The organism is Oerskovia enterophila (assembly GCF_044748475.1).
GTDB lineage: Bacteria > Actinomycetota > Actinomycetes > Actinomycetales > Cellulomonadaceae > Oerskovia > Oerskovia enterophila.
In genome coordinates this window covers 557,325-613,948 of record NZ_JBIVFZ010000004.1, presented here as the reverse complement: position 1 = coordinate 613,948, position 56,624 = coordinate 557,325, and the positions used below count along the sequence as shown (strand labels likewise).

The 56,624-nt window shown below is 72.2% G+C and carries 49 protein-coding genes (1 of these 49 only partly in view); 20 read left to right on the top strand and 29 right to left on the bottom strand.

Going from position 1 to position 56,624, the window contains the following annotated elements; translation table 11 throughout:
* The 4 genes in view from ACIPWA_RS15585 to ACIPWA_RS15570 are tightly spaced (each overlapping or abutting the next) and all read left to right on the top strand, a layout consistent with a single transcriptional unit that may run on beyond the window.
* Positions 1 to 242, top strand: partial view of a branched-chain amino acid ABC transporter permease gene (locus ACIPWA_RS15585; protein ID WP_139107950.1) — the 3' end only. Its footprint begins 793 nt before the window's first position; 242 of the gene's 1,035 nt are visible here — the last part of the coding sequence; its start codon lies beyond the left edge, outside the window; the stop codon is at positions 240 to 242.
* Entirely contained in the window at positions 239 to 1,705 is a 1,467-nt protein-coding gene (locus tag ACIPWA_RS15580) for a branched-chain amino acid ABC transporter permease (RefSeq protein WP_400291462.1), read from the top strand. Before ACIPWA_RS15585 ends, ACIPWA_RS15580 begins: the two co-directional genes overlap by 4 nt.
* A complete protein-coding gene (locus ACIPWA_RS15575; RefSeq protein ID WP_225220318.1) occupies positions 1,702 to 2,724 on the top strand; it encodes an ABC transporter ATP-binding protein in 1,023 nt (340 codons plus the stop codon). Before ACIPWA_RS15580 ends, ACIPWA_RS15575 begins: the two co-directional genes overlap by 4 nt.
* Positions 2,711 to 3,430 carry an ABC transporter ATP-binding protein gene (locus ACIPWA_RS15570; protein WP_056653240.1) on the top strand — a complete coding sequence of 240 codons (720 nt, stop codon included), beginning with the start codon at positions 2,711 to 2,713 and terminating at the stop codon, positions 3,428 to 3,430. The genes ACIPWA_RS15575 and ACIPWA_RS15570 overlap by 14 nt, the downstream gene beginning before the upstream one ends.
* 218 nt (positions 3,431 to 3,648) lie before the next feature.
* Here ACIPWA_RS15570 and ACIPWA_RS15565 read toward each other — a convergent pair whose 3' ends face one another.
* The 12 genes from ACIPWA_RS15565 to ACIPWA_RS15510 form a co-directional block, all read right to left on the bottom strand.
* Positions 3,649 to 4,866 (bottom strand): glycoside hydrolase family 3 N-terminal domain-containing protein, encoded by a 1,218-nt coding sequence (locus tag ACIPWA_RS15565; protein ID WP_400291460.1) that lies wholly within the window; start codon positions 4,864 to 4,866, stop codon positions 3,649 to 3,651.
* A 109-nt stretch (positions 4,867 to 4,975) separates the two neighbouring features.
* On the bottom strand, positions 4,976 to 5,593 hold the full coding sequence (locus ACIPWA_RS15560; protein WP_400291459.1) for a carboxymuconolactone decarboxylase family protein: 618 nt from the start codon (positions 5,591 to 5,593) through the stop codon (positions 4,976 to 4,978).
* A gap of 228 nt (positions 5,594 to 5,821) precedes the next feature.
* Positions 5,822 to 7,936 carry an immunity protein Imm33 domain-containing protein gene (locus ACIPWA_RS15555; protein WP_400291456.1) on the bottom strand — a complete coding sequence of 705 codons (2,115 nt, stop codon included), beginning with the start codon at positions 7,934 to 7,936 and terminating at the stop codon, positions 5,822 to 5,824.
* A gap of 66 nt (positions 7,937 to 8,002) precedes the next feature.
* A complete protein-coding gene (locus ACIPWA_RS15550) occupies positions 8,003 to 9,040 on the bottom strand; it encodes an ABC transporter substrate-binding protein (RefSeq protein WP_200955969.1) in 1,038 nt (345 codons plus the stop codon).
* A 194-nt stretch (positions 9,041 to 9,234) separates the two neighbouring features.
* Complete coding sequence (locus ACIPWA_RS15545; RefSeq protein WP_400291454.1) at positions 9,235 to 10,098, bottom strand: helix-turn-helix transcriptional regulator; 864 nt, start codon at positions 10,096 to 10,098, stop codon at positions 9,235 to 9,237.
* A gap of 99 nt (positions 10,099 to 10,197) precedes the next feature.
* The gene (locus ACIPWA_RS15540) at positions 10,198 to 11,715 is read right to left on the bottom strand and encodes a glycosyltransferase 87 family protein (protein WP_400291452.1); all 1,518 of its coding nucleotides are present in this window, start codon (positions 11,713 to 11,715) and stop codon (positions 10,198 to 10,200) included.
* 127 nt (positions 11,716 to 11,842) lie between these two features.
* Positions 11,843 to 13,732: a heavy metal translocating P-type ATPase gene (locus ACIPWA_RS15535; protein WP_400291450.1), complete on the bottom strand. Its 1,890-nt coding sequence runs from the start codon at positions 13,730 to 13,732 to the stop codon at positions 11,843 to 11,845.
* A gap of 308 nt (positions 13,733 to 14,040) precedes the next feature.
* Entirely contained in the window at positions 14,041 to 14,400 is a 360-nt protein-coding gene (locus tag ACIPWA_RS15530) for a hypothetical protein (protein ID WP_400291448.1), read from the bottom strand.
* Complete coding sequence (gene feoB, locus ACIPWA_RS15525) at positions 14,397 to 16,421, bottom strand: ferrous iron transporter B (protein ID WP_400291446.1); 2,025 nt, start codon at positions 16,419 to 16,421, stop codon at positions 14,397 to 14,399. Before feoB ends, ACIPWA_RS15530 begins: the two co-directional genes overlap by 4 nt.
* Complete coding sequence (locus tag ACIPWA_RS15520) at positions 16,418 to 16,648, bottom strand: FeoA family protein (RefSeq protein ID WP_056653215.1); 231 nt, start codon at positions 16,646 to 16,648, stop codon at positions 16,418 to 16,420. Before ACIPWA_RS15520 ends, feoB begins: the two co-directional genes overlap by 4 nt.
* A 74-nt stretch (positions 16,649 to 16,722) precedes the next feature.
* Entirely contained in the window at positions 16,723 to 16,929 is a 207-nt protein-coding gene (locus ACIPWA_RS15515) for a hypothetical protein (protein ID WP_400291443.1), read from the bottom strand.
* A gap of 155 nt (positions 16,930 to 17,084) precedes the next feature.
* Entirely contained in the window at positions 17,085 to 18,104 is a 1,020-nt protein-coding gene (locus ACIPWA_RS15510; protein ID WP_068626022.1) for a LacI family DNA-binding transcriptional regulator, read from the bottom strand.
* A 187-nt stretch (positions 18,105 to 18,291) separates the two neighbouring features.
* Between ACIPWA_RS15510 and ACIPWA_RS15505 the strand changes: the two genes are divergently transcribed.
* Genes ACIPWA_RS15505 through ACIPWA_RS15485 form a run of 5 tightly spaced genes read left to right on the top strand, consistent with a single transcriptional unit; the run spans position 18,292 to position 25,859 of the window.
* A complete protein-coding gene (locus ACIPWA_RS15505; RefSeq protein ID WP_400291441.1) occupies positions 18,292 to 19,602 on the top strand; it encodes an ABC transporter substrate-binding protein in 1,311 nt (436 codons plus the stop codon).
* A 22-nt stretch (positions 19,603 to 19,624) separates the two neighbouring features.
* On the top strand, positions 19,625 to 20,545 hold the full coding sequence (locus tag ACIPWA_RS15500; RefSeq protein ID WP_056653200.1) for a carbohydrate ABC transporter permease: 921 nt from the start codon (positions 19,625 to 19,627) through the stop codon (positions 20,543 to 20,545).
* Complete coding sequence (locus ACIPWA_RS15495) at positions 20,545 to 21,507, top strand: carbohydrate ABC transporter permease (protein WP_082609097.1); 963 nt, start codon at positions 20,545 to 20,547, stop codon at positions 21,505 to 21,507. The genes ACIPWA_RS15500 and ACIPWA_RS15495 overlap by 1 nt, the downstream gene beginning before the upstream one ends.
* A gap of 7 nt (positions 21,508 to 21,514) precedes the next feature.
* Positions 21,515 to 24,025, top strand: coding sequence for a beta-xylosidase/alpha-l-arabinosidase (locus ACIPWA_RS15490; RefSeq protein WP_400291437.1), 2,511 nt, complete (start codon positions 21,515 to 21,517; stop codon positions 24,023 to 24,025).
* 49 nt (positions 24,026 to 24,074) lie between these two features.
* Positions 24,075 to 25,859 (top strand): glycoside hydrolase family 43 protein, encoded by a 1,785-nt coding sequence (locus ACIPWA_RS15485; RefSeq protein WP_400291435.1) that lies wholly within the window; start codon positions 24,075 to 24,077, stop codon positions 25,857 to 25,859.
* A gap of 75 nt (positions 25,860 to 25,934) precedes the next feature.
* Here the strand turns inward: ACIPWA_RS15485 and ACIPWA_RS15480 are convergent, their stop codons facing one another.
* The 4 genes from ACIPWA_RS15480 to ACIPWA_RS15465 form a co-directional block, all read right to left on the bottom strand.
* Positions 25,935 to 26,291, bottom strand: coding sequence for an iron chaperone (locus tag ACIPWA_RS15480; RefSeq protein ID WP_056764333.1), 357 nt, complete (start codon positions 26,289 to 26,291; stop codon positions 25,935 to 25,937).
* An 81-nt stretch (positions 26,292 to 26,372) separates the two neighbouring features.
* The gene (locus ACIPWA_RS15475; protein ID WP_056653192.1) at positions 26,373 to 26,954 is read right to left on the bottom strand and encodes a VanZ family protein; all 582 of its coding nucleotides are present in this window, start codon (positions 26,952 to 26,954) and stop codon (positions 26,373 to 26,375) included.
* Between the two features lie 163 nt (positions 26,955 to 27,117).
* A complete protein-coding gene (locus tag ACIPWA_RS15470) occupies positions 27,118 to 27,855 on the bottom strand; it encodes a HEAT repeat domain-containing protein (protein ID WP_056653619.1) in 738 nt (245 codons plus the stop codon).
* Positions 27,856 to 28,042: 187 nt separating this feature from the next.
* Positions 28,043 to 28,645, bottom strand: a complete 603-nt coding sequence (locus tag ACIPWA_RS15465) for a TetR/AcrR family transcriptional regulator (RefSeq protein WP_056653189.1) — start codon at positions 28,643 to 28,645, stop codon at positions 28,043 to 28,045.
* Positions 28,646 to 28,830: 185 nt separating this feature from the next.
* Here ACIPWA_RS15465 and ACIPWA_RS15460 point away from each other — a divergent pair, with 185 nt between their 5' ends.
* The 3 genes from ACIPWA_RS15460 (at position 28,831) to merB (ending at position 31,512) form a co-directional block, all read left to right on the top strand.
* Positions 28,831 to 29,907, top strand: coding sequence for an alkene reductase (locus tag ACIPWA_RS15460; protein ID WP_056653186.1), 1,077 nt, complete (start codon positions 28,831 to 28,833; stop codon positions 29,905 to 29,907).
* A 97-nt stretch (positions 29,908 to 30,004) separates the two neighbouring features.
* Positions 30,005 to 30,718 (top strand): SDR family oxidoreductase, encoded by a 714-nt coding sequence (locus ACIPWA_RS15455; RefSeq protein ID WP_056653183.1) that lies wholly within the window; start codon positions 30,005 to 30,007, stop codon positions 30,716 to 30,718.
* A gap of 95 nt (positions 30,719 to 30,813) precedes the next feature.
* A complete protein-coding gene (gene merB / locus ACIPWA_RS15450) occupies positions 30,814 to 31,512 on the top strand; it encodes an organomercurial lyase (protein ID WP_056653180.1) in 699 nt (232 codons plus the stop codon).
* Positions 31,513 to 32,171: 659 nt separating this feature from the next.
* On the opposite strand, the gene ACIPWA_RS15445 is transcribed toward merB, so the two are convergent.
* The 7 genes from ACIPWA_RS15445 to ACIPWA_RS15415 form a co-directional block, all read right to left on the bottom strand.
* Positions 32,172 to 33,029, bottom strand: coding sequence for an alpha/beta fold hydrolase (locus ACIPWA_RS15445; protein ID WP_400291430.1), 858 nt, complete (start codon positions 33,027 to 33,029; stop codon positions 32,172 to 32,174).
* A gap of 47 nt (positions 33,030 to 33,076) precedes the next feature.
* Entirely contained in the window at positions 33,077 to 34,072 is a 996-nt protein-coding gene (locus ACIPWA_RS15440) for an NADP-dependent oxidoreductase (protein ID WP_400291428.1), read from the bottom strand.
* A gap of 597 nt (positions 34,073 to 34,669) precedes the next feature.
* The gene (locus ACIPWA_RS15435; protein ID WP_400291426.1) at positions 34,670 to 35,434 is read right to left on the bottom strand and encodes an SAM-dependent methyltransferase; all 765 of its coding nucleotides are present in this window, start codon (positions 35,432 to 35,434) and stop codon (positions 34,670 to 34,672) included.
* Between the two features lie 158 nt (positions 35,435 to 35,592).
* Positions 35,593 to 37,914 (bottom strand): arylsulfatase, encoded by a 2,322-nt coding sequence (locus tag ACIPWA_RS15430; RefSeq protein ID WP_400291424.1) that lies wholly within the window; start codon positions 37,912 to 37,914, stop codon positions 35,593 to 35,595.
* Between the two features lie 84 nt (positions 37,915 to 37,998).
* Positions 37,999 to 38,751 (bottom strand): DinB family protein, encoded by a 753-nt coding sequence (locus tag ACIPWA_RS15425; protein ID WP_400291422.1) that lies wholly within the window; start codon positions 38,749 to 38,751, stop codon positions 37,999 to 38,001.
* Between the two features lie 48 nt (positions 38,752 to 38,799).
* Positions 38,800 to 39,831, bottom strand: coding sequence for a diacylglycerol kinase catalytic domain-containing protein (locus ACIPWA_RS15420; RefSeq protein ID WP_400291420.1), 1,032 nt, complete (start codon positions 39,829 to 39,831; stop codon positions 38,800 to 38,802).
* A 1-nt stretch (position 39,832) separates the two neighbouring features.
* The gene (locus ACIPWA_RS15415) at positions 39,833 to 40,885 is read right to left on the bottom strand and encodes an SPFH domain-containing protein (RefSeq protein ID WP_400291418.1); all 1,053 of its coding nucleotides are present in this window, start codon (positions 40,883 to 40,885) and stop codon (positions 39,833 to 39,835) included.
* 97 nt (positions 40,886 to 40,982) lie between these two features.
* Between ACIPWA_RS15415 and ACIPWA_RS15410 the strand changes: the two genes are divergently transcribed.
* A complete protein-coding gene (locus ACIPWA_RS15410) occupies positions 40,983 to 41,777 on the top strand; it encodes an NUDIX hydrolase (RefSeq protein WP_400291416.1) in 795 nt (264 codons plus the stop codon).
* Between the two features lie 4 nt (positions 41,778 to 41,781).
* Here ACIPWA_RS15410 and ACIPWA_RS15405 read toward each other — a convergent pair whose 3' ends face one another.
* Positions 41,782 to 42,771, bottom strand: a complete 990-nt coding sequence (locus ACIPWA_RS15405) for a helix-turn-helix transcriptional regulator (protein WP_400291414.1) — start codon at positions 42,769 to 42,771, stop codon at positions 41,782 to 41,784.
* A gap of 108 nt (positions 42,772 to 42,879) precedes the next feature.
* Between ACIPWA_RS15405 and ACIPWA_RS15400 the strand changes: the two genes are divergently transcribed.
* The 4 genes from ACIPWA_RS15400 to ACIPWA_RS15385 all read left to right on the top strand — a co-directional run bounded on the left by ACIPWA_RS15400 (position 42,880) and on the right by ACIPWA_RS15385 (position 49,803).
* Positions 42,880 to 43,356 (top strand): VOC family protein, encoded by a 477-nt coding sequence (locus ACIPWA_RS15400; RefSeq protein ID WP_354510522.1) that lies wholly within the window; start codon positions 42,880 to 42,882, stop codon positions 43,354 to 43,356.
* Between the two features lie 173 nt (positions 43,357 to 43,529).
* Positions 43,530 to 44,780, top strand: a complete 1,251-nt coding sequence (locus ACIPWA_RS15395) for an inorganic phosphate transporter (protein ID WP_082618509.1) — start codon at positions 43,530 to 43,532, stop codon at positions 44,778 to 44,780.
* Positions 44,777 to 45,058 (top strand): hypothetical protein, encoded by a 282-nt coding sequence (locus tag ACIPWA_RS15390; RefSeq protein WP_354510518.1) that lies wholly within the window; start codon positions 44,777 to 44,779, stop codon positions 45,056 to 45,058. The genes ACIPWA_RS15395 and ACIPWA_RS15390 overlap by 4 nt, the downstream gene beginning before the upstream one ends.
* Before the next feature lie 275 nt (positions 45,059 to 45,333).
* Positions 45,334 to 49,803, top strand: coding sequence for a DUF5979 domain-containing protein (locus ACIPWA_RS15385; RefSeq protein WP_400291410.1), 4,470 nt, complete (start codon positions 45,334 to 45,336; stop codon positions 49,801 to 49,803).
* A gap of 54 nt (positions 49,804 to 49,857) precedes the next feature.
* On the opposite strand, the gene ACIPWA_RS15380 is transcribed toward ACIPWA_RS15385, so the two are convergent.
* The 3 genes from ACIPWA_RS15380 to ACIPWA_RS15370 are packed head-to-tail and all read right to left on the bottom strand — an operon-like array spanning position 49,858 to position 52,137.
* Positions 49,858 to 50,979 (bottom strand): threonine aldolase family protein, encoded by a 1,122-nt coding sequence (locus tag ACIPWA_RS15380; protein WP_400291408.1) that lies wholly within the window; start codon positions 50,977 to 50,979, stop codon positions 49,858 to 49,860.
* Between the two features lie 19 nt (positions 50,980 to 50,998).
* Positions 50,999 to 51,634 (bottom strand): hypothetical protein, encoded by a 636-nt coding sequence (locus tag ACIPWA_RS15375; RefSeq protein WP_056653123.1) that lies wholly within the window; start codon positions 51,632 to 51,634, stop codon positions 50,999 to 51,001.
* A 56-nt stretch (positions 51,635 to 51,690) separates the two neighbouring features.
* Entirely contained in the window at positions 51,691 to 52,137 is a 447-nt protein-coding gene (locus tag ACIPWA_RS15370) for a YchJ family protein (protein WP_235534478.1), read from the bottom strand.
* A 28-nt stretch (positions 52,138 to 52,165) separates the two neighbouring features.
* On the opposite strand from ACIPWA_RS15370, the gene ACIPWA_RS15365 reads away from it, so the two are divergent.
* Entirely contained in the window at positions 52,166 to 52,630 is a 465-nt protein-coding gene (locus ACIPWA_RS15365) for a VanZ family protein (protein WP_400291406.1), read from the top strand.
* A gap of 85 nt (positions 52,631 to 52,715) precedes the next feature.
* On the opposite strand, the gene ACIPWA_RS15360 is transcribed toward ACIPWA_RS15365, so the two are convergent.
* Positions 52,716 to 54,305, bottom strand: a complete 1,590-nt coding sequence (locus tag ACIPWA_RS15360; RefSeq protein WP_200960564.1) for an asparaginase — start codon at positions 54,303 to 54,305, stop codon at positions 52,716 to 52,718.
* A 179-nt stretch (positions 54,306 to 54,484) separates the two neighbouring features.
* On the opposite strand from ACIPWA_RS15360, the gene ACIPWA_RS15355 reads away from it, so the two are divergent.
* Both ACIPWA_RS15355 and ACIPWA_RS15350 read left to right on the top strand, forming a co-directional pair.
* Complete coding sequence (locus ACIPWA_RS15355; RefSeq protein WP_400291403.1) at positions 54,485 to 55,231, top strand: SDR family NAD(P)-dependent oxidoreductase; 747 nt, start codon at positions 54,485 to 54,487, stop codon at positions 55,229 to 55,231.
* On the top strand, positions 55,228 to 55,770 hold the full coding sequence (locus tag ACIPWA_RS15350) for a MarR family winged helix-turn-helix transcriptional regulator (RefSeq protein ID WP_400291401.1): 543 nt from the start codon (positions 55,228 to 55,230) through the stop codon (positions 55,768 to 55,770). Before ACIPWA_RS15355 ends, ACIPWA_RS15350 begins: the two co-directional genes overlap by 4 nt.
* 85 nt (positions 55,771 to 55,855) lie before the next feature.
* Here ACIPWA_RS15350 and ACIPWA_RS15345 read toward each other — a convergent pair whose 3' ends face one another.
* Positions 55,856 to 56,485, bottom strand: a complete 630-nt coding sequence (locus ACIPWA_RS15345) for a hypothetical protein (RefSeq protein WP_056764385.1) — start codon at positions 56,483 to 56,485, stop codon at positions 55,856 to 55,858.
* Positions 56,486 to 56,624 lie beyond the last annotated feature (139 nt).

The window sequence follows — 56,624 nt, the reverse complement described above, 5'->3', positions numbered from 1 at the left end:
TCATCTACTCGGGCGGCTTCATCCTCGGGATCAAGGCGTTCTCCGCGGCGGTCCTCGGTGGGATCGGCAACCTGCGCGGGGCGCTGCTCGGTGGTCTGCTGCTGGGCGTCATGGAGAACTACGGCCAGGTCGTGTTCGGCACCGAGTGGCGCGACGTCGTCGCGTTCGTCCTGCTGATCGTGGTCCTGATGTTCCGACCGACCGGCATCCTCGGCGAGTCCCTGGGGAGGGCGCGAGCATGAGCACCAGCACTCCTGCAGAGAACGCCGACGCAACCGGATCGGGACAGGCAGCACCGGCACGCCCCCGCCCCGAGCTCCCGCCCGCTGGCCAGACGCCCGTCGCCCAGCGCCCCCACGGGGGCGCGGGGGACCGGCTCCGTCTGTGGTGGGACGCGCTCGCGCGCCCGGCCCAGTGGGCGTTCGGGGCGCCGTTCGTCCTGTTCATCGCGCTCCTGCCGATCCTCAACATCCCGGTCCTGACCACGGTCGGCACCAACTTCGGCGCCGTCATGGCCCAGTTCGGGATGTACGCGCTCATCGCGATCGGGCTCAACGTCGTGGTCGGGCAGGCGGGCCTGCTCGACCTCGGCTACGTGGGCTTCTACGCGATCGGCGCGTACACGCTCGCGATCCTCACGAGCCCCGACAGCCCGTGGAACGTGACCCAGCCCGAGGGCTGGCTGTCCGACGACTGGGCGTGGCTCGCGATCCTGCCGGTCGCGGTCGCGATCACGGCCATGTCGGGCCTGGTCCTGGGGTCGCCCACGCTGCGCCTGCGCGGCGACTACCTCGCGATCGTGACGCTCGGCTTCGGTGAGATCGTGCGTCTGCTCGCGGACAACCTCGACGAGATCACGGGCGGTGGTCAGGGCCTCAAGTCGGTCGCCTACCCGCGGCTCGGCGTGACCGAGGAGCTGCCCAACGGCGTGTTCTCGGCGGGCAACGTCGGGAGCACGCTCAACTCGGGCGTGTGGTGGTTCTGGCTGTCGCTCGTCTTCATCATCATCTCGCTGCTGCTCGTGGGGAACCTCGAGCGCTCGCGCGTGGGCCGCGCGTGGGTCGCGATCCGCGAGGACGAGGACGCAGCCGAGATCATGGGCGTCCCCACGTTCAAGTTCAAGCTGTGGGCGTTCGTGATCGGGGCGTCGATCGGCGGCGTCTCGGGGGCGATCTACGCGGGCCAGGTCCAGTTCGTCATCCCGACGAACTTCAACATCATCAACTCGGTGCTGTTCCTGTGCGCGGTCGTGCTCGGCGGCCAGGGCAACAAGCTGGGCGTGATCCTCGGGGCGTTCATCATCGTGTACCTGCCGAACTTCTTCCTGGGGCGCACGTCGCTGTTCGGCATCCCGATCGACGGCAACGCGATCGCGAACTACAAGTACCTGTTCTTCGGGGTCGCGCTCATGGTGCTCATGATCTTCAGGCCGCAGGGGCTCATACCCGTCCGGCAGAAGCTGCTCACGTACGGGCGCGAGCTGTACGTCGCGGCGCGCCGCACGCTCGCCAAGATGCCCGACGGCGGCCCGCAGCCCGCGTACGCGACGTCCGCTCCGTCGTCGGGCACATCAGGTACGTCGGGCACGTCGGGTGCGCCCGCCGGCAGCACGGGCGGGCACGCACCCAGGGGACGCGGACCCGACGGGCCGACCGACAGCGATCCCACCGGGAACGACGGAACGACCGACGGGGGGAACCGATGAGCAACGAACCCGGAGGCATGGGGGCCGGCGGCGACGTCGGCGACGCGCACCTGTCGCTGTCCGCCGACGCGGGCGAGCCCATGGCCGAGAAGTACCTGCCCGGCGCGGGGCTCGACGAGCCCGTGCTGGTCGACGTGACCGAGGTACGTCCCGAGCTCGCCGACGCCGCGCTGGTCGACGAGATCGTCGCGGCCGACCGCGAGGTCCTGGCCGAGGTCGGCGAGCCGCTGCTCAAGATGGAGGACGTGTCGGTCGTGTTCGGCGGCCTCACGGCCCTGGACAGCGTCACGTTCGACATCCGGCGCGGGGAGATCCTGGGGCTGATCGGGCCCAACGGTGCCGGGAAGACCACGGCGTTCAACGCCATGACCGGCGTCTACCGGCCTACCAGGGGCCAGGTCCGGTTCGACGGGCAGGTCCTGGGCAAGGCCAAGCGCAACCAGATCACGCGCCTGGGCATCGCCCGGACCTTCCAGAACATCCGGCTCTTCAACGAGATGACGGCCCTCGAGAACGTGGTCGTGGGGACCGACGCGCGGCACCGGACCTCGGTGCCGGGGGCGCTGCTGCGCACGCGTCGGCACCGGCAGGAGGAGCGCGACGCGATCGACCGGTCCATGGCGATCCTCGAGTTCGTCGGGGTCGGGGCGCGCGCCACGGAGAAGGCGCGCAACCTGTCCTACGGCGAGCAGAGGCGCCTCGAGATCGCCCGCGCGCTCGCGACCGAGCCCAAGCTGCTGTGCCTCGACGAGCCCGCGGCGGGCTTCAACCCGGCGGAGAAGGAGGCCCTCATGGACCTCATCCGCCACATCCGCGACGACGGGTACACGGTCCTGCTCATCGAGCACGACATGCGGCTCGTGCGGGGCGTGACGGACCGGATCGTGGTGCTCGAGTTCGGGAAGGTCATCGCCGACGGATCGCCCGAGGACGTCACGTCCGACCCCAAGGTCATCGCCGCCTACCTGGGCGTGCCTGACGAGGAGCTGGCTGAGGGAGACGCAGATGCCCCTGCTTGAGATCACCGACATGACGGTCGCGTACGGCCGGATCGAGGCCGTGCGCGGCGTGTCGATCACGGTCGAGGAGGGCGAGCTCGTGACCCTCATCGGGGCCAACGGCGCCGGGAAGACCACGACCATGCGCGCGGTCTCGGGCATCCGGCCGTTGTCGCGCGGGAAGATCGTGTTCGACGGCAAGGACATCACCCGGATGAAGCCGCACCTGCGGGTGCTCGAGGGGATCGTGCAGGCCCCCGAGGGCCGGGGGATCTTCCCCGGCATGACGGTCCTGGAGAACCTCGAGATGGGGGCGTACGGGCGCACGTTCGAGAACAAGGCCGTGCACGACGAGACGCTGGCGCGGGTCTTCGAGCTCTTCCCGCGCCTCGAGGACCGCACGTCGCAGGTGGGCGGGACCATGTCCGGGGGCGAGCAGCAGATGCTCGCGATCGGGCGCGCGCTCATGGCTCGGCCGCGGCTCATGCTGCTCGACGAGCCGTCGATGGGCCTCGCACCCATGGTCATCCAGCAGATCTTCCGGATCGTCTCGGAGATCAACGCGCAGGGCACCACGGTGCTGCTGGTCGAGCAGAACGCCCGGCAGGCGCTCTCACGCTCGCACCGGGCGTACGTGCTGGAGACGGGCGAGGTCGTGCGCTCCGGGGGCGGCCGGGAGCTGCTCGCGGACCCGAGCATCAAGGAGGCGTACCTCGGCGTCGCGTGAGCACCGGGTCACGGCCTGTGCACACTGTCCCCAGGTCTGTGGATAACTTTGTGGACAGCAGTGGGGACAACGTGTGGAACACGCTGTGGACAGTGTGTGGACGACGGGCAGCGGGCGGTCGGGTGCGGTGAGCCCCGCCCGGCCGCTGCCCGTCCGAGGACGGGTTCCTGACCCTGCCGCACCCTGCCGGGGCAGCCCGGCGCGGGCGCACCCGGCACCTACGCGCCGAGCCTCTCCTTGGCCGCGAGGACCCGCAGCACCGCCGCGTCGACCTGGGCTGCGAAGCCCGGGTCGCTCTGCGCGCGCTCGACGAGAGCGGACGCCATCTCGGGGATCACGCCCGGGTCGGCCGACGCGAGCACCATGTCGCCGCCCGCAGCGATCGTCAGGACGGCCCGGTCGCCCGGCGACCAGGCCTGGACCTGCTCGGCCTTCGACACGTCGTCGGTGATGACCACGCCGTGGAAGCCCAGGTCTCCCCGCAGCAGCCCGTCGACGACCACGGGCGAGAAGGCGGCAGGCACACCGGGGTCGATCTGGTCGTAGATCGCGGTCGACATCATGACGAACGCGGCCCCGGCGTCGATCCCCGACCGGAACGCCTCGACCGACGGGGCGTCGCGCGTGGTCACCGTGTCGGTCACGCCTGCGTCGTCGTCGGTGTTGCCGGCCACCCGCCCCAGACCGGGGAAGTGCTTGATCGCGACGTCGACGGCGCTGGCCTCCATGCCCGCGCTGAACGCGTTCGCGTGCGAGGTCACGGTGTCGACCCCGAACCCGTAGTTCCTCCCGAAGTACCCGATCGGGGCGTTGGTCCGCGCGGTCTCGGGGCTCGTGACGACGTCCATGACGGGCGCGAGGTTGAGGTCGACCCCCGCGGCGGCGAGCTCCGCGCCCCAGGTCGTGGCCTGCGCCTGCAGGTCGGCAGGCGCGAGCGCGGACTGGTCCATGGCGCTCGGGATGTCGGAAAAGCCCGGGCCGCGCAGGACCTGGACCTTGCCGCCCTCCTGGTCGGTCGACACGAACAGCGGCGTCCCGTGCGTGGTCTCGTCCGAGACGAGGGCCGTGAACGAGTCGACGAGGTTCTTGACCGGCCCGGTCCCGGCCTGGGTGCGGCCTGCGAGGAACAGGTTGCCCACGTGGTGGGAGCTGATCGCGTCGTAGCTCGCCTGGTCGACCTTCCCGACGTTGACCCCGACCATCAGGAGCTGGCCGACCTTCTGCTCGAGGCTCCACCCGGCCAACGGGTCGGCGGACGGGTCGGGGGCTTCGGTGGGGGTGGGCGCCGCGCTCGCGGTCGGCGAGGGAGGGGTGTCGCTGCCCGACGGCGGAGCGCTCGTCGGGTTGTTCGTCGTGCCGCCGGGGGAGCACGCGGCGAGCAGGAGGGTGGTGACGAGCATGGCGGCGCCCGCGGCGCCTCGACGGGACGACCTCATGCTTCGACCCTAGGCCGGTTCCCGGGATGCCCCCGGCGACCGGGGCCGCTCGGAGGTGTTCTTCGCGTCACGTCGTGCGGGGGCCGTGCCGCGCAGGGTCGGCAACCCGTCAGGTCGCGAGGTGCCGGCCCACGGGGTCCGGGGCGGCGATCGGTCGGCCCACCGTCAAGGCGTCGCGCAGGGCGGGGTCGAGGTCCTGGAACACGGCGTCGGCCTGCGTCCCCGTCCCGTCGAGGACCGAGCTGAAGAAGCAGCGCCCCGACGCGGCCAGGATCACGTCGAGGATCTCCCCGTCGTCGAGGCCCAGGTCCCGCAGCTCGGTGAGGTCGGACTCGGTCATGTCGGCGGCGCCGGCCGCGACCTTGTCCGCGAGGTCCATGACCGCGCGGTCGATCGGAGAGAGCTGGACGGTGTCGTGCCCCTCGGCGGCCTCGCGGACCGCCTCGGCGCCGACATGGTGCTCGGCGAGGATCGCCCCGTGAGCGAGCGCGCAGTACGTCGACCGGAGCCGCAGAGCCGCGGCGAGGGTCGCGAGCTCGTAGCGCCGGGGGGACATGGACGCCTTGATCGCGCCGTTGAGCCCGATCCACGCGTCGAGGACCACGGGCCGGTTGGCCAGCAGGCGCGTGAGGTTGGCGACGTAGCCACGCGTCGCGCGGTCCTGCTCGAACGCCGTCGCGACGGCCCCGCCGGGCTCGTCCTCGGTGGCCTCTCGGATCCAGCTCATGGCGGACCTCCCTCCCGGGCGGCCGCGTGCCCACGGTCGGAGCACGGTCCCGGGGTGCCTCTCCAGGCTCCCACGGCGCGGTCGGAGCAGGAAGAGGGGCGCGGTCCCAGGGGAAGAGGACCCACGAGCTGAGCCGTCGTCGTCGAGAAGTGAGCTGTTGCCCCGGAAACGCCGGATCGAGGGGCAACAGCTCACTTCTCGACGGCCGAGCGATCGTGCCGCCGTGCCTCAGGTCGTGGCGACGAGCGCCACGACCTGGTCGCGCAGAGCAGCAGGAAGCTGTTCGGCGGTCCCCTCGACGTCGAACCCGAGGTCCTCCGCCTGGTGCAGCAGGGCACCCGCCCGCACCGCGTCGGGTGCGGTGCCGTCCCCGGTGAGCGTCATGACGCCGGCCGTGAACGCGGCTCGCCCGTGCCCCTTGTCGGCCGCCGCGACGTACAGGACGAGGGCTCGCCGCGGGTCGTGCGGGCGTCCCCGACCGGTCGCGTGCTCGGCCGCCACGTTGTAGAGGGCGCGCGGGTGCCCGGCTTCGGCGGCGCGCTCGAGGAGGAGGCGTGACCGCGCCTCGTCGACCGGCACTCCCTGACCCGTCGCGGACAGCACCGAGAGCTCGAAGAGGGCGTCGGGGTTGCCGATCCTCGCAGCGGCCTCGTGGTCGGCCGCGGCGGCCGACGCGTCCTGGGTGAACCCGTAGCCGTTGAAGCGCATCCAGCCCCGCAGCACGTGCGCGGAGCCGTCCGGGTCGTCGGCGGCCAGCGCGTCGACGCGCGCGGCGGCATCGACCGCAGGTTCGAGACCCCGGAAGTAGGCCTCGCGCACCCACGTGAGCGCGGCCTCGCGCGACCCCGCGGCGTCGGCCCGGCGGTAGACGGCGATCATGACCTGCTCGGCGTCGATCGGGAGAAGACCGACGAGGTGCTCGTTGCGCACGAACGCGTCGCGCACGCCGTGGCCCAGGGCGAGCAGCCTCTCGGGGCTCGCGTGCGCGTCGTCGAGGGCCGCGCGGGCGTCCTCGTAGGCGACCGAGCCTCGCGGACGTCGGTCGGACGGCGAGGGCGCGGCCGGCGTCGGGGTGGCAGGCGGCTCGGCTGCGGCGTCGCGAGCGGCGGCGTCCCAGACGAGGTCGCCGGCCGGGTTCCAGATCCGGCTGGTGCGTCCCGCGGCCCACTCGGCGTGGAAGCCCGTGGGGAGGGCGAGGTAGCGCACGAGGTGAGGCGCCTTGCGCCAGACCTCGTGCGCGGGCACCAGCCGGGTGCCCCCGCGCGGCTGCTGGGGGAAGGGCGTGATGACCCACCCCGTGGCGTCGTCGGTCGCGGCGTACCGCTTCACGTGGATCTCGGGGGCCTCGAACACGCCGTCGTAGACCCGGACGCCGTGCGTGAACCGGATCGACTCGCGCGGCACCTTGCAGAACGCGGCCATCTCGACCTGGGAGCGGAGCGCCTCGAGCATCGGGTCGACGTCCCAGGTCATGGTCTCGATCCCTGGCTTCGTGAGGTCCGTCGCGGCCACCCGCAGGTCGTCACCTTCCGCGGAGAGCGCCGACCACCAGAACCCGTGCCACACCCCGAGGCCCTTCCTGACGCGCTCCGGAGGCTGCGCCGCGTACCAGTCGACGAGGCCGCGCGCCTGCGGCGCGAGCCGGGGCGTGGTCCGCAGCCAGACGCGACGGCCGTGGCGCGACCGTGCGTCGAGCACGACCGTCGCGGGGGGCCTGGTCGGCTCGCCGTCGGCCCACCACCGGACGACGTCCTCGGTGGGGGGCCAGTCGGCGGTCCGGTTCGCGATCGGGTCGAGCAGGGTCACGGCGTTCCCGTCGAAGTGCGCGACGTACCAGTGCCCCGGGCCGTGCGCGCGGTCGATCCCGAGGATCGAGTACGCCCCCGGCCCGCGGCCCCGCAGCCGTTCGGCGAGCTCGTCGGGAGTCGTCTGCCGGAACGGTGCACCGACGAGCTGGGCGAGCTCGTCCTCGGTCGGGCCCACGGGGCCGGCCTGGCGGGCGGGCTCTCCGCGGAGCACGCCGACCATGGCCGCGACCGCGGAGGCCGCATGGTTGACCGGCGTGGCCGCGAGCGTCGTGTCGTTGCGCGCGCCGGCCTGGTAGGCGGCGACGAGCTCTCGTGCGCTGAAGCTCGACTCCCGGACGTAGGCGGCGCCGTCGAACCCGATGATCGCCTGGGCTCCTCCTCGTCCCGGGACCCAGACGTGGAACCCTCCCGGGACGACGTGCTGCGAGGTCGCGACCGTGGCGACGTCGATACCGAGGAGCCGAGCGGCTCGCTCGGCGACCTCCGGGAGCGTCTGCGTCCAGTGCTGATCGGCCTGGCCCGTGGAATCGTTCACGGGCAGATCCTAGGGGTGCCGCCCGCGGGGTGAGAGACGCCCCGCCCTGCGGGCGGCGGGGACCGGTCACCCCGTGACGTGCGCCGCGGGCTCGTAGGCCGCGAGGAAGGCCTCGAGCTGCGACGTGATCCCCGTCAGGGAATAGCCCGTGCGCAGCTCGACCTGCGCCAGCTGGCCCGAGGCGACCGCGGGCAGCGCGGTGAAGGTCGGGGTCGCGAGCTGGGGGGCGTCGGCCCACGTCGAGGGCACGAGGATCAGGTCGGCCGGGTAGGCGCCGGGCTCCTCCCAGCTCGCGGAGGCCCAGAAGCCGTCCTCGCTGTCGAGCTCGGCGAACGTCACGCCCAGGTCGACGAGCGTGCTGCCGAGCGGCGTCCACGTCGGGACCGCGTAGTCGACGCTCGTCTCGAGCGGGATCGCGTAGGCGACCGCGACGTCGGTCTTGGTGGCGGCGACGGCCTGGACCTTCTCGCTCAGCTCGGCGAGCTCGGCACTCTCCTGGGCGTAGACGGCCGCGGTCTCGGAGCCACCGAGGCTGAGGGCGACCTCCTGGAAGTCGGCCAGGGTCCGGGCCGCGCCATCGGTGATGTTGATGCCCACCATCGGCACGACGCTCTCGACACGCTCGATGTCGTCACCCCAGACGCTGCCGAAGTTCCCGCCGTTGTACGAGCTCCAGATGTCGAGGACCAGGTCGGCGTCGGCGGCGAGGACCTTCTCGAGGCTGATGTCGGTGTCCGTCTCGGAGATGGGCTCGATCCCCTCGAGGTCGAACGCCGCGAGGTCCTCCTGGGACAGGCGGGAGAAGCCGATGATCCCGACCGGGCGGATCCCGTACTCGAGGAGCACGGGGGCGGTGTCGGCCGTGGCGATGATGCGGTCGGGGACCTCGTCGAGGCTCACGGTCGTGCCGCGCGCGTCGGTGTAGGACCAGGCTGCGGCGTCGGCCGGGGTGCCGCCGGCAGGGGCGCTGCTGCCCGCGTCGGTCCCCGACGAGCACGCGGCCAGGAGCAGCGCCGTGCCGACGGTGGTGGCCCAGGTGGCGGTCGTGCGACGACGCCGCAGAGCGGAGCGCGGGGAGGAGGGCGGGGGAGCTGTGACGGTCACGGGTCTTCGCTTTCGGGGGAGCGCGCGGGGTCGGCACGGGGCGACCCACGGGACGGGGACTCCTCGGGGACGGGACGCCCCGTGCGAGGAAGTTTGGTAAGGCTTACCTTTGTGCCGCCACTCTAGAGACCGTGATCGAGGCGCACAATCACGCGATCTGGTCGCCGGATATCGTGATCCGGTCAAACCCCAGGTCAGGAGCTCGCAGCGTCGGTGCGCGAGGCGTCGTCCGGCGACCGCGCAGCGTCCCGGAAGGACCCGGGGGTCAGGCCCGTCTCGCGGCGGAAGACCGCGACGAACGCGCTCGTCGAGGTGTACCCGACGGCGTCGGCCACGTCGCTCACGCGGGCTCCCTCCGACAGTCGGGCCATCGCGACGTTCATGCGCAGGTGCAGGCGCCAGCGACCGAACGGCTGGCCCGACGCGCGGCGGAACACCCGGCCCAGCGTGCTGGTGCTCAGCCCGACGTGCCGCGCCCACTGCGCGAGCGTCCGGTCGTCCCCCGGGTCGTCGAGCAGCTCGTGCACGATCCGGGCGACCGGCTCGACGGTCGGGACCGTGATCCGGGTCGACGCCGTCACGGGCTCCAGCAGGTGGATCGCGACCTGCTCGGCATGGTGGCGCGCCTCGTCGGACATGTCCTGCGACGTGAGGTGCAGCACGAGCTCGGAGAACAGCGCGCTCGGGGCGACCGTGACGGGTTCGGGGCCCAGGTCGCGCGAGCGGCCGGGGTCGAGGTAGACCGTGAGGAACCGGCTGTCCGTCCCGGCGCGCACGGCATGGGGGAGTCCGGCAGGGATCCACAGACCGTTCCGCGGTGGCAGTGCCCAGACGTCGTCGCCTGCCCGGACCGTCAGCAGTCCCGAGAGGGCGACCAGCACCTCGTGCGTCCGGTGCGAGTGCTCGAGCCACACCACCGGCTGGTGCGTCCGCGACGGGCCTCCCGCCAGGACGAAGTCCACGTCGCCCGAGGCGTCCTCGGGCTGCACGACGAGCGCGTCCTGCGAGGGGCTGCCCCACGGGAGCCAGTTCTCGACGGGATCGCGGTCCGGGGGCACAGGGACAACCCTACGGAGCCGACGTCGCCGGGAGGGCCACCGACGAGGAGGTGGTCGTGCCCCGCCGGGGCCGCGTGCCGCACGCCCCCGTGCCCGGGTTCAGTCCTCGGGCACCAGGACCCGCACGCCGCGCCGTTCCAGGACCGTGGTCGTCGTGTCGTCGAGCGTCCGCTCGGTCGTCTCGTCGAACCCGTTCCCGACCGACCGCACCATGAGCGTCGCGGACCCCGACGTCAGGTAGCGCAGCGCCTCGCGCTGCCACGCGGCGTTCCGGTCGCGCGGGACGGCCTGCCCCGCGGCGTCGCGCGCCCCGACGTCGTACGCGTACCCCGACAGGTCCACCGGCAGCTCGCACCCGCGGCGAAGGTCGCGGCTCAGCACGTCCGTCAGGGCCAGCAGGGCGGGCGAGTCCGCCCGGACGCAGCCCTCCTCCGGGAGGGCGGCGCGCAGCTCGGCCGCCGGGAAGGGCGTGGGGCGAGGCAGGGCAGGGGCGGCCGTCGCGAGCCCCAGCCCCAGGCACGCCCCCGCCGCCACGAGCCCCCGGCCCCCGGCCGGGACGAGCGAGACCGCGGCGGCGACCACGAGCACCAGGGCCGGGGTCACGAACGCCGCGTACTGCTGGTAGGCCGACGGCGAGGCCAGCAGCACCACGGTCTGGACGACGAGCAGAGCGACCCACAGCCGACCACGGTGCCCGGCCCAGGCGACGACCGCCGCGACGAGCACTGCGGCCAGGACAGCCCAGACCAGGGCGAGCTGCGCCGTCGGGGTCGTGGCCCACGCGGTGCTGCCCGTCCCGGCGATCCACGTGAGCCGTTGCTCGACGCCCGTGTCGGTCTCGCGCGGGCGTCCCAGCTGGTCCAGGAACACCATGCGGAACATGTCCGAGCCCGCCGCGAGCGCGAACGGCGCCAGCACGACGACGACCGCCCCCAGCGCCCCGGCGCTCGCGCGCAGAGCCGCCCGCCACCCGGCCGTCACGAGCAGCCAGCCGATCACGACGAGGACGGGAACGACGCCCCAGATCTTGACCGTGGCACCGAGGCCCAGGACCGCGCCCCCCGCCCAGAGCCACCCCGTGCGCGCCCCCGCCCCCATGTCCGGCAGTCCGCGCAGCAGCAGGACCACCCCGCCGAGCAGGCACAGCGAGCCGAGCGGCTCGAGCAGCGTGATGCGCTCGGCCCACGCCGCGGCGAACGAGACCGCGTACAGGACCCCGCCCACGACCGCTGCGGTGGTCCCCCAGCGGCCCGCGACGCGCGTCACCAGGACGGCGTTCGCCGCCCCGACGAGCATGACGCCCACGCGCGCGGCGACCAGGGCGTCGCTGTCGCTCGTCCACGCGGTCAGGGCCGCGAACGGGGCCAGGGCGAGCATCGAGCCGGGTGGGTGCAGGAGCGTGAAGTCGCGGTAGGGCACGAGCCCGTGCACCAGGGCGACGGCCGAGGAGAAGTACACGCCGTCGTCGTACCCCGTGTAGTCGCGGACGCCGACCGTCCCGCCCGCGAGGCTCCAGCGCACCGTGAAGGCGAGGACGGCGACCCCGGCGGCGACGATCCAGCCCGTCGCGCGGGTGGGGCGTCGGGCGGTGCGGTGGGTGCGGGGCGCCGGGCTCACTCGTTCGAGTCTGCCCGGCTTCGGCGCGGGGCGCCCGGGGGGGCGGGGCCGCGCCCGGGACGGACCCGCGTGCCCGACGGCGGGGCTCGCCTCGGGGGCTCGGGTGCGGCCGGGGAGCCGGCCGGGCTCAGCGCGCGGCGACCGCGGGCTCGGCCGGCGAGGGGGCATAGGCAGTCTGCGGAGGACCGGAGAGGCGCGCGCCGCGGCTCGCTCGCAGCGCCCAGAGGATCGCGACGAGGTCGACGCCCTCCTGCATCCAGGCGCCCGCGAGCGCGGGGAGGTACCCGAGTGCCGCGACCAGCATGAGCGCGACGCTGAGCCCGATGCCGACCCAGATGCTCTGCAGCGCGACCCGGAGCGTGTCCTTGCTGACCCGCACGGCTGCTGCGACGGCCGAGACGTCGTCGCGCAGGACGACCGCGTCGGCCGAGTCGCTCGCGGCCGTGGCGCCGCGCGCTCCCATGGCGATCCCGACGTCGGCCGAGGCCAGGACCGGCGCGTCGTTCACACCGTCGCCCACCATGACCACGGGGCGCGCGGGGGCGTCCCGGACCGCCTCGACCTTGTCGAGCGGCAGGCACTCTGCGCGCACGTCGTCGATGCCCAGGGCGGCCGCGACGTGCTCGGCCGTCGTCCGCTGGTCGCCCGTGAGCATCATGACGTGATCGACGCCCAGGGACCGGAGCGTGCGCACCGTGGTCGCGGCCTCGGCCCGCACCTCGTCGCGCAGGACCAGCGCCCCGACGGGGACCCCGTCGACCGCGACGTGGACCGCGAGCTCGCCGGGCTGGAGCACGGCGGGCTCGACGGCGGTGCGGGTCTCGGCGGCGACGTAGGACCGTTTCCCCACCACGACCTCCCGGCCCGCGACGAGAGCCCGGACACCGTGCGCCGGGACCTCGTGGGCCTCGGTGCCCTCGGCCGGCTGGAGCCGGCGCTGCCGAGCGCCCTCCACGACGGCGTCGGCGAGGACGTGGCTCGAGTACTGCTCGGCCGACGCTGCCAGCCGCAGCACCTCGTCGGCCCCCAGGCTCCCGGTGGTCTCGACGCGCGCGAGCGCGGGACGACCGTGGGTGAGGGTCCCGGTCTTGTCGAAGGCCACGGTGCGGGCGCGGTCGAGCCTCTCCAGGGTCTCGCTCGACTTGACGATCACGCCCTCGCGCGCGGCGCGGCTCATCCCGCCCATGAAGGCGACCGGCGCCGCGATGAGCAACGGGCACGGTGTCGCGACGACGAGAACTTCCGCGAACCGGGTGCCGTCCCCGCTGACCCACCAGGCGAGCCCGGCGATCGCGAGCGCGACGAGGGTGAAGGGGACCGCGAAGCGGTCGGCCAGCCGGACGGTCCGTGACCGGCTCGTGGTCGCCTGCTCGACCAGCGCGACGATCTGCTGGTACTGGCTGTCGCGGGCCGACCTGGTCGCGCGCAGCGTGACGGCCTGCTGCCCGTTGATGCCACCTGAGGGGACCTCGTCCCCGCGCTGCCGCTCGACCGGCAGGGGCTCGCCCGTGAGCGACGACTCGTCGAGGTCGGCTCGGTCGCTCACGAGCTCGCCGTCGACCGGGACCACCTCGGCCGGACGGACCACGACCAGGTCGCCGGGGCGCACGTCGTCGACGGGGACGTCGCGCAGCGAGCCGCCGTCGAGCACGTGCGCGGTCGCGGGGGCGCGGGACATGAGCGCCGAGAGGTCGCGGCGGGCCCGGTTCGCTGCGTAGTCCTCGAGCGCCTCGCCTCCCGTCAGCATGAGCACCACGACGAGGGCCGCCCAGTGCTCGCCGACGACCACCGCGGCCGTCACGGCCGTCACCGCGAGGATGTCGATCCCGGCGTGCCCGCGGAGCAGGTCACGGAGCATACCCACGCCCGTCCATCCTGCGACGGCCAGCGCGTAGGCGGACACGAGCCACGGGACGGCCGGGGACCAGGGGGTGAGCGAGAGGACCCCGGCGACGGCCGCGACCAGGACCGTCGCCATCACCAGCGGATACCGCCCGAGGTTCTTCACTGTGGTCATACCACGTTGTCTAGCATTTCGTGCACATTCTTTCCAGCAAGGAAAGGCTCGCCTGGGACTGTGTGAGGAAAGGCATTCCTTCGCTGGGGTCCCCACATTTCTTCGGGGCTTCTCGGGCGGCCCCGGTGTCGCGACATGAGTGCCAGGAGCCGCGAGATGCCGCCGATCTTCGGTGCTTGCGCCAGGGGTGGGTCAGCGACAACGCGGACCTTTTCGGCGAACGTGGCGATCGTGGCGGCGCGTGGCGCAGGAATGTCCCGCCGGTGCGCGAAGAATGTGTTGGTGCGGGGTGCCGCCGTGGATGGGTGTCAGCCGCGCCGGGGCGACGCAGACGCGAGCGGGCACCCCGCGCACGCCAGGGGGATCCGGCGCCGCGTGCCCGCCGCGGGTGGGGGCGTGCAGCCCGGGCCTCCGGCACCCGTCGCGCAGCCGAGGGCGGGTGCCGCGCCCGGCCGCGTCGGGCGGGGTCCCGCGACCTGCGCGAGCCCCAGGCGGACGAGCTGAGCGACCGCCGCGTCGACGAGCCGCGGTTCGAGGCCCAGGTCGGCGGCCAGGGCGCCGACCGCGACCCCGGCGCGGAGCCGTGCCAGCACGGGCCGCAGGAGCTCGCGGGGTCCTGCGCCGTCACGGAGGCCGAGCTCCTCGCTCGGCGCCGTCGGGGCGCTCACCAGACGAGCCGCAGGAGCTGGAAGGTCGCGACCGACAGGACCCACGCGACGCTCAGCTGGATCGCGACGGCCCCCAGGGTCCAGCGCCACCCGAACATCCGCTGCTGCTCGGCGACCGTCGCGAGGCACGGCGTGTAGGCGAGCACGAAGACCATGAAGGCCAGTGCCGCCGCAGGGGCGTGACCGCCCGACGTCTCGTCGAGCGTGGCCCGGAGCTGCTCGCCGAGCTCGCCCGGCGACGAACCCACGGGCTCGTCGACCGCGTACGCCTGCGCGAGCGCGCCCACCGCGACCTCCTTGGCCACGAAGCCCGTGACGAGCGCGCTCGTGGTGCGCCAGTCGCCGTAGCCGGCGGGGGAGAAGACGGGGGCGACCTGGTCGGTCAGGCGCCCGTAGGCCGAGTCGTGCACGGGCACCTCGCCGAACGTGTGGCCGGGCGTCACGGGGACCGAGAGCAGGAGCCAGACGACGACGAGGACGCCCACGATGATCGTGCCCGCCCCGCGCAGGAACGCGAGCACACGACGGCCCGTCGTCACGAGCAGCGGGACCGGGCGCGGCACGTGGTAGGCGGGGAGGACGAGCGCGAGGGGCTCGTGGGTCAGGTCGCGGAACAACGTGCCTCGCAGCACGAGCGCCCCGACGAGCACGAGTGCGACGCTCAGCACGTACATCGCGAGCACCACGAGCCCGGTGTGCCGCGGGAAGAACGTGCCTGCGAGCAGGACGTACACCGTCAAGCGGGCGGGGCACGAGGCGTACGGGATCAGGAGGCCCGTGAGCAGCCGCTGCCGCGCGTTCGGGAGCGTGCGCGTCGCGGCGAGCGCCGGGAGGTTGCACCCGAAGCCCACGATCAGGGGCATGATGACCCGCCCGTCGAGTCCGACCGACCGCATGAGGCGGTCGGCCAGGACCGCGACCCGCGCGACGTAGCCCGAGTCCTCGAGCAGCCCGATCGCCAGGAACATCAGGGCCATGAGCGGCGCGAACGCGACGACGACGCCGACGCCCGCGACCAGGCCGTCGACCAGGAGCCCCTCGAGCCACCCGCCGCTCAGGCCCACGCCGTCGAGCGCCCAGGTCACGAGGCCTGCGACGGGGCCCGTGACCAGGGCCTCGGTCGCGCCCATGATCGGTGCCGCGACCCAGGTCGCGAGCTGGAACAGCGCCCAGAGCGTCACGACGAAGACCGGCAGGCCCACCCAGGGGTCGAGGAGGAGCGCGTCGATCCGGTCCGCGCGGCTGCGCGTCGCGGAGCCGTGCGCGCCGACCGACCCGACGACGTCGTCCGCCCACCCGAGCAGCGCGTCGATGCGGTCGAGCTCGTCGTCGGGTGCGGTGTGCGGTGCCGCGGTGCAGACAGGCAGACCCAGGACGGGCCGAGGGTGCTCGGACACCGCGCGGACCGCCGCGACCAGCCCGTCGGTCCCGCGCCCCGTCCGAGGATCGACCTCGACCACGGGCACGCCCAGACGGGCGGCGAGCCGCCCGGGGTCGACCGTCACCCCGTCGGCCGTGGCGACGTCGGTCATCGTGAGGGCCACGACGACGCGCTCGGTCCGCGCCCCGACCTGACCGAGCAGGAACAGGGCGCTGTGCAGCTCGGCCGCGTTGGCGACGAGGAGCGTCACGGTGCCCGGCTCGGCCCCTGCCCGGTCGATCTCGGCGACCGTCACGGCCTCGTCGGGCGAGACCGGGGTGAGCGAGTAGGTGCCGGGGAGGTCGACGAGCGCGAGCGGGGTCGCGGTCGTCGTACCGGCACCGGTGCGGGGCCGCCAGGTCCCCCGGGCCAGGTCGACCGTGGTCCCGGGCACGTTCCGGGTGGTCTGCCGCGCGCCCGTGAGGTGGTTGAAGAGCGTCGACTTCCCGGCGTTGGGCGTGCCCACGAGCAGCACCCGCAGGACGGGAGCGGGAGCCGTGGTCGCGCCACCGCCCGGGGCGCGGCGACCGCGGGGGTGAGCGGCGCCGTCGGGCCCCTCGTGCGTGCGCGGTGCGCCGCCCTCGCAGCGCGGACAGCTCACGGGGCGGTCTCGAACCGGCGGACCGTCGCGGCGTCGAGCGCGATGCGCCGGCGCCCGACGAGCACGACGCGCCCGCCGAACGGGGTCCGGAGCGCGACGGTCACGCCCGCGCCGGGGCGCAGGCCCAGCTCGCGCAGCCGCACGTCGGACGTCGGGGTGAGCCGCGCGCCCGCGCGCGCCGAGGTCAGGACGACGTGGGTGCCCGGGGGGACCTCGGCAAGGTTCATGCTGCCGACGCTAGTGATGAGGTGAGGCTTGCCTCAGATGCCGGAGGTCCTGGCGCTGCGGGCCGTAGGTCCCGTCAGAGGCTCAGGAGCGCGCCCGTCCCGATCCCGGCGAGCGTGCCGACCACGATCGTCACCGCGGCGATGGCTACGGGGTGCGCGGGCGTGCCGTGCAGGCGCTGCCACAGGCTAGGGGTCGCGGGAGCGGCCGCGGCATGGTGGATCTCGCGGCGCGAGAGTCCCGCGGTCACGGGGGCGGGCTCGGTGACGTGCTGCGTGCTCATGGTTCTACCTCCGGGAGATCTGCTTCTGGGAGGAGAGACGCTGTCCTGCGGTCGGCGTGACGCGGAAGTCGTGGTGAGGAGAGTCACGCGGCCCCCGGTGGCGGGGCGACCGGCTCCGGCGTAGGGCCGCCCGCCGCAGGGCGAGCCTGCCCGGCCTAGGCGCTCGCGGGCGCCGCCGTGCTCCCGCGCACCACGAGGCTCGTCGCGAGGTCCATGCGCGTGTTGGTCACGGCGCCCTCGCGCGCCTTGAGGACGAGCCGGGCCGCTTCCTGGCCCATCTCCTGGAGCGGCTGGTGGACCGTGGTGAGCGCGGGGCTCGACCAGCGGGCCACGGGGACGTCGTCGTAGCCCACGATCGAGAGGTCCTCGGGCACGCGCAGGCCGTGGCGCCGGGCGGCCTCGAGCACGCCGAGAGCCTGGAGGTCCGAGCCCGCGAAGATCGCGGTGGGCGGCTCGGGCAGGCTGAGGAGCTCGTCGGCGCGATCGGTGCCGCCCTGGGGGTGGAAGTCGCCGAACCGGACCAGGTCCGGGTCCGCGGTGAGCCCGGCCGTGCCGAGGGCCGAGCGGTAGCCGTCGAGGCGGGCGAGCGAGCACATCATGTCCTCGGGCCCCGTGATGACCCCGATGCGGCGGTGGCCGAGCTCGATCAGGTGCCGGGTCGCCATGAGGCCGCCCTGCCAGTTCGCCGAGCCGACCGAGGGGACGTCGGGCTCGGGGTCGCCCGCGGGGTCGATGACCGCGAACGGGATGGCGCGGGACCGGAGCTGCTCCTTGACCGCGGCCGGGAGGGTCGAGAAGACGAGCACGACACCGAGCGGGCGGCGCGCGAGCACGCCCTCGATCCACTCCGGCCCCGGGGCGTGCCGGGTGCCGGACTCGGTCAGCACGACGCTCGCGCCGTTCTCCCGCGCGACGTCCTCGACGCCGCGGATGAGCTCCATGGCCCAGATGCTCTCGAGCTCGTGGAACACGATCTCGATGAGGGGGGCCGAGGCGGTGGGGCTCTTGCGGCGCCGGTAGCCGTGCTGGACCAGGAGGGCCTCGACCCGGTCGCGCGTCCCGGCCGCGACGTCGGTCCGCCCGTTGAGCACCTTGGACACGGTCGAGAGGGACACCTGGGCCTCGGCGGCCACGGCGGCGAGCGTGACCCGCCCCGGAAGAACTTCGTCGGTCATGCCGGTCAGCGTAGCGCCTCGGGGGAAAGTTTCGAAGGGTGGGCCGCCGTGTCTCGGTGCGGAGGTCCCAGTCTTCTCCCAGTGGATAACGGTTGGGACTCGTTGTTGACCCCAGCGGATTCGCGTCTTAGAGTCCAGGACAACCGAGTACTTTCGGCGTTGTCGCCGAAACTTTCGAAAGGGTTCGATGATGAACACAAGAACGCGGAAGTCGCTCACGGCCGCGGCCGTGGCGTCGGCGCTGGTCCTCCCGCTCGCAGCGTGCGCGAGCGGCGACTCCGGCGGGTCCAGCCGTCCCGAGAACGAGATCCACGTGATGGTCTACGGGGACGCGACCAACAAGGTCGAGCAGCAGATGGTCGACACGTTCAACAAGACCTCGGACGTCAAGGTCGTTCTCGACACCATCCCGGGCGCCGACTACCAGCAGAAGCTCCAGACGATCATCGACACCAACGCGGCGCCGGACGTCTTCTTCAACTGGGGCGGCGGCTCGATCGAACCCTTCGTCGACGCCGACCTGCTGCTCCCCCTCGACGACTTCATCGCCGAGGACCCCCAGCTCAAGGACGCGTTCCTGCCCGCGGTGTTCAACTCGGCCGTGATCGACGGGAAGTCCTACGGCATCCCCATGCGCGGCACGCAGCCCGTCATGCTGTTCCACAACAAGCAGGTCCTCGCGGACGCGGGCATCGAGGCCCCCCAGACGTGGGACGAGCTCCTCGCCGCGGTGGAGACCCTCAAGGCGCAGGGCGTGACCCCGATCGCGCTCGGCGGCGCCGACCAGTGGCCGACCCTCATGTGGTACCAGTACGCGTTCGACCGCGTCGCCGGCCCCGAGCTGTTCGAGAAGGCGCTCGCGGGCGACACCGACGTGTGGGACTCGGCCGAGAGCCACGAGGCGCTCGACAAGCTGTCCGAGCTCATCGACGCCGGCGCGTTCGGCACCAACTTCGACTCGGTCAAGTTCACGGACGGCGGCTCGCCCGCGCTCCTGCGCACGGGCAAGGCGGCGTTCGAGCTCATGGGCTCGTGGAACTACTCGACCCACTACGACGTGGACCCCGGGTGGACCGACGCCAACCTCGGTTACACGGCCTTCCCCGCGATCGACGGCGGCAAGGGCGACGCGGCCAACATCACGGGCAACACCAACAACTTCTACTCGGTGCTCGCCAAGACCCGCTACCCGGACGCCGTGCGTGACTTCCTCAAGCTCATGTACTCGGACGAGTTCGTCGAGGCGCAGCTCGCGATCGGGAACCTGCCGACCACGACCAACACCGAGCAGTTCCTGGACCAGGCCGCGAGCCCCGAGTACGCCGCCTTCCAGTTCGACCTCGTGAAGAACGCGCCGCACTTCCAGATGTCCTGGGACCAGGCGTACCCCCCGGCTGCCGGCACCCCGCTCAAGATCGCGGTCCAGCAGTTCTTCAGCGGCCAGATCGACGCCGACGGCTTCATCGCTGCGATGAAGTCCCTGCCGGCCTCGCGCTGACCGGTCCCGGACGGAGATCGTCATGACCACCCGCGCACCCCAGGGGCGCACGCGCCCGGGCACCGCCGACCTCCAGGTCGGCCGCCCGGGCGTGGTCTGGGCCCTGCCCGCCGCCCTGTTCTTCGGGCTCTTCGCCCTCCTGCCCATGGTCCTCGTGCTCGTGCTGTCGTTCACGCAGTGGAGCGGCCTGGGCAGCCCCGAGTTCGTCGGGACCGAGAACTGGTCCCGCCTCCTCGACGACCCCGTGATGCTCAAGAGCATCGGGCTCTCGCTCGTGCTGACGGCGCTCGGCGTCGTGACCCAGACTCCGGTCGCGATGCTGCTGGGCGTGTGGGCCGCAGGGCACCAGTGGAACCGCGCGGTGCTCTCGGCGATCTTCTTCGTGCCGCTGCTGCTGTCCGCGGCCGCGGTCTCGGTCCTGTGGCGCGCGGTGCTCGACCCGAACTTCGGCGTCCCGGCCCAGATGGAGTGGCTGTTCGGCGACGGCAACCTGTTCGGCAACCAGTCGACCGCGATCGCGGTCCTGGTGTTCGTGAGCCTGTGGCAGTTCACGCCGCTGCACGCCCTGATCTACCAGGGCGCCGCGAAGGCCGTGCCGCCCATGCTCTACGAGGCGGCCGAGATCGACGGCGCGGGACGCGTGCGCTCGTTCTTCGCGATCACGCTCCCGCAGCTGCGGAACACCATGATCACGTCGGTGATCCTCATGGTCGTCGGCGGCCTGACGACGTTCGACACGGTCCTCATCCTGACCAACGGCGGGCCCGGCACGGACACGACCATCACGGCCTTCTACATGTACCAGAAGGCGTTCCGAGGCTTCGACTTCGGTCTGGCCTCGGCGATCGCCGTGGTCCTGGTCGTCGCGGCGACCGCGATCTCGCTGGTCATGGTCCGCCTGTCCGGGTACGACAAGATGCGCAGCGAGCTGGAGGGCGTGTGATGAGCAACGACCTGAGCGTCACCCCCGCGGAGCAGGTCTCCGGCCCGACGACGTCACCCACCTCGGGTGGTGCGCCCCGCCCGGGCGCGACGCAGGACGGCGGCGCGCGGCGGCGTCGGGCAGGCGGCCGGGCTGGAAAGGGCAGCCGCAACCGGCCCAACTGGGGCGCGGGCATCGCGGTCACGATCTGGCTCCTGATCGTCGCGATCCCCCTCTACGTGCTGGTCACCGCGTCGTTCCAGACGCAGGCCGGGTACGCCGAGGGCGGCCCGCTGTCCCTGCCGACCACGTTCACGCTCGACAACTTCACCAACGCGTTCGACCAGGGCTTCGGCCGCTACTTCCTCAACACGCTCGTCGTGACGGTCGCGGTGGTCGGGATCGTGGTGCTGCTCGTGCCGCCGCTGTCGTACGCGATCGTGCGCAACCGCTCGCGGGCCACCACGGGCATCTTCCGGATGTTCCTCCTGGGCCTCGCGGTCCCCGCGAGCGCCGTGATCGTCCCGATCTTCTACGTGATCTCGGTCGTGGGCCTGTACGACAACCTGATCGGCGTGATCCTGCCGACCGCGGCGTTCTGCCTGCCGATCTGCACGATCATCCTCAGCGGCTCGATGCGTGACATCACCAACGAGCTCTACGAGGCCATGGCCCTCGACGGGGCGTCGCCCAAGCGCGTGTTCCTGCAGCTCGTGCTGCCGCTGTCCAAGGGCGGCGTCGCGACGATCGTCGTGTACTCGGCCCTGCAGGCGTGGAACGGGTTCCTGTTCCCGCTGATCCTCACGCAGTCCGAGTCGACCAAGGTCATCACGCTCGGCCTCTTCAACTTCCAGACGCAGTACGGCGTCAACATCCCCGGCCTCCTCGCGGCGGTCGTCATGTCGATGATCCCGATCCTGCTCGTGTACCTGTTCGCCCGGCGTGCCCTGGTCCAGGGCCTCATGGGCGTCGGCGGAAAGTAGCTCCACGATGACTCTTCAGACGAACCTGCCGTCCTCTGCCGTGCCCGGCCCCGGTGGGGAGCCCCTCCCCGTGTGGTCCGACCCGTCGGTCGACACCGCGACCCGCGTCAAGGCGCTCATGGCGGAGATGACCCTCCGCGAGAAGGTCGCCCAGCTCTTCGGGGTGTGGGTCGGCGCGTCGGCCGAGGGCGGCGAGGTCGCCCCGCACCAGCACGACATGGAGGACGGCGTCGACCTCGACGCGCTCCTGCCCGACGGGCTGGGGCAGCTGACCCGTCCGTTCGGGACCAACCCCGTCGACCCGGCCCTGGGTGCGCTGTCGCTGCTGCGCACGCAGGAGCGCGTGCGGTCGGCGAACCGGTTCGGCATCCCCGCCGTGGCGCACGAGGAGTGCCTCGCGGGCTTCTCGGCCTGGGGCGCGACGGCCTACCCCGTGCCGCTGTCGTGGGGCGCGTCGTTCGACCCCGCGCTCGTGCGCCGCATGGCCGCCGCGATCGGTCGCGACATGCGCTCGGTCGGCGTGCACCAGGGCCTGGCCCCCGTGCTCGACGTCGTGCGCGACGCCCGCTGGGGTCGCGTCGAGGAGACGATCGGCGAGGACCCGTACCTCGTGGGCACCGTCGCCACGGCGTACGTGCAGGGCCTGGAGTCCGAGGGCATCGTCGCGACGCTCAAGCACTTCGCGGGGTACTCGGCATCGCGCGGCGGACGCAACCACGCGCCCGTCTCGATGGGCACGCGCGAGCGCGCCGACGTGATCCTGCCGCCGTTCGAGATGGCCGTCCGTGAGGGCGGCGTGCGCTCGGTCATGCACGCCTACACCGACACCGACGGCATCCCGTCGGCCGCCGACCGCGAGCTCCTCACGGGACTGCTGCGCGACACGTGGGGCTTCGACGGGACCGTGGTCGCCGACTACTTCGGGATCGCGTTCCTCAAGATCATGCACGGCGTGGCGGGCGACTGGGCAGAGGCCGCCGCGGCGGCGCTCGCGGCGGGGGTCGACGTCGAGCTGCCGACCGTCAAGACGTTCGGCGAGCCGCTCGTCGCGGCCCTCGAGGCCGGGGACGTCGACGTCGCGCTCGTGGACCGGGCCCTGGAGCGCGTGCTGCGCCAGAAGGTCGAGCTCGGCCTGCTCGACGCCGGCTGGGACCCCGTCCCCGAGGTGCTGCGCGACGTGCCCGCGGGCGTTCTGGCAGCCGTCGCCGGGGCGGGGGCCGCCGCGCAGGACATCGATCTGGCCGCGCTGCGCGGGACCGTCGACCTCGACGGCCCCGCCAACCGCGCACTGGCCCGCGAGGTCGCCGAGCAGGCCGTGGTCCTGCTCGCGAACGACGGCGTGCTCCCGCTCGGTCCGGACGTGCGCCGGATCGCGCTCGTGGGTCCCACGGCCGAGGACCCCATGGCCGTGCTCGGCTGCTACTCGTTCCCCGCGCACGTGGGCCTGGCCCACCCCGAGATCCCGCTCGGGATCTCGCTGCCCACGCTCGCCGCGTCGCTGCGCGCCGAGCTGCCCGGCGTCGCTGTCGACGTGCTGCCCGCGATCACGCTCGACGGCACGAGCGACCCGTCCTCGACCGGGGCCGTGAGCACGGCCGAGGTCGCGGCCGCCGACGCCGCGGGCATCGCGGCAGCGGTCGAGCTCGCTCGCGAGGCCGACGTCGTCGTGGTCGCCCTGGGCGACCGGGCCGGCCTGTTCGGTCGCGGCACGAGCGGCGAGGGCTGCGACGCCGAGTCGCTGCGCCTGCCGGGTGCCCAGCAGGACCTGCTCGACGCGCTGCTCGCGACGGGCCGCCCCGTGGTCGCGACGATCCTCTCGGGTCGTCCCTACGCGCTCGGCGCGGCCGCGACCCCCGCACCGGGGGAGCACGCCGCCGCGGCGATCGTCCAGGCGTTCTTCGCGGGCGAGGAGGGGACCCCCGCGGTCGCGGGCGTCCTGTCGGGGCGCGTGGCGCCGTCGGGCCGGCTGCCCGTGAGCGTGCCCGGGACCGAGGGCGCCCAGCCGACCTCCTACCTGGCCGCGACGCTCGCGCAGGCGACCGACGTGTCGAACATCGACCCGACCGCGGCCTTCGCGTTCGGCCACGGGCTCACGTACACGAGCTTCGACTGGTCGGACCTCGTGGTGAGCGCGGCCGAGGCCGCGACCGACGGGGCCTTCGAGGCGTCGTTCGTCGTGCGGAACACGGGCGGGCGCGACGGCGTCGAGGTCGTGCAGCTCTACGCGCACGACCCGGTGGCCTCGGTCGTGCGGCCCGTGCAGCGGCTCGTCGGGTACGTGCGCGTGCCGCTCGCCGCGGGCGCCTCGGCGCGCGTGAGCGCGACCGTGCCCGCCGACGTCCTGTCCTTCACGGGGCGCGACGGGCGCCGGATCGTCGAGCCGGGCGCGATCGAGCTGCGGTTCGGGGCGTCGAACGCCGACGTGCGGCTCGTGGCCCCGGTGTCGCTCGTGGGCGACGTGCGCGTGGTCGACCACACGCGCGAGCTGCACGCGCCCCTCGTGGTGGGCGAGGTCTGAGGTGACGGACCCGAGGTCGGTCAGGCGATCGGCCGCGCAGCCGATTCCCGTGGTCCGGCCGCCCTCGGGTCCGGCAGCCCGGACCTTCGCGAACCCCGTCCTGCCCGGCACGCACCCCGACCCGAGCATCTGCCGGGTCCCGGGGGCCACCCGGGCGGACGGGACCCTCGCGCCCGACGACTACTACCTCGTCACCTCGACGTTCGAGTACTTCCCGGGCCTGCCGGTCTTCCACAGCCGCGACCTCGTGACGTGGACGCCGGTGGGCCACGCGATCCACCGGACCGACCAGGTGGACCTGTCGAGCGTGCCGTCGTCGGGCGGGCTGTACGCCGCGACGATCCGCCACCACGCCGGGACCTTCTACGTCGTGACGACGCTCGTCCACACGCAGGGCCAGGGTGGGCACCTCCTCGTGACCGCGACCGACCCCGCCGGGCCGTGGTCCGACCCGGTGTGGCTTGAGGGTGACGGGATCGACCCGTCGCTCTTCTTCGACACCGCTGGTCCCGACGACACCGCTGGTCCCGACGACGGCGCTCGCGTGTGGCTCACCGCGACGCGACTCGCCGACCCGGGGGAGTGGGAGGGGCAGACCGAGGTGTGGCTGCGCGAGCTCGACCTCGCAGCCGGGGCCCTCGTCGGCCCTGAGCACGTCCTGTGGCGCGGCGCGCTGCACGGCGCGGTCTGGGCCGAGGGCCCGCACCTGTACCGGGTGGGCGACCACTACTACCTGCTGGCCTCCGAGGGCGGCACCGAGCACCAGCACGCGGTCTCGGTCGCGCGAGCCGACGCCGTGACGGGCCCGTACACGGGGAACCCCGCGAACCCGGTCCTCACGCACCGCCACCTGGGCCGGGACTTCCCCGTGGTCGGGGTCGGGCACGGGGACCTCGTGGAGACCGCGGCCGGCGAGTGGTGGATGGTCCTGCTCGGCAGCCGCCCCTACGGCGGCTACTTCCCCAACCTGGGGCGCGAGACGTTCCTCACGCCCGTGGTCTGGGAGGACGGGTGGCCCGTGGTCGCCCCGGGCGTGGGCCACGTCGCGGGGAGCTTCCCCCTGCCCGACGTCGGAGCGCGGCTTCCGGGGGCGGGTGCGGCATCGCGGGGAGGAGCTTCTGCGCAGCGGGCCGGCGCGGTCCCGGGCGATGCGTCGGGTGAGACGCCTGGTGACACGTCCGTGGAGGCGAGCGCCGTCGTCGTGCGGGAGACGTTCGACGGCACGTCGGGTGATGCGCTGGGCCTCGCGTGGAACCAGGTGCGGACCGGGGACCGGTTCTGGTCCCTGACCGAGCGGCCCGGGCACCTGCGGCTCGCGCTGCTGCCCGCGACGCTGTCCGACGTCGCGACCCCCGCGTTCCTGGGGCGCCGCCAGGAGCACAGGGACGTGGACCTCACGGTGCGCGTCGACGTCGACCCGGCCGGGCCCGACGAGTGGGCCGGGCTCGCGGTGCGCCAGTCCGAGGAGGCGTGGATCGCGGCGGTCGTGACGCGGGCGGCGCCCGGTCCGGCCGGTGCGCCCGGTGGGCGCGAGGTGCTCGTCGTCGAGCGCTTCGGAGGCGAGGAGGTCGTCGTGGGGCGCACGGCACTCGGACCGCTCGGCCTGGCCGAGGGGCCCGTGGACGTGGTGCTGCACGCTGCAGGGCAGGACTACGCGTTCGGCGTCGAGACCGGGGACGGGTTCGTCGCGGTCGCGACCGTGCACGGCGGGCGGCTCAGCTCGCCCGAGGCCGGAGGGTTCCTGGGCGTGTGGCTCGGGCCGTACGCGACGGGCCGCGGGACGCCGACGGCGACCGTGGCGGACGTCGAGCGGGTGGAGTACCGGGGGCGCTAGCGCGCGACCAAGGCCTCGGCGGCCCAGGTCGGAGGCCGACGCTGTCCGCAGGGGCGCCGCTCCCAGGCTGAGGCGTCAGGCCCCGGCCGCGTGGCGTGACGCCGACGCCAGGCGTTCGACGAGGTCGTCCGGGACGGGTCTGCGCGGCGAGAAGGTGATGCCGGTCTTGGTCGCCTGGAGACCGGCGGCTGCGATCTCGTCGGCATGTGCGGTGATGGCGCCCGGGAGGACGTAGAGCCCGCACTGCTTGCTGAACGCCGCGTAGCTCGCGACGACCGAGCCGTCGACGGCGAACCCCGGCATGTCATAGGCCACGATCTCCTCCGCTTCCGGCAGAGTGCGGGACAGCAGCGCGCGCAACCGCCTCAGCGACGGCTGGAAGACCTCGGGCGCTGCGGCGATGTAGGAGTCGTGGTCGGCTGACGTCGTCATGGGGTGTCTCGCTCTCGGCTGGTGTTGTGGAGGCTCGGTCGTCGGGCCGTGGGGCAAGCCTCCCGCGGGCCCGCTCCGGTGTCACCCGCGCTGTGCTGAGCCGACCTCGGCTCCGCGGACCTCGATCGCGTGCCAGCGGAACCGGTCGACGAAGGCGCTGAAGGACGGGACCTTCACGAGCGCCGAGAACACCGCGAAGCCGACCGCCCCACCGGTGACGTTGAAGAGCAGATCGTTCACGTCCGCGATGTGACCGCCACCCACCAGGTGCGCCGTCACGAGCTGGGTGACCTCGATCGTCAGGGAGAGGACCGCTGCCGCCACCACGACCTTCCTCCACGAGGCCCGGGGCACGAGCAGCGGCACGAGGACGCCGACCGGGACGAAGACCAGGACGTTCATGACCGCGTCAGCGATCTCGTAGTCCGCGAACGGCACGACGGCGAGATGGCTGCCCCAGGGGGCGCTGCTGACGGGCTTGTCCAGGAAGACGGGGAAGACGGTGTTCGCGACGATCCCGGCGACGTAGACGCCGAGCGCGAGGGCGACCGCGGCCCGCGGCACGGAGAACCGCCCGCTGCGGATCAGGGACCACATCGACCCCGCGAGCACTGCGGCGGCCAGAGGGATGACGACCGGGAGGACCGGGACCTGCTGGAACACGGATGACCTGCACCTTCTCCGAGACACGAACGCGGCTGGTGCCGCGGCTCCACGCAACGGTGCCCGCTGTCCGACGAGCTCGGCATCCGTCTGTGGTCGGATCCCTGGGGACGGTGAGTGCGACCGTCGTCCCCTGGGCGGAGCGTGTGCGCGCGGCGCTCGATCAGCCGGGCCGCACGTCGGGCGGGTCGAGCAGGCGGCGAAGGCGGGTCTTCTTCTCGTTCTCGCGCACGATCCACGCCACGTCCGGGTCGTCGGAGCTGCGCAGCGCGGCGAGACGCGGCAGGCCGGCAGCCGGGTCGCCCGCGACGGCGACGCTCCAGCAGTACCCGAGGGCCTGGCGCAGCGCCCGGACGCCGGTGTCGCGGCGGGCGCCGGACGGGAGCGCGCCGATCGAGGCGGTGGCGGCCGCGCAGACGTCCAGGGCGGTGGTCGCGGTGGCGGGGGTTCGCAGGAGGCGCGGCTCGCAGATCCCAGCGACCGCGGCTCGGCGAACCAGGGGGTCTCGGTCGTCGACCCAGGACGCCACGAGCGCGCCGAGGATCGCGGGCTCGGCATCGCCGATGCGCTGCAGCGCCATCGCGACAGCCTCGCGGACGCGCCACGACCCCTCGGCGGCGCGGTCACGCAGCAGGGCCACCAGTTCAGTGCGCGCACCGGCGGGGACGTCGACGACGAGCCGGCCGAGGCCGACCGTCCCGCAGCAGCGGAGGTACTCGTCGGGGCTGTCGGCCAGGGCGAGCACGAGGCCTTCCGTCGCGACGTCGGCGAACGCGCCGATCAGCTCGAGGTTCGCCCGGGGCCCGGGCAGCCCGGAGCGGGCGGAGAGGAACGCGCGCACGGCGGCGGGATCGCCGTCGAGCGCGCGCAAGGCGGCCCGATGCTCGTCACGCACGCTCATGACCAGCACGCTAGGGCTTCCACCCCCGCCCGGGGTAGGGCCGTTCGGCTGAGGCTCAGCTGCCGAAGGGCCTGTCTCGGCCCTGGGTCCGGCGTGCAGGCGGACTCACGGGCGCCCGATTCCTACTCCACGACGACGTCGCGCTCGTCGACGCCACCCCGCGAACCCGTCGGTCGGGTGTCGTGGGTCAGTCTGGTAGGAGCGCGTCCACCTGGTGTGCGATCTCCTGCACGATTGCCTCGACGGGGCGTGCGGCGTTGGCCGTCGCGGCCATGCTGAGCAGCATGATCGCCGAGACGATGTGAGCGAGGGTCGCGGCCTTGGCGGGGTTGATGCGTTGGTCGCGTTGCAGCACGGCTGCGATGGCTTCCTCGGTCTGAACGGTCAGCTCGAGGGCCTTGCGGTGGTGAGGCTCGTCCGGGTCGCCGAAGACGATCTCGCGCAGGTAGGTGCGGCCGTTGGAGATCTGGGCGCGGTTGCACTCCACGACGGGGCGGACGATCGCCATCACGGCTTCGAGAGGGTCTTCGGCGTGATCGGCGGCTGCCCTGCCGCGGGCGAGGGCGTCGGTGTAGGAGGAGTTCTGGACGAGCAGGAGGAGCTCGCCCTTGGTCTTGGCGTACAGGAACAGGGTGCCGGTGCCGATGTCGGCCTTGTCGGCGATCTGCTGGGTGGTGACGTCGTCGACGCCGTGCTCGGAGAAGAGCTCTCGGGCGGCGGCGGTGATGCGGTCGAGCTTGTCCTGCTTGTTCCGTTCGCGTCGACCGACGGGCTGGGGGGCGACTGACATGGGACGACGTCCTTCGGGAATAGAACCTGACTGCGCTCAGTTCCGAGCATAGTCACTACTGTGTGGGCTCGGAAGTATCGGGCCTCATTCTCCCATTCTCGGGGGACACCTTGGTGTCCACCGGCTGGTGGGTGCTGGGCGGCGGTGGCGTTCGCGACCCCTCGATGTGAAGGACGAACAGCCTCATGACCACGTCTTCCCTCTGGCAGCCGTTCACGCTCGGCCGCGTGGAGCTCGCCCACCGGCTCGCACTGGCTCCCATGACCCGCAGCCGGGCCAACCCTGACGGCACCCCTGGGCCGCTGACAGCCCGCTACTACGGGCAGCGCGCCTCGCTTGGGCTCGTCATCACCGAAGGGGTCCAGCCCTCGGCAGATGGGCAGGGGTACCTGAACACCCCGGGCATCTACACCCCGGAACACGTCGCGGGCTGGCGCGAAGTCGCCGACGAGGTGCACGCGAGCGGGGGCGCGCTCTACATCCAGCTGATGCACGTCGGGCGCGTCTCACACCCCGACAACACCCCGCATCACCGTCAGCCGGTCGCGCCGTCGGCGATCTCCGCCGAGCAGGACATGTTCACCGCCACGGGCCCGCAGAAGACTCCGGTGCCCCGGGAGCTGAGCATCGACGACATCCAGACCACGATCGTGGACTTCCGTCACGCGGCAGCCTCTGCGATCGCCGCCGGCGCGGACGGCGTGGAGATCCACGGCGCGAACGGGTACCTGCTGCACCAGTTCCTGTCCCCGAACGCGAACCACCGCACGGACTCCTACGGCGGATCGGTGGAGAACCGGTCCCGGTTCGTGATCGAGGTGGCCCGTGCGGTGGCCGAGGAGATCGGAGCCGACCGCGTGGGCATCCGTCTGTCGCCGTCGATGCCCCTGGGCGGGATCGACGAGGGTGACACCGAGCAGGTGCGCGCCCAGTACCGGCACCTGGTCGGCGAGCTCGCGGGACTGAATCTGGCCTACCTTCACCTGCACCACGTCGGCGACGACGAGCTGCTGCGTTCGTTCCGCGACACCTGGCCGACCGCGGTGCTCGTGGTGCGGTACGGGCGTTCACGCGAGCAGATCTCCGACGACATCGACGCGGGTCTGGCAGATGTCGCGCCATTGGGGCGGTTCGCGCTGGCCAACCCCGACATCGTCGAGCGCCTGCGCACCGACGCTCCGCTGAACGAGGTGGACCCCACCACCTTGTACGGCGGCGGCGAGGCCGGGTACACGGACTACCCGGTCCTGACACGCGCCTGAGCGCGTGCCCGTGAGCCGCCCGCCCTGCTCCGCCCCGGAGGGGTGGGCGGCTCACGCCTCCGCACATCGCGTCCACACACGAAGAAAGAAGCAGAACATGTCATCACTGAACGGCGCCGTCGTCCTGGTCACCGGAGCCAACGGCGGGATCGGGACCCACTTCGTCCACCAAGCACTGGCCCGAGGAGCGAGCAAGGTCTACGCCAGCGCGCGCACCCCCCGCGCCTGGGGCGACGAGCGCATCGTCCCGCTTGCCCTCGACGTCACCGACCCCGTGTCCATCGCAACCGCGGTCCAGGCTGCCCCAGACGTGACGGTGCTGATCAACAACGCAGGCGCATCGGTGTCCAGCGCCGGCATCCTCACCCACACCGACGACGAGATCCGCGCCAACGTCGAGACGAACTTCCTCGGCCCGCTCTTCCTCACCCGGGCCTTCGCCCCGATCCTCACGGCCAAGAGCGCGTCGGTGATCGTCGACATCCACTCCGCGCTGAGCTGGTACGCGGTCGCCGGCATCTACAGTGCGACCAAGGCCGCCCTGTGGTCGGCCACCAACTCCCTGCGACTCGAGCTCGCCCCTGCCGGGGTCCAGGTCGTGGGAGTGCACGTCGGCTATGTCGACACCGCGATGGCCGCGCACGCCACCGACCCCAAGACCGACCCGGCCGACCTCGTGCGCATCGTGTTCGACGCCGTCGAAGCAGGCGAGCTCGAGGTCCTGGCCGATCAGACGTCCGTGCAGGCCAAGGCCGGGCTCAGCGCCCCCCTCGAGCTGGTCTATCCCCAGCTGGTGAACGCGAACGCTTGATCCTGCGGGTGGGCTGCACCGCGGTGCCGGTGACCGCGGTGCAGCCCGCACCAGAGAGGCTGCATCAGCGTGCGGGATGCGGAGAGGATGACGAGATGGCTCTGACCGACCTCGCGGAGCGCGCCCGCCTGGCGATCTACACCCACCTTGCCAAGGAGGGGAGTCTGCCTTCGCGAGAGGCGCTCGCCTGGCAGCTCGGCACGACGACCATGGCCTACGCCCACGCACTCGAAGAGCTTGCCCAGACCCGCCACCTTGTCCTCAGGGACGGTGAGGTCGAGATGGCCCATCCTTTCGCGACCCGTTCCTTCGGGTTCTCGGTGATGGGCCCGCACGCGCTGTGGTGGGGCGGTTGCGCCTGGGACTCGTTCGCGATCCCCCACCTCGTGCCCGACGCCCCGGAGGTCTTGGTCGCCACCACCTGCCCCGCCTGCACGACCCCGCACGCCTGGACGGTCACGAACCAGGAGCCACCTGCTGGGGACCACGTCGCCCACTTCCTCACCCCCGCCGACCAGATCTGGCCCGACGCGGCGCACGCCTGCGAGAACCAGCTCATCTTCTGCTCCGAGGAGTGCGTGGACGACTGGCTGACACGCACCGGCAACACCCGCGGGTACGTCATGGACCTGAGCACCTTGTGGCGACTGGCGGCCCACTGGTACGACGGCCGTCTAGATGCCCGCTACACCCGGCGTGAGCTCACCGCAGCCGCCGAGTACTTCCGCAGCGTCGGCCTGCACGGATCCTTCTGGGGCCTCTCGGATCTCGACGGGCAACCGACCCAAGCATGATGCTGCAGGGCCCGCGGACCGGTGGCTCGCAAAGCCCTCTCGCAGCGCTGTCGGTGAGAACACTGGCGAGGACGCGCTCGTTCCCGGGCTACGTCCGGCCTACCGGTCGACCCGTCACGACGAACAGCGCAACGGCGGGCGCTGAGCACTGGTGCGCCGAGCTTCTTCTCCCGGCTGGCTACTCCTCGTGGTGGGGCAGGATCTTGCCGTTCTTCACGTAGGTGGCTTCTCGCCTGGGGCGACGTCGTACCAGCGGGAGGATCCGGGAGGGCCGGCATGCAGGAGCGTGCGACGGAAGATGTTCACCTCGTCCTCGAACGCCAGTGCGGTCTGCTTGCGGCCGACCAGCGGGGACAAGGCGTTCTCGAAGGTGACCTCGGCGATCCCGTCGATCCACCGATCCTCCGGGATCGCCGTCTCGACGCCGGAGGTGTTCGGCCAGCGGCCGGGGTTGTGCTCGGCGAGGTGGGTCTGCCGGTACTCGAGAAGGCCGGGGGTGGCGGAGATGATGCCCGAGTGAGGGCCCTTCCACCTTGCCGGGCTGGTCGGTGCGCATCCACAACAGGATGGACGAGGTGAAGTGCTTCGACACCTCCGGTGTCGTCGTGACGCTGCCGCTCATCTTCATGCCGTCCGTTCACTTCGTGTGCCGTCGGGCGCTAGTCGGTGAGGAATTTCGCGGCGACAGGGGCGAACTTCTCCCAGTACTGGAAGATGCCGCCGTGGCCGGAGTTGGGGTAGATGATCAGCTCCGAGTCCTTGATGCGCTGGTGCAGGTCTGCGGAGAGGATGGAGGGCACCATGCGGTCGTTGTCGCCGTTGGCGATCAGCGTCGGCTGGGTGATCACCGAGAGGTCCGACGGGGCCGAGCGGCCGTACCGCTGGATCGCTTTCAGCTGCGTACCGAACGCCTTGTTGCTGATCGGCGCGTCACGGTCGACGGTGCGCTCCTTGAGGCGTTCCACGAACTCCTTCCCGGCCTTCTTGCCGACCTTGTCCCGGTTGAAGAAGAGGAACTCCTTCGGGTCCGACCGGGTGATGACCGACCGGAAGATGTCCCAGTACGTGACTCCCACGACCTTGTCGATGTTCCTCCCGCCGCGGGGGCCGGTGCCGGTCAGGACGAGCTTGCGGACCAGGTCAGGGTGCTTGACGACCAGGTCCTGGGCGATCATGCCGCCCATGGAGAAGGAGAAGATGTCGATCTTGTCGAGACCGAGCGCCGTGATGAACGTGTAGGCGTCGTCAGCTGCCGCCTCGAGGGTGTGGGGGACGGTGCCGGAGGAGGCGCCGACGCCTCGCTGGTCGAACGTGATGACGTGACGGGTCTTTGCGATGGCGTCCACGATGCGTGGGTCCCAGTTGTCCAGGGTCGCGGCCAGGTGGACGAAGAACACGACCGGGATACCGCCCTTCGGTCCGAGCTCACGGTAGGCGAACGTGACTCCTCCCGCGGTGATGCTCTTTGCCGGGGCCTTCGCGTAGGACGTGATGACGGGCTCTTGGCTGGAGGTCATGATGTCTCCCTCGAGGTTGGTCGTGATCAGGACTCGTCGGAGACGGGTCAGGGGTTGGTGATGACGGCCTTGCCGCGAACCTTGCCGTGGGCAAGGGCGTCGAGGGCCTGAGGTGTCTGGTCGAAGGAGAACGTCTTCCCGACGACGGGGCGCAGCGTCCCCTTCTCGACGAGGGCGGTGATCTGGCGCAGCTGGTCGCCGCTGGCGCGCATGAGCAGGAACTCGTAGGTCACGCCGAGCTTCTTGGCCTGGCGACGGATCGTGGCGCTCAGTGCAGTGATCGCGAGGCGCAAGACCGGGTTCAGGCCTGCCTCGCGGGCAAAGGCCGGGTCCGGGGGGCCCGAGATCCCGATTGCCTTCCCGCCGGGCCGGAGCACGCGCAAGGACTTCTCGAGGTTCTGCCCGCCCAGGCTGTCCAGGACCAGGTCGTATCCATCGAGGAGCTCCTCGAAGTCCTGGCTGCGGTAGTCGATGACGGTGTCCGCGCCGAGCTCACGGACGAAGTCGGCGTTGGCCGCGCTGGCGGTCGTGGCGACGTGCGCACCCAGGTGCTTGGCGAGCTGGATCGCGATCGTGCCGACGCCGCCGGCGCCAGCGTGGATGAGAACCTTCTGGCCCGGTTGCACCTTCCCGCGCTCGACCAGTGCCTGCCACGCGGTCAGGGCCACCAGCGGCAGGGATCCGGCCTGCTCCAGGCTGATCGATGCGGGCTTGAGTGCCAGGTCGGCTTCGTCGACGGCGATGCGTTCGGCGAAGGTGCCGATCCGGCCGTCGCGCGGGCGAGCGTAGACCTCGTCACCCGGCTCGAACCCCTGCACCTTCGCACCGACGCGGACCACGGTCCCGGCGAGGTCGTGGCCGAGGATCAACGGGAGCTTGTACGGCAGGATCTGCTTGAACTCGCCGGTGCGGATCTTCTCGTCGAGCTGGTTCAGCCCGGCGGCCTGCACCCGTACGAGCACGTCGCGCTCGCCGACGGCCGGTTCAGAGACGTCTGTCTCCTGCAGGGGGCCCTTGTACTTGTCGAACACGAACGCTCGCATGATCTCTCTGTCTCCTACGGATCTGTCGGTGGGGTGATGGTGGTCGGCGACGCAGGAAGTCGCGCGCGGCGGCGACGAACGCGCTGTGATGCTGAAAGACCGCGCCGTGCCCTGCGTCCAGGTACATCGTGACCGAGGCGGCAGGCAGGAGGCCTGCCAGGGCGGCGGCGTTGGCCGGACGGCCCCGCTGCTCCGACACGCGAGCTCCCTCCCTGACGACTATCCTGACTACACTCAAGTCTGAGCGTAGTCAGAATTTCTGTCAAGAGCATCGCCGACCGCGCCGAGGCAAGCTGACGCAGTCTTGCTGCAGGGTGGGAAGACTGCGATGCGCGAAGCGGACTCCAGCTGGCGTCTTGGCGCGATGACCACCGTCGCCCGAGATCGCCGAGACGCCCGCCACATCGGCAGCTCACCGATCTCAGATCCGCGCCACCGAGCATTTCATTGGCGGCATCGCGCAGGGCTCCGCTGCGGCGAGAGAGCAATGTCCTCCCTGGCGACGAGCCGGGCGGGAGTCTGTACCCAGGCGGTGGCGCGGCAGGGGCAGTCTGGGTGCGTCGGACCTGGGTCTCGACGCTACCGGGAGACGGATCTTCAGGGACTCGTGACGGTCGCCCGGCCCGGGTGCAGGACCAGCGTGACGAACCCCAGACCGCCTCGGTACCCCTGGAGCCAGCCGTTGCGGTGCTTCTCGACCTCGGAGAGCACCTCACCCGCGTCAGGGTGGTCCGGGTTCTCGACCGCCCAGCGAGCCGGAGCCCCGGTCCACGCCCACTCGTAGTCGTCCCACTCCTCGAGCGTGCTGACGTGCCCTTGCACCGTCGCCCACCCGTGCCGCGTCACGAGGTCGACGGTGCCGGGCAGGTCGAGGTACTCGTCCGCCGAGAGGCCACCGAGGCCGTCGAGGACGGCCGCTGTCGGAGGCGCAGGCCAGAAGCAGTCACCGAGCAGGAGCAGACCGTCGGCGGCGAGGTGGCCGCGCGCGGCCTCGAGCGTGGGGCCGAGGCCCCCGAACGCGTACGCCGCGCCCACGCTGAGCACCGCGTCGAACGGCACCTCGCTCACGTACTCCCGGACGTCGCCCTGAACCAGCGTCAGCCGGTCCGCCATGCCCGCGGCAGCAGCCTTGGCCAGCGTCTCCTCGAACCCGACGTCGGACATGTCCACCCCCACCGCGGTGAGGCCGGGTTCCCGGCCCAGCGCCCGCAGCAGCCACGTGCCGTCACCGCACCCGAGGTCGAGGACGCTCCGTCGTCCGCCCGTCGTCCGGTCGAGGAGGCCTTCGACGCGGGCATCGCTCAGCGGCGACGCGATCGGGTGCTCGGAGTGCGCCAGGCGAAAGAGGGTGGATCGTTCCATCCCCGGACCCTACGCGAGGACCAACGGTCGGGACACGGATCGTCGGGCGCCGGGAGCCAGCTGGTGAGAAGGGCGGCGGCCGTCGGTCGTTCGCCGCCGACGGTGAGTGTCAAGGAGCCGTCGTCACCGTAGGTGAGGTCCTTTCCGAGAAGAGGGAGTCAGGACGCTGCGGGTGCCGTGTCGACGGTGACCTTGTGCAGTTCCCCGGTGAAGCGGAACGGGACGTCGTAGTCGCGCACGACCGGGGTACCGGAGTCCTCGCCGATGTCGAGCGTCTCGTCGGCGGAGATGCGGACCGGGATCGTCTGGTCGACGCGTCCACGGGCGACCTCGGTGCCGTCGACCGTCAGGACGGCCATGCCGCCGCTGCCGGGATCCCCGCCGTCGTAGCCGAAGTCGAGGACCACCTCGTGGTCGCCGGGGACGAGGGCGTCCGCACCCGAGACCGTGTACTTGTGCTCCGGATAGTGCGACCGCGCGTAGGAGAAGGTGGGGCGGCCGTCGAGGAGGTAGAGCGCGTTGCCGCCGAACCAGCCGCCCTGGGTCATCAGCATGCCCTCGGCCCCACCGTCTGGAACGGAGATCCTGGCGGTGATGCGGTACGAGGTGTTCTTCATGTTCGGTGCGAGGCCCTCGGTGATCCTGCTCGTACCGGGGTAGTACGTGTAGAAGGTGCGTCCGGCGCCGTGCCGGGGGCGGTTCTCCGGGCGGAGCCTTTCGATGTACCGGTCGTCGAGCGGCAGCACCTGGTTCTTGCGCGCCTCGTCGAGGAAGACCTGGCGCAGCTCGTCGAGCTTGTCCGGGTGGTCGTGAGCCAGGTTCCTGGACTGCGTGAAGTCCTCGTCGAGGTTGTACAGCTCCCACTCGTACTCGTCGAACGGATCGGCCGTCGACTCGCCCATCCCCACCCAGGGCAGGCGCTTCGGGGCGGTGTTCGCCATCCACCCCTCGTGGTAGACCCCCTGGTTCGCGATCACCTCGAAGTACTGGGTCGTGTGCGTCTCGGGCGCCCCCTCGTCGTCGAACGCGGGCACGAGGCTCGTGCCGTTCAGCGGGACCTGCTCGAAGCCGTTGATCACCGCTGGCATCGGGATGCCAGCGGCCTCCAGGATCGTCGGGACGATGTCGGTGATGTGGGTGAACTGGCTCCGCAGCCCACCCTCGTCGCCGATGCGCGCGGGCCACGACACGACCATGGAGGTGCGTGAGCCACCCAGGTGGGAGGCGATCTTCTTGTCCCACTGGTACGGCGAGTTCATCGCATGCGCCCAGCCGTGCGAGAACAGGTTCTGGAACCACCGCCCCCCGAACTCGTCGATGTTGTCGACCATGAACGCCTCGTCGTCGACCAGCCCGTTCGCCAGGACGCCGATCTCGCTCGTGAGCCCGTGGCCCGTCGGGTCCTCCGCGCTCGACCCGTTGTCGCCCTGGATATAGATGATCAGGGTGTTGTCCAGCTCGCCCAGCTCGTCGATCGCGTCGACAACGCGCCCGATCTGGTGGTCGCAGTGCGCCAGGGCCGCGGCGTAGCACTCCATCTGCCGCGCGCACACACGCTTCATGTCGTCCGAGAGGTCGTCCCACCGGCGGTAGTGCTCGGGCGTCGGGTTCAGCACCGCGTCCGCCGGGATCACGCCCAATCTCTTCTGCTGCTCGAACGTGCGGACACGCTGCTCGTCCCACCCGTGATCGAACTGTCCGCGGAACCTGTCGATCCACTCCTGGGGCGCGTGGTGCGGGGCGTGCGCGGTACCAGGCGTGTAGTAGGCGAAGAACGGCTTCTCGGGGTCGACGGCCTTCTGGGTACGGATCCAGGTCACGGCGTGATCAGCGAGGTCGGCGTCCAGGTGGTAGTCGTCCTCGCGACCCAGGTACGGGTCGACCGGCTTGGTCCCCTCGAACACGGCAGGCCGGAACTGGTGCGCGTCGGCACCCAGGAACCCGTAGAAGTACTCGAAGCCGAGCCCCGTCGGCCACAGGGTGAACGGTCCCGCCGGGGTCGTCAGCCAGTCCGGGACGTTGTGGTTCTTGCCGAACCAGGCCGTCCCGTAGCCGTTCTGCGTCAGGATCTCCCCGATCGTGCCCACGCTGCGGGACACGATGGAGTGGTACCCGGGGAACGGCGTCGAGAACTCCATGATGATGCCTGTCGAGGCGACGTGGTGGTTGCGACCCGTGATCAGGGCCGCCCGCGAGGGTGAGCACAGCGCCGTGGTGTGGAACCGGTTGTAGCGCAGCCCCTGCTCGGCCAGCCGCGTGTACGTCGGCGTCGGGATCGGACCTCCGAAGACCTCGCTCGCGCCGAAACCGACGTCGTCCGTCATGACCACGAGCACGTTCGGGGCGCCCGAGGGCGCTGAGACCTCCTCCGGCCACTCGACCGGGTCGGACCCTCCCACGGTCCGGTCGACGTGCCCCACCTCCTGGAAGGGCTCGATCGGCAGACGCGTCCTGTCAGGCCAGCTTCCACGGTCACCCATGCCGCTCATTCAAACCCAACTCGAAGCAGCCTTCGACTCGAACGGGGTGGGAACGGACGGACGCCTCGGCACGAGCCCCGGGCCTCACGGCGACGCGAGCGGGGCCTCCCGGAGCAGAGCGAGATCCCGCCGGGCGTAGCGCAGGTGCGCCCACTCCTCCTCCAGGATCACGCGCACGCAGTCCCCGACGCTGGGGTGCCAGTCACCGCCGCCCCACGGGTCGTCGCGTTCCTCCGCGAGCAGCTCCGGGGTGGCCGAGGCCAGGAACGCCGTGACCTGCCCCTGCCGCTCGGCCCGCACCGCGAGGATCTCCTCGTACGTCGGTGTGTCCGTGCGGAAGATCGACATGTCGAAGCCCATCTCGCCGGCGCCGGTGAAGATCTGCCCGATCTCGTGGAACGGTTGCTCGATCCGCAGGATCCCACCGCGGAGCCAGGCGTCCGTCGCCAGGACGAGGTGGCGCAGAGTCTGGGCCAGCGACCACTCGTCCTCCACGTGGGCGTCCACCAGGTCCGGGGGTGTGCCTTCCACCGTCTCCTGCCACGCGGACTGCACGGCGACCCACCCCTCGCGCAGCCCCTCGACCGTCTGCGACTTCTGCAGCTCGCGGCCCGGGAACTGCCGGTTGAGCTCGGCGTCCACGTACGGCACCACGTCGACCCCGTTGACGATCAGGCTGCCGAAGAACAGGTCATGGCTGTCGACGTCGAGCCCGTCCAGGTCGACGCCGCGCATCCTCACGCCGCTGACGTCGGAGAACCGCAGGGTGGCGCCCTTGAAGCTGGCCCTGACGAAGGTCGCGCCCTCGAACTCCTTCGTCCCGGAATAGGTCGTCATTCCTCCACCATGACCGACCTCGGGCGGTCCTGCCCGGCGACGATCAGGTCACCCCACGACCAGCCGCAACCGGTTCTCCCCGACCCGCACCGTGACCTCCTGGCCCCACGACGCGACGAGCCGGTCCGACTCGACGCCGTCGCCGAACACCACGAGCTGGTCCGACTCGACCGTGAGCCGGAGCTCGCCGCCCGCGTCGAGGAGCCCCTCGGTCAGGTCCGCTCCCGTCGCGGGTGACGGCCACGCCTCGCGCACGAACCATGCGAGTGCCGGGTCGGTGGGGCCGGGGAGCCGGCGTCCGCCGCGCTCGCGAGCGATCGATGCGCACCACCCCGTGGCCCCGGCCCCCGTCGCGACGATGACCCCTGACGAGGACTGGCGCTCGTTCCTGACGGATCCGCGGGCCACGCCTCGACCGCCGGACGCGTCGCCCGGACCGTCCGCCGCGATCCGGTAGCGCGCCGACTGGTGCGACGGGTGACCGACGAAGACCTCGTTGAGCGCGGTGAGGACCTGACCGTCATCGAGCGACGCCCGGACCGTGGTGAGGTCCTCGGTCCGCAGCCCGAGCACGTGGCTCGTGGCGCCGTCGTCGGGCCCGCTGGGCGCGTGCCCGCCCGTCCCGCGCCCGCCCGCCTCGTGAGCCGCCGTCGCTGCTCGCGTCGCGCGGCCCGCGCGCTGCAGGAGCCCGACGGCCGTCGGGACGTCGAGCCGGACGAGCGCGCCCGCGTTGGTCCCCGGCTCGGGGTCGACCCCCAGCACGGGCTGGTCCGTGAGGTACTTGGCGACGTTCGCGACCAGGCCGTCCTGCCCGACCACGACCACGACGTCCTCGGGGGCCATGAGGAACCGGCCGAGGTCGGCCCGCTCGACGTCGGCACGACGCCACTCCTCGGGGATCGCGGCGGCGACCCGGGTTCGCGCCGCGGTCACGGTGTCGTGCCGCTCCTGGACCGCGGCAAGGGTGCGGCCGCGCGAGCGGAGGAAGAACTCGGCCTGCCCGCGGGTCGCGTGCCGGTCGAGCAGCTCGTCGAGCTCGGTCCGTCGGTGCACGACGACGGCCCGCCGCTGGAGGGGCACGTCAGGCTCCCCGGGGGGCAGGGGCCACGGGGGCCCCCGCGCCCGCGCCGGCGGCCGAACCCGCTCCCGTGAGCGCGGCGAGCGCCCCGCTGAGGAGGTCGGGCGTGATGGTCAGGCTGCCGATCTTGGGCAGGGCCCCGGCGAGGTCGCGCATCGCCACGGCCAGGATGGTCGACTGGTCCATTCCCTCGTAGACGTCCATGACGGTCCGGAACTTCGCGTTGTTCGCCTCGCCGATCCGGCGGATCTCCTCGGCCTGCGCGAGCGAGGTCAGGTCGCGCCGCTCGGCCGCGGCCCGGGCCTCGACGAGGGCGGCCGCCGCCGCCTCCTCGGCCTCGCGCCGCGCGTTGGCCCCCTCCTGCGCGACGAGCTGCTCGCGCCGCGTCGCGAGCTCGATCCGGCTCGCGAGCTCGTTCTCCGAGATGGTGCGCTCGCGCTCGACCGCGAGCGCCCGCCGCTCGTACGTCGACCGGTCGGCCTCGGCCTGGACGTGCTCGCGCAGCGGGGTCTGCAGGGCGCGCTCGACGTCGCCGTCGGGACGGACTGCGAGCACGTGGACCCCCAGGACCTCGATGCCGGTCGACGCGAGCCGGGCGTCCGTCCCCAGCGCCTCGACGAGCTGGGCCCGGACCTGGCTCACGCCCTGCTCGAGCGCGGTCGTGAGCGGCACGGCTGCGAGGTGGTCGATCGCGTGGCTCTGCGCGAGCTGGCCGATGATCGTCGCGACCTGGTCGCGGCCCGTCGTCGTGGCGGCGCCCGAGTCGGGGTCGATCCCGAAGTCGAGGCGCTGCGAGACGACCGCCGGGTCGGCGAAGCGGTAGGTCACGTTGACCTGGACCGTGACGTCCTGGTGGTCGCGCGTCGTGGCGTGGAAGAGGACAGGCAGCTCCTGGTCGTCGACCGGCACCTCGCTGAGCACCGACGTGCCTGGCCGGAACCAGAACGCCTGGCCGATCCCGCGGTGCGCGACCCGCCCCGCCTTGAGGTGGATCACGGCGCCCGTGGGGCTGCCGAGGAAGTGGCGCAGCCAGGGGTAGCGCTTGATGGTGGCCATGGGAGGCTCCGTCCGTCGTCGTTGTTTATGTCACATTGACGATAAGCCTCGACCGTCTTTAGCGTCAACCTGACGATAAGCGGGTAAGGTGGGGAGCATGAGCCCTCGCGAGACGCCCGCGTCACCCGCGGCAGCCGCGCCGCCCTCCGCCGCCCGGATCCCCGTCACGGTCGACGTCGTCGCGCTCACGGTCCGGGACGCGACGCTCCAGGTGCTCCTCGTGACCCGGCTGCTCGACCCGTTCCGCGACCGGCTCGCCCTGCCCGGCGGGTTCGTCCTGCCCGCCGAGACGCTGCCGCAGGCCGCAGCCCGCGAGCTCGCCGAGGAGACGGGCGTCGCGGTCCCCGGGCACCTCGAGCAGCTGCGCACCTACGGTCCGCTCGACCGGGACCCCCGCGGCCCTGTGCTCTCGGTCGCGCACCTGCTGCTCGCGCCCACCTACGGCCTGCCGGCCGCGGGCAGCGACGCCGCGCAGGTCGGCTGGTACCCCGTGGACGAGGCGCTCGCGGACGGCGCCGGCCTCGCGTTCGACCACCACCGGATCCTGCGCGACGGTGTCGAGCGCGCCCGCGCCAAGCTCGAGTACTCGACGCTCGCGACGGCCTTCTGCGGCCCCGAGTTCACGATCGCCCAGCTCCGTGCGGTCTACGAGGCCGTGTGGGGCACGCGCCTCGACCCCCGCAACTTCCATCGCAAGGCCGTCGGGACCCCGGGGTTCCTCGTCGAGACGGGGGAGTCGACCTCGGGCGGGACGGGCCGGCCCGCCGCGCTCTACCGGCTCGCGCCCGAGGCGGAGCGGGCCGCCGGGGCGCGTGACGTCGTCGGGAAGGACGAGGTCCCTGCGTCGGTGCCCGCCGTGCTCAACCCGCCCCTCATGCGGCCCGCCGGGTGACCGGCTACCGCGCGCCCGCCTCCCCGGGGCCCTCCGCCGGCTCCCGCGACCCCGCGGAGTAGAGGTCGGCGAGGCGGCGCAGCAGGTCGCGCAGCTCGGGCGGGTCGAGCACCTCGAACGGGGTGTCGATCGTCGCGAGGAAGCCCGCGACGTCGATCAGCGAGTCCGAGCCGGTCTCCAGGACGCACGTGCCGTCGTCGGACCCCGTGAGGATGCCTGCGGTCGCGGTGACGCGCGCGGCGATCTCCGTGGCGGGCGCGAGGAAGCGGATGCGCGGCCGATGACGCCAGGCGGTCGACCCGACGCCCCGCACGACGTGCTGGGCCACGTCGGGCTCGGGCGGCTCGCGCGGCGTGAACCGCGGACCGCCCGGGGTCCGCGGGCTCATGCGGTCGGCGCGGAACGTCCGCCAGTCCTCGCGCGCGGTGTCCCACGCGAGCAGGTACCAGCGGCGGCCCGTGTAGACGAGGCGGTGCGGCTCGACGTCGCGCAGGGTCGCCAGGCCGTCGCGCCCGACGTAGTCGAAGCGCACGCGCTCGCTGCGGCTGATCGCGGTCGAGACCGCGGTGAGGACCTCGGCGTCGACCGTCGGGCCGCCCGCCGCTGCCGACACGGTCGCGCGGCGCAGCGCGTCGACGCGGTGGCGCAACCGCGACGGGAGCGACCGCTCGAGCTTGGCCAGCGCCCGCACCGACGTCTCCTCGATGCCCGTGACCGAACCGGCGGCCGCGGCCTGGAGGCCCACGGCGACCGCGACGGCCTCGTCGTCGTCGAGCAGGAGCGGCGGAAGCTCGGAGCCCGCCGCGAGGCGGTAGCCGCCCGCGGTCCCGGTGCGGGATCGCACCTCGTAGCCCAGCAGGCGCAGGCGTTCGACGTCGTTGCGCACCGTGCGCGTCGTGACGTCGAGGCGCGCCGCGAGGTCCGCACCCGACCACTCTCGCCGCACCTGGAGCAGCGACAGCAGCCGCAGGAGCCGCACCGAGGTATCCAGCATTCCTCGAGTCTCGCAGCGATTGAGGAACCGCACGTTCCACAAGGGTCTCTAGCGTGGGAGGCATCAGCACGAACCGTTGCTGGACCGCACCAGACGAGGAGCCCGACGATGAGCGACACGACCCGCACGACCCCGAGCGCGACCACCGCACGCACCGCTGCCACGACCCCGCGCGGCCTGACGACCGTGAGCTTCTGGTCCGACGACGTCCCGGCCGCGGTCGCCTGGTACACCGAGGTGTTCGGCGTCGGCCCGTACTACGTCATGCCGCCCGCGCCGGCCCCGGCCGCGTACGTCGAGTTCCGGGTGGGCGACTACCAGCACGAGCTCGGCATCATCGACCGTTCGTACGCGCCCGCGGGCGCCGCGACGCAGCCCGGCGGGGCGGTCGTCTACTGGCACGTCGACGACGTCGCGGCGACCTACGAGCGACTGCTCGCGCTGGGCGGGACCGAGTACCAGCCCGTGACCCCGCAGGGCGACGGCGGGTTCGTGACCGCGGCCGTCGTGGACCCGTTCGGCAACGTGCTCGGCGTCATGGAGAACCCGCACTACCTCGCGGTCCTGGAGGGGCGCGAGGGGTGAGGAGGATCGGCTGTGCAGTGTCCGGATGGCGAGCCGGAACCGCCCATCCGGCCCGCTCCACGCAGCCCCCACAGACCCTTTTCGAAGGGCCTTCGAACGCCAGATGAACACCAGGTGAACAGTCGTCGAAGACTCGCCGACTTGGTTCATTCCCCCGTCGAGCACCATTCACCATGGAGTACGTGACCGAGACGATCCTGCTCGCGCTCGTGGTAGTGACGGCCCTGGCCTTCGACTTCACGAACGGCTTCCACGACACCGGCAACGCGATGGCCACGTCCATCGCTACACGTGCCCTCAAGCCCAAGACCGCCGTCGCGCTGTCTGCAGTCCTCAACCTCGTCGGGGCGTTCCTGTCCCTGGCCGTGGCGGCGACCATCGCCAAGGGGATCGTGGACGCGAACATCATCACCCTCGAGGTGGTGCTCGCCGGTCTGGTGGGTGGTATCACCTGGAACCTGCTGACCTGGTTGCTGGGTATCCCGTCGAGCTCCTCGCACGCCCTCATCGGCGGCGTCGTGGGCTCGGTCCTGGCTGCGGTCGGGACGAGCGGGGTCCTGTGGACCGGCGTCCTGTCCAAGGTGATGATCCCGGCGCTGCTCGCGCCCGTGATCGCGATCGGGGTGGCCGCGCTCGGCACCTTCCTGGTCGCGCGCATCACCAAGGACCTGCCGCAGGACACGACGAGCCGCGGCTTCCGCTGGGGCCAGATCGGGTCCGCATCGCTGGTCTCGCTCGCGCACGGCACCAACGACGCACAGAAGTCGATGGGCATCATCCTGCTCGCGCTCATCGCGGGCGGCGCGGTCCCGGCCGACTCGGGCGTCCCGTTCTGGGTGGTCCTCGCCTGCGCGACCTTCATGGCCCTGGGTACCTACCTGGGCGGCTGGCGCGTCATCCGCACGCTCGGCAAGGGCCTCGTCGAGATCGACTCGCGCCAGGGCATGGCCGCCGAGACGTCCTCGGCCGCGGTCATCCTCCTCTCGAGCCACTTCGGCTTCTCGCTCTCGACGACCCACGTCGCGACGGGCTCGATCCTCGGGTCCGGCGTCGGCATGCCGGGCGCGAAGGTCCGCTGGGGCGTCGCGGGCAAGATGCTCGCCGCCTGGGGCCTGACGCTCCCCGCCGCCGGCCTGGTCGGAGCGTTCTGCTTCTGGCTCCAGGACGTCATCGGCGGCGTCGGCGGGACCGTCGCGGTCTTCACGCTCCTCATCGGCGTCTCGGCCGCGATCTGGATCGCCTCGCGCCGCAAGCCGATCTCTGCGGACAACGTCAACGACGAGTGGGACGGCGACGAGACGCCGGCCGCCGTGGTCGACGCCGCCGAGACCTTCACCGTCGTCGCCGCCGAGGCGACGGCCGAGGCAGAGGCCACGGTCGCCGCAGCCCCGACCACCACCCGTCGCGAGGGAGTCCCCGCATGAGCGAGTTCATCCAGTTCGACGCGCTGCTCCAGGTCGTCGTCGCCGGTGCGATCGTCGGTGCGGGGTTGCCCGCTCTGTTCGCGCTGGGCGTCCGCCTGCTCGCCCCCGCGGGAGGCGCCGCGCTCGCGGTGGAGGGTGCGCCGTCGGGCACGGACGCCGCCGGCCCGACGACGGCACGCCCCACGGGCGTCCGTCTCGCCGCAGCCGTGCTGTGCTTCGGGACCGTGCTGGCCGCGTGCGCGGTGGGCATCTGGTTCCTGGCCTCCGGCGGGCACTAGCAGCGCCACCATTCCCTGACGCGCAGGAGGCCGTCCCGTCGTCATGACGGGGCGGCCTCCTGCGTCGTGAGGTCAGGCCGTGCCGAGGAGGCGGGCCGCGATGTGGCGGGGATATACCACGTTCGTCCTGCAATGTCCGTCATATCGCCCTCTACGGCGGGATAATGCGCGGTTCTGTGACAGAGGGCACATCGAACTCGCGTCATGCCGGAGGGTTTGCGAGGTCTCCTGAGTAGGAAGTTGGACGACCGTCCACGAAACACCAGGAGAGTGTCATGAGTACCCCCTTCAGGGTTCGCAGCCGAGCGGCCTCCCCGTTCCAGCGAACCGTCGCCGCGGCGACGTCCGCGCTCCTCGCCCTGACGGGAGCCGTCGCCCTCGGGGCCGGGCCGCTGGCCGCACCCGCCGCGGCGGCACAGTCACCGATGTGCCCGGCGCCGGGACTGGAACCGCCCGTGCACATCGGCACCCCTGTCTTCACCGACAACAACGTCGCGGTGTGGACGGGGGGCGACTACACCGCGCAGTACACGGCGGCGGAGTCCGAAGGGGTCCTCGTCGTCGATGGTCGGGCCACGTTCGATGCGCCGGGCAACTTCAGCATCGGTGCGGTGGGAGCCGGGTCGCAGATCGCGCCGGCCGATGGTTCGACCATGCTCCACGTCGGCGGCGACATGACGATCGCGGCAGGCACTGGCCTCACTGTTGGATCGACTCAGCCCAACGGGGGCGGTGTGGAGGTCGGCGGTACTCTCACTGCCGACGGGACACTGAGCACCACGGGCACCGTCTCGGCTGCACCGATCGTCACCGGGGTGGGCGCAGCTACAGCACTGTCGCCGTGGAACGACTACCGCTCGATCGTCGACGACGCCTCGGCGACGATCGCGTCGTGGGGCGGGACGTCAGTCACCCGGTCGGGTGAGCAGCTGACGTTCACAGGCTCGGGGGCGAGCGACCCACAGGTGTTCACGCTCTCCGCCGCCGAGCTCAACGGCGCTAGGGACTACAGCTTCGTCGGCATCCCCGACGGCGTGGCGATCGCCATCAACGTGACCGGGACGGACCCCGTCGACATCGCTCCCAACGCCTGGGCAGGGAACGGCTACACCCCGCTCAACTGGGCCGACTCGCGCAACCCGCAGTTCGGGCTCTGGTCCGCGCGGATCCTGTGGAACTTTGCCGAAACCCCGTCGCTGACGATCGGTCGGGGTGACCAGTTCATGGGTTCGATCCTTGCTCCCCGGGCGGATGCCACGATCGCCACGAGCACCAACGGTCGCGTCCTCGTCGGCGGGGACCTCACGTTCGGGGCGTCGAACGTCCCGGGCGGCCTGGAGATGCACAACTACCCGTGGATCGGCCCCGGCCCCTTCGCGTGCCGAGACGCCTCCGGGGCGACGTTCTCCGTCGCGAAGAGCGTGACCGGCAGCGGCGCGGACGCCGTGCCGGCCGGGACCACGTTCGAGGTCGACTACTCCTACGTCCTGGACGGCACGACCATCACGGGCACCCTCGACGTCCTCGCGGACGGCACCGCGGTCCCGGGTCCGCAGGGCCTGCCCGAAGGCACGGTCGTCACGCTGTCCGAGCCTCGACTGCCCACGGTCCCCGGTGTCCAGTGGGGAACGCCCACGTTCGAGCCGAGCAGCCCGGTCACGCTGGGCGCGGGCGGTACCGTCGCGGTCCGCCTCACGAACACCGCGAACCTGGTCGACGCCCCGGCCGGCGGGTTCTCCGTCGCCAAGGAGCTGCTCGGTTCCGCGGCCGGACAGGTGCCCGAGGGCACCGAGTTCACGGTCGCCTACGCCTACGAGCTCGACGGCCAGACCCAGCGTGGCACCCTGACGGTGCTCGCTGACGGGACGTTCGTCGACGGTCCGCAGAACCTTCCCGTCGGGACGGTCGTGACCTTCACCGAGATCGACCTGCCCGACGTGGCCGGCGTGGTGTGGGGTGCGCCGACGTTCAGCCCGGAGTCCGTCACGATCAGCGACGGTGTCGACGCCCAGGTCACGGTGACCAACACCGCGGCCCCCGTGGTCGTCCGCGTGGGTGGCTTCTCGCTCCAGAAGGCCGTCACGGGTGAGGCCGCCGACCTGGTGCCGGGCGGCACCGAGTTCACGGTCGCGTACTCGTACGAGCTCGCGGGCGCCCCCGTGACGGGCACGCTCGTCGTGACGGCCGACGGTACGGTCGTGAACGGCCCGCAGAACCTGCCCGCGGGGACCGTGGTCTCGTTCGACGAGGTCTCGCTTCCCGACATCGACGGTGTGGTGTGGGGCGCTCCGGTGTTCAGCCCGGACACCCTGACCGTCGCGGCGGACGAGAACCCCACGATCGTCCTGACCAACACCGCGACCGATGCGCCCGCGGGTGGGTTCTCGGTACAGAAGGTCGTGACCGGTGAGGCGTCCGGCCTGGTGCCGGGCGGCACCGAGTTCACGGTGTCGTACTCCTACGCGCTGGACGGGGTGCCGACGTCGGGCACGCTGAGCGTCCTCGCCGACGGCACGGTCGTCGACGGCCCGCAGAACCTGCCGGTCGGGACCGTCGTGACGTTCGCTGAGGTCTCGCTCCCGGCCATCGACGGCGTGGTGTGGGGTGCGCCGACGTTCAGCCCCGCGACCGTGACGATCGTCGACGACGTCAACGCCGAGGTCACGGTGACGAACACCGCGACCGACGTCCCGGCGGGTGGCTTCTCGCTGCGCAAGACCGTCACCGGTACGGCGTCGGGACTGGTCCCCGCAGGTACCGAGTTCACGGTCACCTACTCCTACCAGCTGGACGGCGTGCCCACCTCGGGCACGGCGACCGTCCTCGCGGACGGCACGGTCGTGAACGGCCCGCAGAACCTGCCGGTGGGGACCGAGGTCACGTTCGGTGAGATCGACCTGCCGACCATCGACGGTGTGGTCTGGGGTGCTCCGGCGTTCAGCCCGGCGACCGTGACCATCGCGGACGACGTCGATGCCCAGGTGACCGTCACCAACACGGCCGATGCGGTCGTCGTCCCCGTGGGCGGGTTCTCGCTCCGGAAGGTCGTCGAGGGCGCGGCGAGCGGTCTGGTCCCGGCGGGCACCGAGTTCACGGTCGAGTACTCCTACGAGATCGACGGGACCCCCACGAGCAGCCGGCTGACGATCCTCGCGGACGGCACGGTCGTGAACGGTCCGCAGAACCTGCTGGCCGGCACCGTCCTGACGTTCGAGGAGGTCGCGCTGCCGGAGATCCCTGGCGTGAGCTGGGGGACCGCGATCTTCAGCCCGGAGTCCGTCACGATCGGGGACGGCACCAGTCCCGAGGTCACGCTGACGAACCGTGCCGACCTGGTCGTGGGTGGCTTCTCGCTCCAGAAGGTCGTCACGGGCGAGGCCGCTGACCTCGTGCCCGAAGGCACCGAGTTCACGGTCACGTACTCCTACGAGCTGGACGGGGTGCCGACGTCGGGCACGTCGACCGTCCTCGCGGACGGAACGGTCGTGGACGGCCCGCAGAACCTGCCCTTCGGGACGGTCGTCACGTTCGACGAGCTCGACCTGCCGTCGATCGACGGCGTCGTGTGGGGCGCCCCGGTGTTCAGCCCCGAGACGCTCGCGATCGGCGACGGCAGCAACCCGACGGTCACGCTGACCAACACCGCGACCGACGCCCCGGCCGGTGGGTTCTCGCTCCAGAAGGCCGTCACGGGTGAAGCCTCCGGCCTGGTGCCGGGCGGCACCGAGTTCACGGTGTCGTACTCCTACGAGCTGGGTGGCGTGCCGACGTCGAGCACGTTGACCGTCCTCGCGGACGGCACGGTCGTGAACGGCCCGCAGAACCTGCCGGTCGGGACCGTCGTGACGTTCGAGGAGATCGACCTGCCGTCGATCGACGGCGTGGTGTGGGGCGCCCCGGCGTTCAGTCCGGCCTCGGTCACGATCGAGGACGACGTCACCACGGAGGTGACCCTGACGAACACCGCGACCGACGAGCCCGCCGGCGGCTTCTCGCTGCGCAAGGTCGTCGAGGGTGCGGCCTCGGGGGCCGTGCCCGCGGGCACCGAGTTCACGGTCACCTACTCCTACGAGCTGGACGGCGTGCCCACCTCGGGCACCTCGACCGTCCTCGCGGACGGCACGGTCGTGAACGGCCCGCAGAACCTGCCGGTCGGCACCGTCGTGACGTTCGGGGAGGTCGACCTGCCCGAGCTCTCGGGCGTGGTGTGGGGCGCCCCGGCCTTCAGCCCGGCCTCGGTCACGGTCGCGGACGGCACGTCCGCGGTGGTCACGGTGACCAACACGGCCGACGTCGTGGCGGCCCAGGTCGGCAGCTTCTCGATCCTCAAGAAGATCGAGGGCCCGAACGCCGCCAAGGTCCCCGCGGACACCGAGTTCACGGTGACCTTCTCCGGGACCGTGAACGGTGAGCACCAGGAGGGCACGCTGACGGTCCGCGCCGACGGCACGGTCGTCGATGGTCCGGCGAACCTCCCGGCCGGGACGGTCGTCGAGCTCGAGGAGACGAGCCTGCCGAAGATCGACGGCGTGAGCTGGGGGACCCCGGCCTTCACGGTCGACGGTGAGAAGGTCTCGTCGATCACGATCGGTGCCGGACAGGTCGTCGAGGTGACGCTCACCAACACCGCGGGCAGCGGGCTGGCCGTCACCGGTACGGGGGCACTGGGGATCGCCGCGGCGGCCCTGCTGCTCCTCGGGGGAGGTGCCGTGCTCCTGGTGGGTGCGCGCCGCCGTCGGGCCTGAGCGCCTGACGGGCCTCGCGCCTGACCGACCGTCCGAGCGGGCGTGACCTCCGGGTCACGCCCGCTCGGGCGTTCCCAGGGCTGTGCGGACTGCGGCCGCGAACACGTCGACGTCCTCGGGGGTCGTGTCCCACGAGCACATCCAGCGGACCTCGACGCGCTCGTCGCCCGTGACGGGGTCGGGGGAGGCGGCCGCCCAGTCGTAGAACGCGAAGTCCGCGCGCAGAGCCTCGGCCACGGCGCGCGGGAGCACCGCGAACACCGCGTTCGCCTGGGTGGGCTGGGAGAACGTGAGGCCCGACGGCGCCCCGGGCGTCCCGCCGTCGGGCACCTCTCCCGTGGTCGCCGCGGGCGAGAGCGCCGCACGCAGGCGCGCGGCCATCGCGTTGGCGTGCGCCGCGCTGGTGCGCCACAGGTCGTCCTCGAGCAGCGCCGTGAGCTGCGCCGAGACGAAGCGCATCTTCGACGCGAGCTGCATGGTCATCTTGCGGACGAAGTCCACGCCCTGAGCCGCGTCGGGGTCGAGGACCACGACGGCCTCGCCGAACAGCAGGCCGTTCTTGGTGCCGCCGAAGGACACGACGTCGACGCCCACGTCGGTCGTGGTCTCCCGCAACGACACCCCGAGCGCGGCCGCCGCGTTCGCGAGCCGCGCGCCGTCGAGGTGGACGCGCAGCCCGGCGGCGTGCGCGTGGTCGCTGATCGCGCGGATCTCGTCGGGCGAGTAGACCGTGCCCAGCTCTGTGGCCTGCGTGATCGAGACGACGAGCGGCTGCGCCCGGTGCTGGTCGCCCAGGTCGCCCACGAACCGGTCGATCGCGCCCGGCGTCAGCTTCCCGTCCGGGGCCGGGACCGTGAGGAGCTTGATCCCGCCGACGCGCTCGGGGGCGCCGTTCTCGTCCTGGTGGACGTGCGCGTGCTCCGACGTCACGACCGCGCCCCAGCGCGGCAGCATCGACGTGAGCGCGACGACGTTCGCGCCCGTCCCGTTGAAGACCGGGTAGGCCGTGGCCGCCTCACCGAAGTGGTGCCGGACGGCCTCCTGGAGACGCTCGGTCCACGGGTCCGTGCCGTACGAGCCGGCGTGGCCCACGTTCGCCGCGGTCAAGGCTGCGAGGACCGCCGGGTGGGCAGGGGCGTAGTTGTCGGACGCGAACGAGCGCGGGGTCGATGACACCCGGCCAGGGTAAGCCCGGTCAGGGCAGGGCGATCCGGTGATCGAGCAGGACGAGGACAGCCGACCCGTCGTCGGTCGTCTCGACCCGGAAGTCGCCCTCGGCCATGGGGCGTTCGTGACGGGTCCTCACGTCGAGGAGTCCGGGGACGTCCGCTCGGTAGTAGACGTCCGGGCCGCCGCGCCAGACCCCGTACGTCATGTGACCGTGGAGCGAACGGCGCTCCTCGACCAGGAGCTGCTCGCCGGGCGGCCGGGCCAACTGGTCCAGCGGGACGTAGGAGCTCATCGAGGAGCCGACCGACATCAGCCATGCGTAGAACACCACGCACAGGAGGACGAGCAGGACGACTCCCGTGGCGAGCCACGCCAGGACGCCGATCCGGAAGGGGTGGTTCATCGACACCCGGACAGCCAGCACCATGCAGACGACGCCCGCGCATCCGCAGATCGCCAACCAGAGCCAGGCGGTCACCGTCGCCGCTTCGTGGCCTCGGACGAGCAGCAGTCGTCCCGAGTCGACATACGGGGCGAGGAGGAAGATCCCCACCGCGGCGATCACCGCGACCACGGCGGGAGTCCCCAGCCAGACGCGCCACGCCCAGCGGGAGCTCCGCGCAGAGGGCGTCGTCGTGTCCGGCACGGTCGTGGTGCTCACGACCGCAGTCAACCAGAAGCGTTCGCGGGGCGGAACCGCACGCCGGGTCGAACCATTCAGCCCCTGTGCTCCCCGTCCACGTAGTACCAGCGCCCGTCCTCGCGCACGAACGAGCTGACCTCGTGCAGCGACCCGCGCTCGCGGGTCTCCGCGGAGCGGAAGTGGGCCACGAACTCGACGACGCCCGTCCGGTCGAGCGGGCCGCCCGCGCTCGTCGCCACGACGTCCAGACGGCGCCACGCCACGTCGTCGTCGAGGTCCAGGTCCGCGGGGCGCGTCGAGGGGTGCCAGGTCGCGAGCAGGTAGTCCGCGTCGCCGACCGCGAACGCCGCGTAGCGTGAACGCATCAGGGCCTCGGCGGTCGGAGCCGTCACGGCGTCGGGACCGGCCGCACCCGGACCCGTGGCGAGGCCGGCGTGGAAGCGTCCGCAGCACGCCCCGTACGTCTCGCCGGACAGGCACGGGCAGCGGGCGTCGTCGGGCAGGGGCGAGGTCGCGGTCACCCGCCCATCCTTCCGTAGGGTGTGAGCCGTGCGCACCCTCCGCTGGACCTTCGCGGTCTACCTCGCCGCCGTCCTGGTCGTGACGTGCTGGCCGTCGCCCGAGTCCACGGCAGCCCCGGGCTGGGCGCTCGCGGTCGTCGACGTGTTCCGCGCGGTGGGGCTGCCCATGACCGTCGTGTTCCTCGAGGCGGCGTCGAACGTGGTCATGTTCCTGCCGTTCGGCGTCCTGGGGCTCCTCCTGCTGACCGGGCCCGGCGCCCGGGGCGACCTCGCGTCCGATCCCGCGCGTGGGCTCTGGCGGCGCGCCGGGCTCGTGGTGCTCGCGGGCTTCGCGCTGTCGCTCGCGATCGAGCTGACCCAGCTCCTCATCCCCGGCAGGTACTCGACCGTGCAGGACGTCGTGCTCAACACGACGGGGGCCGCGCTGGGGGCGGCTGCGGCGGCCGGGCTCCTCGCGCTGCGGCGCGCACGGCCGGCCCCCTCGACGTCGTAGGCGACCTGCACCGCGGCGCTGCGGGCGACCCGCGCCAGAGCGGCGCCCACCCCGGAGGGTGAGCGCCGCCGTCGGGCCGGTGGTGCTACCGGCAGGTGACCGCCGCGTGCGCTGCAGTGCTGGTGCTCTGCACGCCCGCGCCGTCCACGTTCTTGTAGGCCACGAGCTTGGCCTCCCCGGCGTCGAGCGACGCGCCCCGGGTCAGGGTGTGCTCGACCGTGCTGCCCACGGGGATCTTGCTGAACTTGTGCTCGCCCGCGGCCGAGGTGACCCGGACGTCGATCGGCACGCTGTCCGTGTTGGTGACCGCGACCCGGATGCTCGCCGTCCGCCCGTTGCACGCGGCCGTCGCGGTCGACGTGAGCAGGACCGAGGTGCCGCCCGGGCCGGCCGGGATGGTCGACGCGGCGCCCGACTGCTCGAAGGTCGGCGTGCCGAACGTCGCGAACCAGTCCTTGGCCTGGTTGAAGTCCTCGGTGAAGGCCCGCGACAGGACCAGGAGCAGGCGGGCCTTGACCGCCGTCAGGTCCTCACCCGCGAGCACCCCGTTGCTGCCCCCGTAGCTCGACCCGGACCCGGTCCGCGTCGTGCTGACGAACCAGACCCCCTTGGCCACGGCCTTGCTGCGCTCCGAGCTCATGGCGCCCGAGATGCCGCCGGCGCCCGTGCCCGCGGTGACCATGCCCTTGACCCCGGCGTCCGCGAACGCCTTGACGGCCTCGCCCCCGGCCTGCTGGTAGGACATGACGATCTCGACGCGCGGCAGCGTCTTGGGGTCGACCTTCGAGACGTCGAACGGCGTGAACCACGACTCCTGGTCGCAGCTCATGACGCGGGCCGGTGCCCGGCCCAGGGTGATGTTGGCGCCGTCGATCCAGCCCAGGACCCCGTACTCGCGCGTCTGGAACGTGTCGGTGCGGTAGGCGTTGGTCTTGGTGACCTCGCGTGCCGCCTGGATCTCGTCGTTGAGCATGAGGACGGTCCCGAAGCAGTACGTCTGCTGGCTCGCCGCGAGGCGCACGGCGTTGTAGAGGTTGGCCGGTGCGTCGGACCCGAAGACGGCCTTGTCGGCCGGGGTGTCGCCCGCGCCCCAGGGACGCATCGAGCCCGAGGTGATGACGGGCTTGCGGGACTGGACCGTGAGGTCGAGCCAGTAGGCGAACTCCTCCTGGGTGTCGGTGCCGGTCGTGACGACCACGGCGTCCGCGGTCTCGAGCTGCTTCTCGACCTCGAGCGTCAGGGCGTGGAACTGCTCCATGGTGTAGCCCGACGATCCGGCGTTGCCGAACTGGACCGCGGTGACGTCGGCGATCTGGTCGATCTCGGGGCGGAGCGTGTCGAGCATGTCGGACATGAGGTAGGTGCCTGCGCGGTAGCTCGTGAAGCCGTCGCGCGTGCTGGCCTTGCCGGCCATGGTGCCGCCGGTCGCGACGACCACGACCTTGGGCTTGGACGTCGTGGCGGCCGCGGTCACGGCCTGATAGCTGCTGGACGTGATGCCCAGCGGGGTCGTGCCCGAGGCGAGGACCATCGGCTGCTGCCCCTGCGCAGCGGCCGTGGTGCGGGACTCGGCGATCGAGTAGGCGACGACGGAGACGAGCGAGACCAGGGCGAGGAGGAGTGCGACGCCGGCCGCGAGGGCGCGGCCGGACAGGGTCAGTGTCAGGGATCTCACGAGAGCCTTTCGGTCAGGGGGACGTCAGGGCTCGGACGCTATGCGCGGCCTGTTTCCTGGGCATTGCCTGGGTGTAAGAAGCACGGTTGTGCCGGATCGCGAGGGTTGTCGGGTGGGTGCGGGCGGCGCGTTCACGGGCATATGCTGTCGTGAAGACAGTAAAATCTGGAGGAGCACTCATGCAGTTCAGCAACAAGGTCGCGCTCGTCACGGCCTCCGGCGCAGGTATCGGCGAGGCCGTCGCGAAGCGGCTCGCCGCTCAGGGAGCGGCCGTCGTCGTCTCCGACGTCAACGACGAGGCCGGCGCGCGCGTGGTCGCCGAGATCGAGGCCGCGGGCGGCCGGGCCGCGTACCGTCGGGCGGACGTCGCCGACCCGGCAGACGTCTCCGCCCTCGTCGGGTTCGCGGTCGAGACGTTCGGGGGGCTGCACCTCGCGGTCAACAACGCGGGGGTCGGCACGCGCCCGTTCCGTCTCGACCAGATGCCGCAGGACGGCTGGGACCGCACGCTCGACATCACCCTGCGCGGGACCTTCCTGTCGATGAAGGCCGAGATCGCCCACATGCTCGCCCACGGCGGCGGCAGCATCGTCAACATCGCCTCGATCGCCGGCCTCAAGGCGTCGCCCGGCCTCTCGCCGTACTCGGCCGCCAAGGCCGGCGTCGTCTCGCTCACGCGTGGCACCGCGATCGAGTACGTGACCGACGGCATCCGCATCAACGCCGTCGCGCCGGGCGCGATCGAGACGGCAGCGCTCGCGTCGCTGCCCGAGGAGGCCCGTGCCGGGTATGCGGCCGACGTCCCCATGCAGCGGCTGGGGCAGCCGTCCGAGATCGCGGACGCGGTCGCGTTCCTGCTGTCCGACCAGGCGAGCTTCATCACGGGCGTGGTCCTGCCCGTCGACGGCGGCACGCAGGTCGCATGACCGACGCACCGCACCCCGGGGCGAGGCAGGGCTCCGGCCCTGCCCCCGCTCCGGGGTCCCCGGGGGGCGTGCTGGGCGACCCGCGCGTCCCCGGATACCGGTCCGACCTGCTCGACTCCCTGGTCCGGGTCATGGGCCTGTGGACGAGCGGCGACTTCCTCGCCGCGGTCGCGGCGCGCGAGGGGATCGACCTGGACTCGCCCGCCGTCGTGGTCCTCACCGTCGTGTGGCGGGAGGGGCCGCGGCGCCCCTCGGCGATCGCGGAGCACCTGTCCACCGGGCCGTCCAACGTGAGCAAGATCCTGCGTCGCCTCGACGCAGCGGGCCTCACCGAGCGCCGCGAGGACCCCGACGACGCGCGCGCGGCACGCGTCCACCTCACCGAGGCGGGGGCACAGGTCGCGAGGACGTTCGTCGCTGCCGGCGACCGGCTGGTGGACGAGCTGCTCGACGGATGGGCCCCGGAGGACCGGCAGGCGTTCGCGGGACTCATGCGCCGGTTCGAGCGCGCGAGCGAGGGGTTCCTCGAGCGGACGTGAGTGCCCTGGGTCCGGCGTGAGCCCGGCGCCGTGAGCCGGCGCCTGTCCCGGCGCCGTGCGTCCCGGCCCGTGCCCGGTGCACCGCTCACGCCCACAGCAGCCGCCACCACGTCTCGTCCGGTGCCTCCGCTCGGTGGATGCGGTGGATCCGGTGCGGTGCGTGCTCGGCGTCGTCGAGCCCCAGCTCGTCGACCGCGTAGGCCCACAGGAGCTCGCACTCGCAGCCGGGGGCGTGGTGCTCGGTCACCAGCAGGTCGGCCTCGAAGCGCACGAGCGCGCCCTCGGACACGAGCCGCTCGTCGCAGCGCCCGGGGCCGAGCACGAACCCGTGGAGCGTGATCTCGCCGGGGTGGGCGACGGTCGCGCGCAGCTGGTTCCCGAGCGTGGGCGAGCCGTTCGACCGGTGGACGAGGTGCGCGGGCGCGAACCGGGCCAGCAGCGCCTCGGCGACCGGGGCGTCGAGGTGCGCGAAGAAGGTCGGTTCGAGCGGGTCGTCGTCGGCGTGCACGATCGGTTCCAGGAGCTCGGGCACCGCGTCGGCGAGCAGCCAGCCGTGCGCGTGCGGTCCGTGGAGGTGGTGGAAGCCGCCTGGGCCGCCGGCCTCGGCGGCCTGCCGTTCCCAGGTGGCGCGCAGGGTGCGCAGGCCCGGCGGCGAGACGGGGTGCCGGGGCGTGGTGCGGCGTCGGGGGTGCGAGGACCGGATGCTGTGGGTCATGCGGGCAGCGTGGCGCAGCCGCGTCCTCGCGCGCGGCGGGCCCGGGGTCATCTGTGGACACGACTCGCGACGTGGGGCTTGTGGATGACCTCCGACCCCGCAGAATGAACAGCAGGGACGGGCGATCCGAACGCCCCAG

Excerpts from the sequence above, each read along its gene's own strand:
- ACIPWA_RS15405 (WP_400291414.1), bottom strand. The coding sequence starts at position 42,771 with ATGCTGGATACCTCGGTGCGGCTCCTGCGGCTGCTGTCGCTGCTCCAG.
- ACIPWA_RS15435 (WP_400291426.1), bottom strand. The coding sequence starts at position 35,434 with ATGGAACGATCCACCCTCTTTCGCCTGGCGCACTCCGAGCACCCGATC.
- merB (WP_056653180.1), top strand. The coding sequence starts at position 30,814 with ATGGCTCTGACCGACCTCGCGGAGCGCGCCCGCCTGGCGATCTACACC.
- ACIPWA_RS15575 (WP_225220318.1), top strand. The coding sequence starts at position 1,702 with ATGAGCAACGAACCCGGAGGCATGGGGGCCGGCGGCGACGTCGGCGAC.
- ACIPWA_RS15345 (WP_056764385.1), bottom strand. The coding sequence starts at position 56,485 with ATGACCCACAGCATCCGGTCCTCGCACCCCCGACGCCGCACCACGCCC.
- ACIPWA_RS15505 (WP_400291441.1), top strand. The coding sequence starts at position 18,292 with ATGATGAACACAAGAACGCGGAAGTCGCTCACGGCCGCGGCCGTGGCG.
- ACIPWA_RS15510 (WP_068626022.1), bottom strand. The coding sequence starts at position 18,104 with ATGACCGACGAAGTTCTTCCGGGGCGGGTCACGCTCGCCGCCGTGGCC.
- ACIPWA_RS15570 (WP_056653240.1), top strand. The coding sequence starts at position 2,711 with ATGCCCCTGCTTGAGATCACCGACATGACGGTCGCGTACGGCCGGATC.
- ACIPWA_RS15580 (WP_400291462.1), top strand. The coding sequence starts at position 239 with ATGAGCACCAGCACTCCTGCAGAGAACGCCGACGCAACCGGATCGGGA.
- ACIPWA_RS15425 (WP_400291422.1), bottom strand. The coding sequence starts at position 38,751 with ATGACGACCTATTCCGGGACGAAGGAGTTCGAGGGCGCGACCTTCGTC.
- ACIPWA_RS15480 (WP_056764333.1), bottom strand. The coding sequence starts at position 26,291 with ATGACGACGTCAGCCGACCACGACTCCTACATCGCCGCAGCGCCCGAG.
- ACIPWA_RS15445 (WP_400291430.1), bottom strand. The coding sequence starts at position 33,029 with ATGACCTCCAGCCAAGAGCCCGTCATCACGTCCTACGCGAAGGCCCCG.
- ACIPWA_RS15500 (WP_056653200.1), top strand. The coding sequence starts at position 19,625 with ATGACCACCCGCGCACCCCAGGGGCGCACGCGCCCGGGCACCGCCGAC.
- ACIPWA_RS15465 (WP_056653189.1), bottom strand. The coding sequence starts at position 28,645 with ATGTCAGTCGCCCCCCAGCCCGTCGGTCGACGCGAACGGAACAAGCAG.
- ACIPWA_RS15515 (WP_400291443.1), bottom strand. The coding sequence starts at position 16,929 with ATGAGCACGCAGCACGTCACCGAGCCCGCCCCCGTGACCGCGGGACTC.
- ACIPWA_RS15470 (WP_056653619.1), bottom strand. The coding sequence starts at position 27,855 with ATGAGCGTGCGTGACGAGCATCGGGCCGCCTTGCGCGCGCTCGACGGC.
- ACIPWA_RS15355 (WP_400291403.1), top strand. The coding sequence starts at position 54,485 with ATGCAGTTCAGCAACAAGGTCGCGCTCGTCACGGCCTCCGGCGCAGGT.
- ACIPWA_RS15565 (WP_400291460.1), bottom strand. The coding sequence starts at position 4,866 with ATGAGGTCGTCCCGTCGAGGCGCCGCGGGCGCCGCCATGCTCGTCACC.
- ACIPWA_RS15560 (WP_400291459.1), bottom strand. The coding sequence starts at position 5,593 with ATGAGCTGGATCCGAGAGGCCACCGAGGACGAGCCCGGCGGGGCCGTC.
- ACIPWA_RS15490 (WP_400291437.1), top strand. The coding sequence starts at position 21,515 with ATGACTCTTCAGACGAACCTGCCGTCCTCTGCCGTGCCCGGCCCCGGT.
- ACIPWA_RS15350 (WP_400291401.1), top strand. The coding sequence starts at position 55,228 with ATGACCGACGCACCGCACCCCGGGGCGAGGCAGGGCTCCGGCCCTGCC.
- ACIPWA_RS15535 (WP_400291450.1), bottom strand. The coding sequence starts at position 13,732 with ATGACCACAGTGAAGAACCTCGGGCGGTATCCGCTGGTGATGGCGACG.
- ACIPWA_RS15395 (WP_082618509.1), top strand. The coding sequence starts at position 43,530 with ATGGAGTACGTGACCGAGACGATCCTGCTCGCGCTCGTGGTAGTGACG.
- ACIPWA_RS15430 (WP_400291424.1), bottom strand. The coding sequence starts at position 37,914 with ATGGGTGACCGTGGAAGCTGGCCTGACAGGACGCGTCTGCCGATCGAG.
- ACIPWA_RS15520 (WP_056653215.1), bottom strand. The coding sequence starts at position 16,648 with ATGAACCTTGCCGAGGTCCCCCCGGGCACCCACGTCGTCCTGACCTCG.
- ACIPWA_RS15455 (WP_056653183.1), top strand. The coding sequence starts at position 30,005 with ATGTCATCACTGAACGGCGCCGTCGTCCTGGTCACCGGAGCCAACGGC.
- ACIPWA_RS15410 (WP_400291416.1), top strand. The coding sequence starts at position 40,983 with ATGAGCCCTCGCGAGACGCCCGCGTCACCCGCGGCAGCCGCGCCGCCC.
- ACIPWA_RS15495 (WP_082609097.1), top strand. The coding sequence starts at position 20,545 with ATGAGCAACGACCTGAGCGTCACCCCCGCGGAGCAGGTCTCCGGCCCG.
- ACIPWA_RS15460 (WP_056653186.1), top strand. The coding sequence starts at position 28,831 with ATGACCACGTCTTCCCTCTGGCAGCCGTTCACGCTCGGCCGCGTGGAG.
- ACIPWA_RS15400 (WP_354510522.1), top strand. The coding sequence starts at position 42,880 with ATGAGCGACACGACCCGCACGACCCCGAGCGCGACCACCGCACGCACC.
- ACIPWA_RS15385 (WP_400291410.1), top strand. The coding sequence starts at position 45,334 with ATGAGTACCCCCTTCAGGGTTCGCAGCCGAGCGGCCTCCCCGTTCCAG.
- ACIPWA_RS15415 (WP_400291418.1), bottom strand. The coding sequence starts at position 40,885 with ATGGCCACCATCAAGCGCTACCCCTGGCTGCGCCACTTCCTCGGCAGC.
- ACIPWA_RS15440 (WP_400291428.1), bottom strand. The coding sequence starts at position 34,072 with ATGCGAGCGTTCGTGTTCGACAAGTACAAGGGCCCCCTGCAGGAGACA.
- ACIPWA_RS15390 (WP_354510518.1), top strand. The coding sequence starts at position 44,777 with ATGAGCGAGTTCATCCAGTTCGACGCGCTGCTCCAGGTCGTCGTCGCC.